Source organism: Microvirga rosea (assembly GCF_020595095.1).
Taxonomy (GTDB): Bacteria; Pseudomonadota; Alphaproteobacteria; order Rhizobiales; family Beijerinckiaceae; genus Microvirga; species Microvirga rosea.
On sequence record NZ_JAJDOP010000004.1, the window covers coordinates 448,471 to 489,704 of the forward strand.

Sequence of the window (41,234 nt, forward strand, 5' to 3'; positions counted from 1 at the left end):
GCCTTTGCGGCGCCTTTATCGAGGGATCGTGATGAAACAGTTTTCTCATCCCTTGTCGTGGAAGAAATCGTAAACGGCCCGCGCGGTCGCCGCATTGACGCCCGGTGCCTTCATCAGATCTTCGAGAGCCGCCCGCTGGATGGCCTTGACGGTCCCGAAATGATGCAGCAGCGCGCGCTTGCGGGTCGGCCCGATGCCGGCGATTTCGTCGAGCGGGTTTTTCACCATCTCACGCTTGCGCTTTGCCCGATGGGCGCCGATGGCGAAGCGATGCGCTTCGTCCCGCAGGCGCTGCACGAAGTAGAGCGCCGGATCGCGCGGCGGCATCTTGAAAGCAGGCTGGTCGGGCTTGAAGAAGGTTTCCCTTCCGGCATCCCGGTCCCGCCCTTTGGCGATACCGATGACGGCCACGTCCTGCTCGCTCACGCCGACCTCGGCGAGAGCCTGCCGGGCAGCCTCCAGTTGTCCCTTGCCGCCATCGATCAGGATCAGATCGGGCCAGGCCGGAAAGCTGTCGTCATCGGGAGCCTCGTACTCCCCTTGTGCCGCATCGGGAAGACCGGTGGCGGGTGTCTCGGAAATGACCGCCAGGGCGCCCTCCCCGTCCCCGCTCTCGCGGGAGGCGGAGGAGCGCGGTTCCTCCTTCACGAGGCGCGCGAAGCGCCGCTGCAGCATCTCCCGCATCATGCCGTAATCGTCGCCGGGCTTGAGGTCCTCGGACTTCATGTTGAAGGTCCGGTAATGCTGCTTCATGAAGCCGCTCGCGCCCGCAACGATCATCGCCCCTACCGCATTGGTCCCCATGATGTGGGAGTTGTCATAGACCTCGACGCGCCGCGGAGCGCGGGGCAATCCGAAAGCCTGCCCGAGGGATACGAGGAGCTTCTGCTGGGATGTCGTGTCGGCGAGACGCCGCCCGAGAGCCTCCTTGGCATTGCGCTGCACATAATCGATGAGCTGCCGCCGCTCGCCCCGCTGGGGCGCATGGATCTCGACCTTCGTCTCCGCGCGGGTCGAGAGCGCCGCCGCCATGAGTTCGGCATCCTCGATCTCGTGGGACAGGAGGATCAGGCGCGGCGCCGGCTTGTCGTCATAAAACTGGGCGACGAAGGACGACAGAACCTCCTCGGGGTTCATCGATTTGTCGGCCTTCGGAAAATAGGCGCGATTGCCCCAGTTCTGCCAGTTGCGGAAGAAGAAGACCTCCACGCAGAACTGACCGGCCTGCTCGTCGAGCGCGAACACGTCCGCCTCTTCCACGGACTGGGTGTTGATGCCCTGAACGCCCTGAATGGCGGAAAGCGCGGCCAACCGGTCCCGGCACCGGGCCGCCCTCTCGAATTCGAGCTCTTCGGCCGCTTCCTGCATCTCCGCGGTGATGCGAGCCTTCACCGCGTTGGACTTGCCCGAAAGGAAGGCCCGCGCCTCATCGGCCAAGGAGGCGTATTCCTCCGCCGTGATCTCTTTCGTGCAGGGGCCCGAGCAGCGCTTGATTTGAAACAGCAGGCAAGGGCGCGTGCGGTTTTCGTAATAACTGTCGTTGCAGGAGCGCAGAAGGAATGCGCGCTGAAGCGCGTTGATGGTGCGGTTCACGGCCCAGACGCTGGCGAATGGACCGTAATAATCCCCCTTGCGCTTGCGGGCGCCGCGATGCTTGACGAGCTGCGGGGCCTCATGGTCGCCGGTCAGGAGGATGTAGGGGAGCGACTTGTCGTCCCGCATCAGGACGTTGTAGCGAGGCCGAAGCTGCTTGATGAGATTGGCTTCCAGCAGCAGGGCTTCGGTTTCGGTCGCAGTGGTGACGAACTCCATCGAGGCCGTTTCGCCGATCATGCGGGCGATCCGGTTCGAATGGGCCTGCCCCCGGGCATAGGAGCCGACACGGGCCTTCAGGCTCTTGGCCTTGCCGACATAGAGCACGTCCCCCTTGGCATCGAGCATCCGGTAGACGCCGGGCGCCTGAGGCAGGGTCGTCCAGAAGCGCCGGATGACCTCCGTTCCCTTGTGAACGGAGTTGGGGTTGGCTTCGAGGTCGAACTCCACATCGGAGCCGCTCTCGAGAGCAGTCCCTTCCTCGTCGTCCTCGTTCTCCAGAATATCGGGGGGAACGTCGTTGTATGTATTGCGACTCATAGGACAGATTTAAGGATTCAGGATTCCCGAGGGAAGAGCCGCGACAGACTGGCAAGAAGAGGCCGGCCGAATTAAACCGCTAAGCTCCGAACCATTATCGGATTCGCCCCATGCGCCTCTCGATCATTTCATCCGCCGTCATTGCGGCCCTCGTCGGGTTCGGCAGCACGATCGCCATCATCATCGCCGCGGCCCACGCGGTGGGAGCCGATGCGGCGCAGACAACCTCTTGGGTCGCCGCCCTTTGCCTGAGCATGGCGGCGACGAGCGGCTTCCTGAGTGTCCGGTACCGTATTCCCGTGGTCACGGCGTGGTCGACGCCCGGAGCGGCGCTCATCGCAGCCTCGAGCGGCATCTCGGTAAACGCGGCCGTGGGCGCCTTTCTTCTGGCAGGAGCGCTCATCGTCCTCGCCGCGGCCTTCAAGCCCTTCGGCCGGCTGATCGAGAAAATCCCGACGGCGATCGCGGCGGCCATGTTGGCGGGGATCCTGATCCGCTTCGTGATGGCGGTGTTCGAGAGCGCGCAAGGCGCCCCAAAGCTGGTCCTGCCGCTGGTGGCCATCTTCCTGGTCGCCCGACTGTTCAATCCTGCCCTGGCCGTGCTGGCCGTCCTGTTCATTGGCCTCGGCCTCGCGTTCGGCAACGGCTCGGCCCATCTGCCCGCCACCGGAATCGATCCTTCGTCGCTGGTGTTCGTCCCCCCTGTCTTCGAACCTACCGTGCTGATCGGCCTGGGCCTGCCGCTCTTTCTGGTGACGATGGCATCGCAGAACCTGCCCGGCTTTGCGGTGCTCCGCGCCTCCGGCTATACGCCGCCTTCGCGGCCAATCCTGGCCGTCACCGGCCTCGCATCCGTCGTCAGCGCCCTCTTCGGCGCCCACACGAGCAATCTGGCCGCCATCTCGGCGGCCATCTGCACCGGTCCGGACACCCATCCGGATCCTCGCAAGCGTTGGCTCGTGGGGCCCTTCTATGCCTTGTCCTACCTGCTTTTCGCCGTGTTCAGCGGCGGCCTGATCGCCCTGATGGCGGCTTTGCCGCCGGAGCTGATCAAGACGGTGGCGGGGCTTGCCCTGATGGGTGCTTTCACTGGAGCCCTGAGTTCCGCCCTTTCCGACGAGTTCAAGCGTTTTCCGGCGGTTCTCACCCTGGCGGTGACCGCTTCGGGCCTGTCCCTGTTCGGGATCGGCTCCGCCTTCTGGGGCCTCGCGGCCGGACTCGTGGCCCTCGCCCTCGACGAAGCGGCCTTGCGGATGCGCAAACACCCCTGATCTGGACGTGGAGAGCCGTTAAGCTTAATACTCTGTTACCAAAACAGAGGTTGGAGGGGGGCTCATGGCTCGGATCAAGCAGACTGGACAGATGGCTGCCGTGGCGATGACCATGCTGCTCGGCGCGTGCCAGACCGATTCCCTCTCCTCCGGCTCGCCCGAGGGCGTTCCGATCGCCCTCGAGAGCATCGACGGCGCCGCACCCCCGGTTCGTACGGCCCTGATCAACGAGCTCACCACCGCCGCGGCCGACCGGAAGGTCGCGCTAGTCGGATCGACGGCCGAGGCCCGCTATCGGGTGCGCGGCTATCTGTCCACCCAGACCGTGAAGGGCGAGACCAAGGTTGCCTATGTGTGGGACGTGTTCGATTCGGAGAACAGGCGTGCCAAGCGCCTTGAGGGGACAAGCCCCGCCAAGGTTGCGGGCAAGGCCATATCCGCGTCCGACAAGGAGGCTCTCGCCAAGCTGGCTAGCGCCAGCATGGACGAAATCGCTCAATTTCTGAGCGATGCCCGCTCCGGCGCCCCGATCCGGACGGCGGCGGCCAGCATCGACGGCGAGGCTGTTGCGGCGCAGTAACGGACGGCGAACAACGCAGAAAAGCGTCGAACTGCGGCTTTGCGTGTATTGTGACGGTTTCCTATCGCTGCTAAGACGCAAGCGCCTTGCCGCACAAGGGCAACAACGTCACGCGGGAGGCTCATCAGGTCACTCTTAGAGCCAAAGATGCGTTCATGAAGCTTGTCGCGGGAAATTCCAACCGTCCGCTGGCAGAGGCCATCTCCGCCTACCTCAACGTTCCGCTCGCCAGATGTCAGGTGAAGCGCTTCGCCGACATGGAAGTGTTCGTCGAAATCCAGGAAAACGTGCGCGGCGAGGACGTGTTCGTGATCCAGTCGACGTCGTTTCCGGCAAACGACCACCTGATGGAACTGCTCATTATCATCGATGCGCTGCGCCGCTCCTCGGCCCGGCGCATCACGGCGGTGATCCCCTATTTCGGCTATGCCCGCCAGGACCGTAAACCCGGCCCTCGCACCCCGATCTCGGCCAAGCTGGTCTCCAACCTCATCACCCATGCGGGCGCCGACCGGGTGCTGACTCTCGATCTCCACGCGGGGCAGATCCAGGGCTTCTTCGACATTCCGGTCGACAACCTCTTCGCCGCGCCGATCATGGCCCGCGATGTGAAGGAACGTCTCGACGGCGGCGACCGCATGGTGGTCTCCCCGGATGTCGGCGGCGTGGTGCGCGCCAGGGCCCTGGCCAAGCGGATCGATGCGCCGCTCGCCATCGTCGACAAGCGCCGCGAACGGCCAGGTGAGTCGGAGGTGATGAACATCATCGGCGACGTCCATGGCCGCTCCTGCATCCTTCTGGACGACATCGTCGATTCGGGTGGGACCCTGGTGAACGCGGCGGATGCTCTCTTGGCCAACGGCGCCAAGGAGGTCTATGCCTATATCACCCACGGCGTCCTCTCGGGCGGCGCCGTCTCGCGCATCGCGAATTCCAAGCTCAAGGAGCTCGTGATCACGGACTCGATCATGCCGACCGAGGCCGTGAAGGTCGCCCACAACATCCGCGTCGTGCCGATCGCCCAGCTGATGGGCGAAGCCATCGGCCGCACCGCCACGGAAAGCTCGGTGTCGAGCCTGTTCGACTAGGAATACATCCGAAGGATTGGGCCTGACGCTTCGGCCGCCGCCGAAGCGTTCAGCATCGTCAAGCTCATCTGGTCCGCCTATGTTCCGTTGCATCATATCAACGGAACATAGGTAACCATGATTTGCCCTCCCGATGCCGCTATTCCCTCGCACCGCGTGATTGAGCCGCCGGTTCTCTATGTCGGGACGCCGGTCGCCCTGATTACGACCCTGAATTTCGACGGCACTCCCAACATTTCGCCCATGTCATCCGCCTGGGCGTTGAACGACCGGGTCGTTCTTGGAATGGCGACCGGAGGGCAAGGGAGCGAAAATGCGATTCGCGAGGGCGAATGCGTCATTAATTTCGCCCCTGCCGACCTGTGGGAGAAGGTTGAACGCCTCGCCCGAACGACAGGTCGCGATCCGGTTCCCGCATACAAGGCCGCTTCAGGTTACCATCATGAGCCGCGCAAGTTCGAGGCGGCGGGCCTTACGCCCCTTCCCTCGGACCTTGTCCGCCCGCCGCGCATTGCCGAATGCCCGCTGCAATTCGAGGCCCGCATCGTGGCCGCCCATGCGCCGGGCGGAGGCCCTTGGGAGATCGGCTGCGAACATTCCTTCGCAATCATCGAGACAAAGGTCGAGCGCGTGCACGCCCATGACGACGTGACGATTGCGGGAACGAATTATATCGACGTCAGCCGCTGGCAGCCCCTGCTCTACGTCTTCAGGCATTATGTGGCATCAGGCACGGATCTTGGGCGCACGTTCAAGGCACAGGTCTGACCCGTCAGGTCCTGATGGGAACGCTCACCTCCGGGCCTTCCCATCATGGATCGTCGCCCGTGCGGCCAAATTTTCCAACGCGACAGGCTTTCTCAGGCCTGACCTGAAACCTGCGGCTTTCCCCGCAGCACCGTTCTGCCGGCCCTGCGCCTGAAGGTGCGGCGTCCCCAGATCAGCAGGCCCGTCGCCATCAGGCCGACCATGACCAATGCGATCGCGGCGTTCATCAGGCCGGAAAACACCCCGGCAAAGTTGCCCTCGTGGATCAGGCGGGGCCAGTTCTGGCCGGCAGGGACCACCCCGGTGGGCGTGACCGCATAGGTCTGGGCCATGCCGCCCTCGTCGATGCGCGCCATGGTGCGGCCGCCGATCGTTCGGATCCAGTTGAGGCGCGAAAGGTCGTGATCCGCTCCCACCATCCTGACCGCATCGATCAGCGGAACGGGGGCGAAGCGAGGGGCCTCCATGCTCGAGAGGGTCACCCCATGGGCCAGGAACAGACCCGTCAGGGGACTAATGATCAGAAGGGGCAGAAACGACCACGCTGCCCCCTTGTGCCATCCCGACAGGGTGTTGCGGATGCGCGGCCATCCCATGAGGATCCCCAGCAGCATCAGAACCAGCATCGCATAGGTGGACAGGGTCACGAGCCATCCCGCATTGATCAGAAGGGTTTCGTGCAGGCGGCGGGAGGTCAGGAAGAAGCCCGGCAAGGCGGCGCCCTGTTGGACGACCTGCCCGGTGGAGACGTCCACCAGCACGGATGCTGCTCCGCGCTGGGTCACGGCCACGGCGTTTTCATAAGGATACAGGGCGATGCCCTGGGCTTTCCCGCCCAGCTTGGACGCGGCAAGAGCCTTCTCGACCGTCCCCACGGTCACCGATCCCGGCGCGATGCTCGCCGAGCTGACGACCGGCTCGAAGGACAGGATAAGGCCGGTTGCGATCACCACCGCGACGGGCAGGGAAAATATCAGAGAGATCCAGCGGTGGAGCCGGAGGAGATAAGCTTTGTTGAGCATTGTTGGTCTCGGTCTGGACAGGCCCATCTTGGCCAACCGCGCGCCGGGTTCAAATGAACAATCGTCCATGTTGCCCAAGCGGCTGAAGCCTGGCCGCCACGATCCAAAATGATTGTCATAAGGGGTCTTTGACGCTATAAGCCGCCTCGCGCCCGCTCGACACCCTTGGAGGCACGGGCGCGAACCCCATGGCCGCCCACGGTTTTCGGACCTTGGCGGCCATCGGTTTTTACACCCAATTCAAAGGACCACGACCATGAGCGATATCAAGCAAATCAAGGCCGTGGCGCGCAACCGGGCCGGCAAGGGGGCCGCCCGGGCTGTTCGTCGCCAAGGCCAAGTTCCTGCCGTCATCTACGGAGGCGGCCAAGCGGCCGAGGCGATTGCCCTCGATTTCAACCAGACCAAGCAGCTGATCTTCGCCGGTCACTTCCTCACCACGATCTTCGAGATCGAGGTCGACGGCAAGAAGACCCGGGCGATCCCGCGCGACTACCAGCTTGACCCGGTCCGCGACTTCCCGGTCCATATCGACTTCCTGCGCCTTGCAGCCGGTCAGGCCATCAAGGTCGTGGTGCCGGTGCACGTGGTCGGCCAGGAGAAGAGCCCGGGCGTGAAGCGCGGCGGCACCCTGCAGATCGTCGAGCACTCGGTGGAACTCCTCGTTCCGTCCGACGCCATTCCGGACTACATTGAGGCCTCCGTGGCCGACCTCGATATCGGCTCCTCGGTTCACCTCTCGGACATCAAGCTGCCGAACGGCGCGAAGGCCACTTCGGCCGAGAACGTGACCCTCGTCACCGTCGTTGCCCCGTCGGGCATGAAGGAAGAGGAAGCTGCTCCGGCTGCGGCCGAGGGCGAGGCCGCCAAGGCCTGATCCTCCTTCGCCGGGCGTCCTGCCCATCGAACGGCTTCGACGCTCCGACCGCAAGGCCGGAGCGTTTCTTATGAAGGTGGTCCGCGATGCATCTTTTCGTCGGCCTCGGAAATCCTGGTTCCCGCTACGCCCGCAACCGTCACAATATCGGTTTCATGGCGGTGGACGAGATCGTGCGCGCCCATGGCGGAATGCCGTGGCGCAAGCGCTTTCAGGCCGAGACGGCGGAAATCGTGGTCGGGGGCGAACGTGTCCTCATCCTCAAGCCGCAGACCTACATGAACGAGTCCGGTCGGGCGGTAGCGGAAGCCCAGCGCTTCTTCAAGATTCCGCTCTCCGACGTGACGGTCTTCTATGACGAGCTCGACCTGCCCCCCGCGAAGCTGCGGGTGAAGGTCGGAGGCGGCAATGCCGGGCATAACGGCCTCAGGTCGATCACCGCTCATTGCGGGAACGATTACCGGCGCGTGCGGATCGGGATCGGGCATCCGGGGCACAAGCCCCTGGTACAGGCTCATGTGCTCGGCGACTTCGCCAAGGCTGAGGAGCCCTGGGTCGAGGACCTGACCCGGGCCATCGCCGATCACGCGGCGCTCCTCGCCAAAGGCGAGGATGCCAGCTTTCAGAATAAGATCCACCTCGCCATGGAGGCGAAGGGCTGGACGGACGTGAAACGACCCGGCGAACAGGCGGGCAAAGATAAGAGTAATGCCGGCTGACGCCGGCTGCGCAAGGAGCGAGGCCATGGGCTTCAAGATGGGCATTGTCGGGCTGCCGAACGTGGGCAAATCGACCCTTTTCAACGCACTGACCCAGACGGCGGCGGCGCAGGCGGCGAACTATCCGTTCTGCACCATCGAGCCGAATGTGGGCGATGTCGCCGTTCCGGACGACCGTCTGGAAACGCTCGCCGGGATCGCCGGCTCGGCCCAGATCATCCCGACCCGCCTCACCTTCGTGGATATCGCCGGCCTCGTGCGGGGCGCCTCGAAGGGCGAGGGTCTCGGCAACCAGTTCCTGGCCAATATCCGCGAGGTGGATGCGATCGCCCATGTGGTGCGCTGCTTCGAGGATACGGACATCACCCATGTCGAAGGCAAGATCGATCCCATCGCCGATATCGAGACGATCGAGACCGAGCTGATGCTGGCCGACCTCGAGAGCCTGGAGAAGCGGGTGACCGCCCTCGAGAAGAAGGCCAAGGGAAACGACAAGGAAGCCAAGGAAACCCTGGACCTGGTGAACCGCTCCCTCGTGCTCCTGCGTGAAGGCAAGCCCGCCCGTCTGGTGGAGCGCAAGACCGAAGAGGAACGCCTGTTCCAGATGCTCGGCCTCCTCTCCTCCAAGCCCGTCCTTTACGTCTGCAACGTGGAGGAAGCCTCGGCCGACCAGGGCAATGGCTTTTCGGCCAAGGTCTTCGAGCGCGCGAAGGAGGAAGGCGCCAAAGCGGTCGTGGTTTCGGCGAAGATCGAGAGCGAGATCGCCGTTCTCGCCGCTGAGGAGCAGAAGGACTATCTCGACGCCATCGGCCTTGCCGAGCCGGGCCTCAACCGGGTGATCCGCGCCGGTTACGAGCTTCTCGGGCTGATCACGTATTTCACGGTCGGCCCCAAGGAAGCGCGAGCCTGGACGATCACGAAGGGAACCCGTGCCCCCCAGGCGGCCGGCGTAATCCATACGGATTTCGAAAAGGGCTTCATCCGGGCCGAAACCATCGCCTATCCCGACTACGTCACGCTCAAGGGTGAATCCGGCGCGCGCGATGCGGGCAAGCTGCGTCTGGAAGGCAAGGAATATCCGGTGCAGGACGGCGACGTTCTCCACTTCCGGTTCGCCAACTGACGGATTCGTGAACGGGCGCTTCGTCGCCCGTTCAGGCTCTTTCTGCATTTCTCCCCTCGTGGAGAACAGCCGATGCAGGATTCCTTGGAAGAGATTGCCTTTACGGTCGGTGGAGCCGTCGTGTCGCCCGGCATCGGGTCGGCGGAGCTCGTGCTTGCTTTGCTGGTGGCGTTCGGCTTCCTGGGGAGCGCCTTGTACACACTCTTTCGCGGTCCGTCCGAGGGGGAGCCCTCGTTGAGGCATGAGCCTCGGGGCTGAGCCCGCAATCCGAGCGGGACCGTTTCAGGCCTTCGGGCGTTAAGGCATCAGAGTGTTCTGATCCCGCCCATGCATCTTCATCACCGCCATCCCTGGAATCTCTCCCCTGCAGAAGCCATCGCCGTCCAGAAGGAGCTCAGGGCGGAGGTCGTGTCCGACCGCCCCATCGACATCGATGCGATCGAGCTGTTGGCCGGGGTGGATGTGAGCGTCAAGAACGATCAGTCCCAGGCGGCTGTCGTCGTGATGACCTATCCGGGCTTTCTTCCGGTGGAAACGGTGCTGGTGCAACGCCCCACCCCCTTCCCCTACATCCCGGGCCTCCTCAGCTTTCGCGAAGGCCCCGTGCTGGAGGAAGCCTTCGAAAAGATGAAGAGCACACCCGATGTGTTCCTGTTCGACGGCATGGGAATCGCTCATCCCCGCCGCATCGGAATCGCCAGCCACATGGGCCTTTGGCTCGAACGTCCGACGATCGGCTGTGGAAAAACTCTCCTGTGCGGGCGCTATAAGGGTCTCGCCGAGGAAAAGGGCGCAGCCGCGCCGCTGATCGACAAAGGCGAAACCATCGGCGTCGCCCTCAGAACGCGTACGGCCAAGAACCCGATGTTCATTTCGCCAGGGCATCTGGCGGATGTTGCATCAGCCGCGGCCCTGGTCCTCGCCTGCTCGCCAAAATATCGCTTGCCGGAGCCGATCCGCATGGCGCACAACGCAGCCGGACAGTTCGATCCGTGACCTCATGCGCTCGGAAAGGGCCGCCGGCGGCCCTCTTCGGCTTCTGCAGACGATAAGCTGATGCCCCGTTTTGCCTTTGAAGACTTCACACCCGGCACGACCAGGATCTTAGGGCCTGTCACCATCGCGAAGGACGAGATCGTCGCCTTTGCGAGGGAATACGATCCTCAGCCCTTCCATGTGGACGAGATCGCCGCCAAGGACAGCTTCGTCGGCACTCTGATCGCTTCGGGGTGGCATACGTGCTCCATCAACATGAAGCTTCTCGCCGACGAGGTCATTCTCGATTCCACCTCCATGGGATCCCCGGGCATCGAAGAGCTGAAATGGGTCCGGCCGGTGCGGCCGGGGGACAGCTTGCGATCGCGCATGACGGTTCTGGACAGCCGGGCCTCCCAAAGCAGGCCCGCCATCGGACTGGTGAGGTTTCAGTTCGAGGTTCTCAACCAGAATGACGAGACCGTCATGGTCCAGAAGAACTGGATCATGTTCGGGCGCAAAGAGGCCGGACTTGCGGTCAACGGAAACCGAGCCTTTCCGCCGGCTCAGTCTCCCTCTCCCACGCCGGAGGTCGAACTGGCGCCGATCTCTTCGAATCCCTACCTTGAGGATCTCGTGGTGAACCAAGTCGATGTGCTCGGCCGGTTCACTTTCACGACCGAGAACATCATCCCGTTCGCCACGGCTTACGATCCGCAGCGTTTTCATGTGGACCCGGTCGCCGCGAAGGAAAGCCTTTTCGGCGACCTTTGCGCGTCCGGCTGGCAGACCGCCGCCGTCTGGATGAAACTGTTGGTGGCGCAGCGCGACCGCATCCGAGATGCGGCCCTTGCTCGCGGAGAGCGCCCGGCGAAGCTCGGGCCGTCCCCGGGCTTTACGAACCTGAAATGGCTGAAGCCCGTCTATGCGGGCGATACGATCACCTACCGCTCGACAGTGACAGGAACCCGCACCTCCGCTTCCCGCCCCGGATGGGGAATGGCGTCCCACCACAACAGCGGCGTCAACCAGCACGGCGAGGAGGTCTTCTCCTTCGATGGCGTCGTGTTCTGGGAGCGGCGACCGGAGCGGTGAGCCTGTTCCCGGAACACGCCTCGCCCCTCTCTTGGGAGGGAGCGAAGCCCAGATGGTCTGGATAGGGTTTCAATGCCCTTCGAAGCTCACGAGGCTGCGCACCTCGACGCCGAGATCACGCAGTTTCTGGGCTCCGCCCAGCTCCGGCAGATCGATCACGAAGCAGGCCGCGACGATATCGGCGCCCATCTGACGCAGGAGCCGCGTCGCCGCGACGGCCGTGCCGCCGGTGGCAATGAGATCGTCCACGATCACGACCCGGTCGTTCTGGCCGATGGCGTCCGTGTGAATTTCCATCTCGTCGACGCCGTATTCCAGCGAATACGCGATGCGGACCGTCTCGTGAGGGAGCTTGCCCTTCTTGCGGATCGGCACGAAGCCCGAAGAAAGCTGGTGGGCGACCGCGCCGCCAAGGATGAATCCTCTCGCCTCGATCCCTGCGACCTTGTCGATCCGGCCACCCGCGAAGGGGTGAACCAGTTCATCGACGGCCCGGCGGAAGGCCCGGGCATCGCCGAGAAGCGTCGTGATATCGCGAAAGACGATGCCTGGTTTCGGATAATCCGGAATCGACCGGATCGTGGCTTTCAGATCGGTCACGAAGCGCTGGTCCATGAAAGAGCCTGCTCCAAAGCAGTGGAATGAAATGGCGACGACTCACCCGGCCGGAGGGAGGACGGCCGCCGACGTATAGGGCGAATACAACGCCCAATCGAGGGTGGAGTACAAGCCGAACCCGCTCGGCGTGGCAACCAGAATTCCCATCTCGGCACCGGTGGCCGTGGCCACCCGTTCAAGATGTTGCACCACGATGCTGCCCAGTCGGGGCCTGCGATGGGCCGGATCGGTGGCGATCCGGTCGACGATGGCAAAAGTCCCATTGAGGACGACCCGTCCGTGGGCCGCTTCCTGGCCGTCAGCGCCGAAGATTTCAGCGAAGATGACAGGGCCCTCGCGGCGAAGCGCCAGCCGGTACCCTTCAGGCATGGGCAGTGGCTCCATCCCTGCGCCGAAGGACTTCCGCATCATGAAACCCGGATCCAGGATGGTCCACCGGGCGGGAAGCAAAGGCGCGACGCTCTCCGCCGGAGCACAGATCTTGAGATAGGTGTAAGGCTCGGTCTCCCGTTGTGCGACGTCCCGAATGGCGCCGGCATTGAGCAGGGGGAAGACGAAGCGGCGGACTTGGTCCGGCAGACCGACTTCGACGCGCAAACCTCCCGGGACGGCCACCGGTCCGGCCACACTGCGAGACAGGGCCCAGCCTTCGACCCATTTGAGGACGACCTTCGGATCGACGGCCACCATGAGATCGGGAGAAGCGGGCATGATCACGACGTCAGCACCCGCCCGGCAACGGCATCGAGCTTCTTCATCAAGGCCGGATCCCGCGCGGACGGCGCCGTCATGATAGCCCCTTCGAGAGCCCGATCCGAACGGACCGGACACGGCTCGTGCTCGGCGGGAAAGGATTTCGCGATACGGGCGATCAGCCCGGCGACCCTGGCCGCGTTGTCCTGGGCGACGGCAACCACGGCCGCCACGTCCACGTCGTCGTGCTCGGGATGCCAGCAATCGAAATCGGTCACCATCGCGATGGTCGCATAGGTGATTTCCGCCTCCCGCGCGAGCTTGGCTTCCGGCATGGCCGTCATGCCGATCACGTCATAGCCGAGTCCCTTGTAGGTGAGGGACTCGGCATAGGTGGAAAACTGCGGCCCCTCGATGCACACATAGGTGCCACCGACATTGAAGGTGATGCCCTCCTCTGCGGCCGCCTGGGCGATGCGTTTCTGCAGCAGCGGCCCGACCGGATGGGCGAAGGGGACATGCGCGACGCAGCCCCGGCCGAAGAAGGAGGTTTCGCGACGGAAGGTCCGGTCGACGAACTGGTCAACGAGGACGAAGGAGCCCGGGTAGAGCTCTGCCTTGAAGGAGCCGCAGGCCGAAACGGAGATCAGGTCCGTGACGCCGGCCCGCTTCAGGACATCGATATTGGCCCGATAATTGATGTCCGAAGGAGAGTAGCGATGACCTCGGCCATGGCGCGGAAGAAAGGCCACATCCCTTTCCCCGATGCGCCCCATGCGCAGCACGTCGGAGGGCTCGCCCCAGGGAGAGGAGATGCGGATCTCGCGGACATCCTGAATGCCCGGAAGATCGTAGACCCCCGATCCGCCGATGATCCCCAGCACCGACTTGGTCATGCCCGCTGTCCTCTTCACCGTGAGAATCGAAGCGCGACCATAGCGACTCTCAAGCGGGATCCCAACCGACGCCATTCACCGCAAGGCTCCGGCGGTGGTGCGACAAGTGCAGCGCCTCAGCTCTTCGAAATCGCCGGCACGCGACCAGCGATGAAGCGGGGGCGCTTCATGGATGGAGAGGAAACGAGAAGATTTCATTGACGATCTGACATGGGAAAAGGGTTTCGCGGATGATCTTGAGGCGCTCCACGGGTGCTCCAATCGAAACCGGGATCGCTTCGACATCGCGCATCACGCTGTCCGGAATCACATCGGAGGTGCGGTAGCGCGCCAGCGTCGAGTGAATGAGGTCGTAGCGCATGGGCTTGAGGCCGGGCGGTGGCGGGATGAGGTCGGCGATATTCTCGCGGATCGTCGCAATCAAGCCCGTCTCGTCAGTGGCAACGGCAATGATGGCGGTGTCCGTCACCTTGAGTTTCGAGAAGCGCAAAGTCAGGGGCCCCTGACCTTCGCACAGGCTTTCCAGCAATGCGCGGCAAGGCTCGGCGATGGCGCTCCAGTAACCTTCCTTGTCGAACCGCGCCTTGACCTGGACGAGGGCATAGAGCGTCACATGCAAGGCGCCTGATGGCGCGAGGTGGAGCGGCACGGGCCAGCGCTCCGCGAGGGCCGTCTGAAGCGCCTTGAGGGAGGCTCGCGTCTCGAGCGAAAGATCCGGCTGAACGTGATAAGCGAGGCACTCTTGGCCCCAGATGTCATCGGCGATGGTCTGCAGCATGGAGGCCGACTTGGAGCCGTGTTCAGAAAATGTCGCTCGAAAAGAAAAAGGCCCCGGAAAGGGGCCTTTTGTCATCGCCTTAGGCTTGGTGCGTGGTCAGGTCGCTGTGGCCGACCCGCGCCCAGATCTTCTTCTTGGTGAAGTAGAGGAGTCCGGACAGCACGATCAGGAACAGGATCGCCTGGAAGCCGATCCGCTTGCGCGCCTCGAGGTGCGGCTCCGCCGTCCACATCAGGAAGGCGGTGACGTCGCGGGAGTATTGCTCGACGGTCTCGGGAGCCTGCGGCTGACCGTTGGCATCCTTCGGATACTCCACCTGCCCGTCGCTCAAGGGCTTGGGCATGGCGATCACGTGACCGGGATAATACTCGTTGAAGTGGCCGCCTTCCGGAACTTTGAAGTCAGCGGGCGCTTCCTCGTAACCGGTCAGGACCGCGTGAACGTAGTCCGGTCCCGTCTCGGCGAACTGAGTGAACATGTCGAAGACGAACCAGGGGAAGCCGCGCTCATAGGTGCGGGCCTTGGCCATCAGGGACAGGTCCGGAGGCGCCTTGCCGCCGTTGGCCGCCGCTGCCGCGTTCTCGTTCGGGAACGGTGCCGGGAAATGATCCGCCGGACGGCCGGCGCGCTCGAACATGTCGCCGGCGTCGTTGGGGCCGTCCTGGATTTTGTATTCAGCGGCCAGGGCCTTGACCTGCGCTTCGGAGAATTCCGGGCCGCCCGGCTGGGCCAGGTTGCGGAACGCGACGTAGCTCAGGCTATGACAGGAGGAGCAAACCTCCCGATAGACCTTGAAGCCGCGCTGGAGCTGCGCCCGGTCGAACGTGCCGAACGGACCGTGGAAGCTCCACTTCAGCTGCGGCGGGACGGGAGTCTCGCCGGCGGCGAAGGCGGGAGCCGACAGGCCGAGGACGGCTGCGGCGATGAGAAGAGTACGCTTCATCATAATATTATTCCCCAGCGCTCGCATCAGCCCTTGGACTGCGGTTCGGCATTGGCGCCGGTCGGCAGGCCCGCACCACCCTTCACACCCATCACCGAGTCGAGGATCGAGTTCGGCAGCGGGAGCGGACGCTCGATGAAACCGAGCACCGGCAGGATGATGAGGAAGTGGATGAAGTAATACGCCGTCGCGATCTGCGAGACGATGACGTACCAGCCCTCCGGCGGCTTGGCGCCGAGCCAGCCGAGGAGAAGCGTATCCGCCACAAGGATCCAGAAGAACTGCTTGTAGAGCGGACGGTAGTTCGTCGAACGGACGCGGGACGTGTCGAGCCACGGCACGAAAGCGAGAACCGCGATCGAGGCGAACATGGCGATGACGCCGCCGAGCTTGTCCGGAATGGCGCGCAGGATCGCGTAGAACGGCAGGAAGTACCATTCGGGCACGATGTGCGCGGGGGTCACGGAGGGGTTCGCCGGGATGTAATTGTCCGCATGCCCGAGATAGTTCGGGATGTAGAACACGAACCAGGCGAAGAAGATCATGAACACGACGGTCGCGAAGATGTCCTTGATCGTCGCATAGGGCGTGAACGGAACCGCATCCTTGCCCGACTTGATCGGCACGCCGGTCGGGTTGTTCTGGCCCGGCACGTGCAGCGCCCAGATGTGCAGGATCACGACGCCGAAGATCATGAACGGCAGCAGATAGTGGATCGAGAAGAAGCGGTTCAGGGTCGGGTTGCCCACTGAGTAACCACCCCAGAGCAGGCTCTGGATCGTGTCGCCGACCACCGGGATCGCCGCCAGGATGTTGGTGATCACGGTCGCGCCCCAGAAGCTCATCTGGCCCCAGGGAAGCACGTAGCCCATGAAGGCGGTGGCCATCATGAGACCGTAGATGATCACGCCCAGGATCCAGAGGATCTCACGGGGAGCCTTGTACGACCCGTAGTAGAGACCGCGGAAGATATGGATATACACGGCGACGAAGAACATCGAGGCGCCGTTGGCGTGCAGGTAGCGCAGCAGCCACCCGTAGTTCACGTCGCGCATGATGTGCTCGACCGACTGGAAGGCGAGCGAGGCGTTCGGCGTGTAGTACATCGCCAGGAACACGCCGGTCACGATCTGCGACACGAGCATGAACACGAGGATCGCGCCGAACGTCCAGAAGTAGTTCAGGTTCCGAGGAACCGGAAACGCGATGAATGAGGAATGGATGAGGCCTGCGATGGGCAAACGGCTTTCGAACCATTTGCCGAAGGCGCTCTTAGGAACATAGGTGGTGGGGTGCTGGCTCATGGTGTCGCCTGATCGAATGGCCGTCGCGGAGGGTTACGCCGTAGCTTCCTGGCCGATGACGATCTTCGTATCGGACGTGAAGGTGTAGGGCGGGATCGGCAGATTGATCGGAGCCGGACCGCCGCGAACGCGGCCGGAAGTGTCGAAGACCGAACCGTGGCAAGGGCAGAACCAGCCCTCATAGGCACCTTGGTGCCCCAGCGGAACGCAGCCAAGATGGGTGCAGTTGCCGTAGACGATGAGCCACTGGTTGTGCCCCGGCTTCACGCGGGCCGAGTCGGGCTGCGGATCGCGCAGGCTGGCAACGTTCACATCCTCGGCGGCCTTGATCTCGGCCGGGGTGCGGTTGCGGATGAAGATCAGCTTTCCGCGCCAGAAGACCTTCACGATCTGCCCTTCGGTGATCGGCGCCAGATCGACTTCCACCGGCGCGCCGGCGGCAACCGTCGCAGCGTCGGGGGTCATCGACTGGATGAAAGGCCATACAAGGGTGGCACCACCAACGGCAGCGGCTGCGCCAGTGGCGATGAACAGGAAATCGCGCCGTGTCGGCTCGACGACGGTAGAGGTGGTCTCTGCCACTTGGCTCTCCAGCATACGTCCAAAAACGAGAACCGCGCATCTGCGATGACGTGAGGCGCCCATAGGGTTCCATGGGGCATCCCAGCATCCGGCACGCTGCCAGCTTGAACAAGCATACGCGCCAACGCGCACGCAATGCGACTGGGCGTCGCCGCGCGATGCGCTCTTTGGCACGGCCAAGCCCGACTGTCCATAGGTGGATTGGACTTGTTCCAATCCGGCAGGCCTATATTGCCTCGGTTTCCTCAGCCCCGAGAAAGCCCCCGGACTGCCGGTGCCAGAGCCGGGCATAGAGCCCCTCCCGCCGGAGAAGCTCCGCGTGGGTCCCCTGCTCCACGATCCGCCCCTGATCGATCACGATGAGCCGGTCGAGGGCGGCGATCGTCGACAGCCGGTGCGCGATCGCCAGAACGGTCTTGCCCTCCATGAGGGTGGACAGGGCTTCCTGGATCGCCGCCTCGACCTCGGAATCCAGGGCGGAGGTCGCCTCGTCGAGCACAAGGATCGGCGCGTCCTTGAGGATCACCCGGGCGATGGCGATGCGCTGGCGCTGCCCGCCCGAGAGCTTGACGCCCCGCTCGCCCACATGGGCATCGTAGCCCCTCCGCCCCCGGTGATCCTCCAGATCCATGATGAAGTCATGGGCGTGGGCAAGGCGCGCCGCCTGCTCGATCTCGCTGTCCTTCGCCGCCGGGCGTCCGTAGGCGATGTTCTCCCGGATGGAGCGATGCAGGAGGGATGTGTCCTGAGTGACCATCGCGATCGCGGCCCTGAGACTGTCCTGGCTCACGTCGGCGATGTTCTGCCCGTCGATGAGGATCCGCCCCTCCTCGAGGTCATGAAGTCGCAGGAGCAGGGATGTGATGGTGGTCTTGCCGGCTCCGCTCGTTCCGACGAGCCCCACTTTCTCCCCGGCCCGGATCGTCAGGTTCAGGTCCTCGATGACCCCGTCCTCGCGCCCGTAGTGGAAGGAGACGTGGTCGAAACGGATTTCGCCGGCCGTCACCTCGAGCCTTCCGGCTTTCGGAGGATCGACGATCCCATGGGGCCGGGCGATGGTCTCCATGCTTTCCTGCACGATGCCGATATTCTCGAAGACGCCGCGCACGGTCTGCATGACCCAGCCCGACATCGCCAGGATCCGCATCACGAGCGAAAGGCCCGTCGCCGCCTCCCCGCTCGACATCTGTCCCTGCATCCACAGGGAGATCGACAAGGCCCCGGTCGCCACCAGCAGGGCGCTGTTCATGATGGCGAGGCACCCCGTAACCCCGGTGATCAGCCGAAAGGAGCTCAAAAACGCTTCCGTATGGGCCGAAAGCGCCCGGCGAACCGCCGAGCGTTCCTCCGCGCCTCGGGCAAAGAGCTTGACCGTCAGGATATTGGTGTAGCTGTCGACGATACGCCCCACCAGGGTCGAGCGCGCGTCCGCCACCACGAGGGAGCGGGCTTTGGCGCGCGGGACGAAATAGCGCAGCAGCATGATATAACCGACGATCCACAGACCCATCGGCAGGGCGAGCCAGAGGCTGACCTTCGAGAAAAGCCCCAGCGCGGTGAATGCGAAGATGGCGACATAGAGAAGCGTGTCCAGCACCGTCACGGCAATCTCGCGGATCGCGGAACCCGCCTGGGTGATCCGATTGGCCAGCCGACCGGCGAAATCGGCCTGGAAATAGCCGAGCGCGTGCCCCAGCGTGTAGAGATGGGTGCGCCAACGGATCATGTTGGTGCTCTGGGGGACCAGGGCCTGATTCGTGATGGTCTCGTGAAAGAAATGCAGAACCGGCCGCACGAACAGGATCGCGCCGGCCACAAGCATCAGGGACGTGCCATGCTCCGGCCAGAGCCGGTCAGGGGTCGAATGGGCGAGCAGATCGACGACCCAACCGAGGATCACATAAAGCGAGGCCTCGAAGACCCCAACCACCAGCGCCGTGAAAAACAGCAGAACCAGCCAGTAGCGCACCGGCCGGATATAATGCCAGGAGAACGCCCCGACCGTGTTTGGCGGCGTTTCCGTCTCATCGAACGGCGCGAAGGGGTCGATCTGCTTTTCAAACCACCGAAACATGTCGATTCCTGGCTCCCGGCCCTCCGGGTCCTGCGATAAACACGACGAGCGGCGAAGCGTTCACTTGACGAGGACGCCCCCTTTCGCCGATGAGGCCGCATGCCTCGCCTTGCCCTGTACCAACCGGACATTCCACAGAACACCGGCACGATGCTGCGTCTCGCCGCCTGCCTTGGCGTTCCGGTCGAGATCATCGAGCCAGCGGGATTCGACGTCTCCGATAGGAATCTTCGCCGTTCCGGGATGGATTATCTCGAGCGCGCCGCGATCACACGCCACATCTCGTGGAGCAGTTTCGAGTCCTGGCGGCAGGAATGCAAGGGCCCGGACGGCCCTCCCCGCCTCGTCCTCGCGACCACGAGAGGCGCCCTATCCTATGTGGATTTCCGCTTCCGGGCGGACGACATCATCCTCATGGGGCGGGAATCGGCCGGGGTTCCCGATGACGTTCACCTGGCATCGGACGCCCGTGTGGTGATTCCCATGCAGCCAGGATTAAGGTCTCTCAACGTGGCCGTGACGGCAGCCATGATCCTTGGCGAAGCCCTGCGGCAGACCCGCTCGTTTCCCGTAACCTCGTCGCCAGAATGAGAAGTCCATGACAGATGCCGCCGTTTCACGCCTGCAGGAAGAAGCGCCCGTCTGGTTCGCGCTTCTTCGGGACCGGATCTGCGCCGCCTTCGAGGCGATTGAGGACGAGGTTGAGGCGCCCCTGCCGCCGGAGGCCTCGGACGCCGGACGCTTCGAGCGCAAGCCCTGGGAGCGGAAGGATCACAACGGCCAGCCCGGGGGCGGCGGCGTCATGTCGATGATGCGGGGCCGGGTCTTCGAGAAGGTCGGCGTCCATGTCTCCACCGTGCATGGGGAATTCGCACCGGAATTTCGCGGACAGATCCCCGGCTCTGAGCAGGATCCCCGGTTCTGGGCTTCGGGGATCTCGCTGATCGCGCATCCGTGGAATCCGAATGTGCCGACCGTCCACATGAACACCCGCTTCGTCGTCACCACGAAGCCATGGTTCGGCGGCGGCGCCGACCTCACGCCCGTGCTGGACCGTCGCCGGTCGCAGGACGATCCCGACACCATCGCCTTTCACAGGGCGATGCAGCAGGCCTGCAGCCGCCATCCGTCCGTTTCCTATGACAAGTACAAGGACTGGTGCGACGAGTACTTTTTCCTCAAGCACCGGAAGGAGCCGCGCGGCATCGGCGGCATCTTCTACGATTATCATTGGACCGGCGATCCGGACGACGACTTCGCCTTTACCCGCCATGTGGGCGAAGCCTTCCTGGAGATCTACCCGGAGATCGTCCGGCGCAATATGGGCGCGTCCTGGACGGAGGAAGACCGCATCGAGCAGCAGGTGCGCCGGGGCCGCTACGTGGAGTTCAACCTTCTCTACGACCGAGGAACGATCTTCGGCCTCAAGACGGGCGGCAATATCGACTCCATCCTGTCCTCCATGCCGCCGACCGTGCGCTGGCCCTGACCGCTAGCCGTCGGCGAGAACCCGCTGCAGCAACGCCGTCGCGGAGCCCGGATGGTCCGGGCACCCTTCGGCGATCCAGATCGTCCGCGCCCGGCTGAGAAGCTCACCGATCCGCGGACCTTTCGGGACGCCTTTCTCCACCAGATCGGCCCCGCGCAGGGGAAAGACCGGGAGCGGCGCGACCCCGCTGCGCAGGGCATCGAGGGCCGCCATGGCCTCCCGGCTCACTCGGGGTCTCGGCTCGCCCGCCAGCGCCGCCATCCCGAGCAGCACCATGTCGATTCCATGCACGGCCACGAGCCGGCGAAGATCCACGGCGCCACAGATGTCCGGCCCGGATTTGAGGCAGGCCACGAGCCGTCCGTAGGCGGAAAGCTTTCGATGCTCCTCGTTCGAGAGCCGCAATCGCTCCCGGAGACGGTCTGCGTCCTCCTCCACCATGACGGCGAGGGCAGCAAGGCGCTCGACGGGTTCAAAGGGCTGACCCGCCCCGATGCTCCGCCGGAGGCGTCCGAACTCGCCTGCTCCGTCCAGAATCCAGGTCAGGAAACCGTGCTCGGCCAGAATCCGCACCGTGTCGACGGCGCGCCTCGCGCCCAAGAGCCTCAATACCTCGTGGCGGATCCGCTCCCGCGACAGGATCGCGAGGCCTGCCCTCTCCTGACCCGCAGCCGCAAGGCCGTCAGGGTCCGGATCGGCTTCCGCGTATTCGGCGAAGAACCGAAAAAAGCGCAGAATTCTTAAGTAATCCTCGCGAATGCGAACATGGGCATCGCCGATGAACCGAACCCGTCGGGCCGCCAGATCGGCAAGGCCTCCGGTATGATCGTGCAACCGTCCGTCGAGCCCCAATGAGAGAGCATTGATGGTGAAGTCGCGCCGGCGCGCGTCGGCTGCGAAGTCGCGCCCAAATCGCACCACCGCGTAGCGCCCGTCGGTTTCGACGTCCTCGCGCAGCGTCGTCACCTCGAAGGGCTCGCCCCCGACAATGACCGTGATGGTACCGTGCTCGATGCCCGTCGGGACGGACTTGAAGCCTGCTTGTGCCGAAAGCCGCACGATCTGGTCGGGCAAAGCCGTGGTCGTGCAATCGACCTCGGTCACCGGGCGCCCGAGGAGCGCATTGCGGATTGCGCCGCCGACGATCCGCGTTTCCTCGCCGTCCTGATTCATCGCCGCCAGAAGGGAGCGCAGATGCGGCCGCCGCAGGAGCGATGCGAGCGCATCATGGTCGAGGGAAGAACTCACTTGAACTGCCCCGGCACGACCCGGCCGTTCTCCATGTGCGTCGGTACGAAGGCGCCCGTATGCCGCTCCGCCAACAAGCCGCCGAGGACGAGCGATGCGATCACCAGGATAAGTCCCGCAATGCCGACCCAGGACACGTGGGCGTTCCAGGAGGCCCAGGCCAGGGGATTGCGGCGAAGGATGACGAGATACAAGGCGAAGACGGCGAAGGGCAGGAGGAACAGCAGCAACTCGTCGAGGAACGCACGCGTCATGGAGTGTAGAGCCTCTCGTAGAGATTGCGCAGAATGCCCGCCGTCACCCCCCAGATGTAGCGTCCCTCGTAGGGCATTGCATAGTACCTGCGCACGGCACCCTTCCACTCCCGCGCATGCAGCTGGTGGTTGGCCGGATCCATGAGGAAGCTCACCGGCACCTCGAACGTGTCCGCCACCTCGTCCGGGTTGAGCGCCAGCGTGTAGGACGGCGAGACCCGGGCCACCACCGGGATCACGAGATAATTGGTCGTGGAAAGATAGGGATCGAGATAACCGAGAGGACTGATGAACCGGCTGTCGAGGCCGATTTCCTCCTGTGCCTCCCGATAAGCCGCCGCCAGGATGGAATCGTCGGTGGGATCGACGCGGCCGCCCGGAAAGGCGATCTGTCCCGAATGCTGGCGCAGGCTCGCCGCCCGTTCCGTGAAAAGCAGGGTCGGCTCCTCCCGCATGACGACCGGGACCAGCACGGCGGCGTCCTTGGGCGAGAGAGGCTGGACGAGCGGGATATTGTCGAGGGTATGATCGCCGCGCGGATTGGCGAGAGCATCCCCAAGGGCAGGCGGTTCGGGCCTCAGCCGGTTTGCCGCGAGGGTCAGGAAATCAGGGGCATCGAGGGGCGCGGTTCTCATCGGTCTCATTGTGCCTGGGAAGCCGGAGCAATGGGAAAAAAGGCGCCGCCGGCCTCGACCCCGAACTGCAGATCTCCGTCGATCGCTCTTTCCTCCCCGAGCGCGATCAGGTCAAGCGCCAGCGCCCGGGTGACGAGCGCCCACAGATCTGCGCGTACCCGCACATAAGGTTTCACCCCGCCGCTCCGGTCCTGCTCGAAGCGGAGCGGATGGTCGGGTCCGACCCGGACAAGATCATCCACATTGGTGCGAAAGGCGATCTCACGCGCGGCGTCGCTTCCTTCCACAGCCATTTCGACGGCCAGGAAAGGAGCATCTTCAACAGTGATTCCCACCCGCTCGACGGGGGTGACGAGGACATACCGCTCCGGATCCTTGCGCAGGACCGTCGAGAACAGGCGGACAAGGGCGGGACGGTTGATGGGCGTCCCCATGTAATGCCACGTGCCGTCGGCGGCGATCCGCATGTCGATCTCGCCGCAATAGGCGGGATTCCAGCGCTCCACCGGTGGCGGGCCTCTTCTTTTTTCGTGCGGCCCAAGCGCAGCCGCAAGCCGCGACAGGGCGCTGCCGGGTGATGGGGCAGGATCCGTCATGACACAAGCGTGAACAAGAATTTGCACCTCAAGGATCGACGAATGGCGATGGATGGCTAATTCCTAGAGCATAGAGCCGCAGCGTAGACCGTCCAGCTCCTCTTGGGTTCCATTTACCTTCGGGTTCCAGATGTCACGCTGCGGCGCAAAGACCCGCAGGACGCGCTTGCCTATCCATGGGGAAGAAAGGCAGAGTGTCACCGGGGCGGACGCTAGCGAGTGGAAGGATAACGCATGACGGCCAGCATCGCTCAACCGCCCACAGTTCTCGACGACGCCATCATCCGCAATGCGGAAGCGACGCTCGAGACCGTGGCCCGGGCCCGCGAGGCGATTCATTCGGTCATCTTCGGTCAGGAGAACGTGGTCGATCAGACCCTCATCACCCTGCTGGCAGGCGGGCACGGCCTTTTGGTCGGCGTCCCGGGCCTTGCGAAGACGAAGCTGGTTGAAACCCTGGGAACGGTCCTGGGCCTCGACGCCCGCCGGGTCCAGTTCACGCCGGACCTGATGCCGTCCGACATTCTCGGATCCGAGATTCTCGATGAAGGTGTCGATCGGCGCCGCTCCTTCCGTTTCGTAAAGGGGCCGATCTTCACCCAGCTGCTCATGGCGGACGAAATCAACCGGGCGAGCCCGCGCACCCAGTCGGCGCTCCTCCAGGCGATGCAGGAGCATCACGTCTCGGTCGGCGGGGAGCGGCACGACCTGCCCCAGCCGTTCCACGTTCTGGCGACCCAAAACCCCATCGAGCAGGAAGGCACCTATCCGTTGCCGGAAGCTCAGCTCGACCGGTTCCTTCTCGAAATCGATGTCAGTTATCCGGACCGCGACGCGGAGCGGCGCATCCTGATCGAGACGACCGGAGCGGAAGAGCACAAGCCGAACGCGGTCATGAATGCGGAAACGCTCATGAACGCGCAGCGTCTGGTGCGTCGCCTGCCGGTCGGCAACAGTGTGGTGGAGGCGATTCTCGACCTGGTCCGTGCGGCACGGCCCGGCGGAGAAGCCCTCGACGGCGTGACGGACAAGCTCCTGTGGGGGCCGGGTCCCCGTGCCTCCCAGTCCCTCATGCTCGCCGTCCGGGCGCGCGCGCTGATCGAGGGGCGCGTCGCTCCCTCCATCGCCGACGTCGTGGCTCTCGCCGAGCCCGTCCTGAAACATCGCATGGCCCTGACCTTCGCGGCGCGCGCCGACGGAGAGACCATCACGAGCGTCATCGGCCGCCTCACGGCCCGGCTGGCCGGCTAGGGATCTTGCTCATGGCCCGCACCCGGGTCCTTCCCGAGACTGCCCGTACCCCCGGCCGGCAAGAAACCGAAGCTGCCCTGGATCTTGCCCAGCGCATGCCGCGCCTCGTGCTGGAGGCCCGGAGGGTCGCCGCGAACCTCTCCCACGGCATTCACGGCCGCCGACGGGCCGGGATCGGCGAAACTTTCTGGCAATTCAGGCCCTTCGTCACGGGCGAGGCGGCCCAGCGGATCGACTGGCGGCGTTCCGGGCGCGACGACCGCCTCTATGTGCGTGAGCGCGAATGGGAAGCCGCGCAGAATATCTGGTTCTGGATCGATCGCTCGGCCTCCATGGCCTATGCGTCGGATCTTGCTCAGGCCTCCAAGATCGAAAGGGCGATCGTGCTAGGGCTCGCCCTCGCGGACGCGTTCGTCGAGGGCGGGGAGCGGGTCGGGATGCTCGGCCTCATGGCTCCTCGCGCGACGACCCGGATCGCGGAAACCATGGCGGAAACGATGGTTGCGGATCGCTTCTCGATCAGTGACGACCTTCCGCCGCAGGCGCCGGTGCCGAGCATGGACGAAGCGATCCTGATCAGTGATTTCTTGAGTCCCTATGCCGAAATCGCCCCGGCCGTCGAGGCCATTTCGAGCCGCGGGAGCCGCGGACATCTGGTGCTCATCGTCGATCCGGTCGAGGAGACCTTTCCGTTTCAAGGGCAGGCTGTCCTGCACGATCTCGAAGACGGCATCTCGCTGCGCATCGGCGACGCCGCCTCCTGGGGCGATGTCTACCGGAACCGCATGGCACAGCACCGGGGGGCTCTCGAAGACCTGGTGCGCCGGAGAGGATGGACCCTGACGATTCACCGCACCGACCGCCCTGCAAGCGAGGCGGCCCTTCGCCTGATCACCCTGGTCGCCGCATCACGCGGCGCCGGCGGCACAAGGCGTTAAGCCATGCTGGGACTTCCCCTGACCTTCGCGGCTCCCCTGGTTCTCATTGCGCTGGCCGCCCTTCCGGCGATCTGGCTGCTCCTGCGCATCACACCGCCGCAGCCCAAGCGCGTAGACTTTCCGCCCCTGAAGATCCTGTCCGATCTTCGCCCCGAACAGGAGATGCCGGCGCGGACGCCCTGGTGGCTCCTGCTTCTGCGTCTGCTTCTTGCGGCGTTCCTCATTCTCGCCGCGGCCGGCCCGATCTGGAATCCGCTCGCCGAGGGCAGCAGCCGCGCGCCCCTGCTGCTTCTCGTCGACAATGGCTTTGCGGCGGCCCATGACTGGCGCGAGAGGATGAGTATCGCATCCGGGCGCATCGAAGCGGCGGAACGCGAAGGACGGGTGGTCGCGCTTGCCGCCTTGGCGAGCGATGCCCAGGATCTTCAGCCGATGAGCCCCGCCTCCGCTCTCGAGCGCCTCCGCTCGTTCAAGCCTTTGCCTCATCTGGTCGACCGTCAGGTTCATCTCGAATCCATTCGCCGCTTCCTCGAAACAGCTCCGAGTGCCGAGATCGTGTGGATCAGCGACGGCGTTGCCGGCGTTGACAAGCAAACCTTCATGAATGGGCTGGCGCCTTTGGCAGATAACCGATCCGTCCTTGTCCTCAAGCCGGAGCGTTCACCGGCGCTGGCGCTTGCGGACATTGCGAATGCGGGCGGGCAACTGACCACCACCGTCATCAGGGCGGAGCCCAACGGGCGCGATGCGGGAATCGTTCGCGCGCTCGATCTCAAGAACCTGCCGTTGGCAGACGCTCGGTTTGCCTTCGCGTCCGATGCGACGGAGACGACGGCGACCTTCGACATTCCGACCGAGATCCGCAATGACATCGCGCGGATCGAGATTCTGGGCGAGAGCTCGGCCGGCGCCGTGACGCTGCTCGACGAGCGCGGCAAGCGCCGCCGGGTGGGCCTTGTTTTCGGCGGCACTGCGGATCAGGCGCAGCCGCTGCTGTCCCCCGTCTATTATGTCGAAAAGGCCCTGTCTCCTTACGCGGAAATCCGGCAAGGCCGTGGCGGCGTGACGGATGCGATCAGTCAGCTGATCGACGAGCAGGTCTCGATCCTCGTCCTGGCGGACGTGGGCGGTCTCGACCGGGAGGCAATGGCGAGGGTCACCGACTTCGTCGAGCGCGGCGGTCTGCTTCTCCGGTTCGCCGGATCGCGCCTGGCCGCCGGAAACGATGACTTGGTGCCCGTCCATCTGCGCCGGGGCGGTCGGACCCTTGGCGGCACCCTGTCGTGGGACACACCGAAGACGTTCGCGCCGTTCACGCGGGAAAGTCCGTTCTTCGGGCTAGCGATTCCCGACGAGATCGGCATCCGCCGCCAGATCCTCGCGGAGCCCGAAGGCGATCTGCCGGCCAAGACCTGGGCGTCCCTGGCGGACGGCACGCCGATCGTCACGGCGGACAAGCGTGGCGATGGTCTCATCGTCCTCTTCCATGTCACCGCCGACACCACATGGTCGAACCTGCCCCTGTCGGGCCTCTTCGTCGATATGCTGCGCCGGGTCACGGCCCTGGCCGGCTCGCCCAAGGATGCCAGCGCCGAGACACGCAATGCGGAGAACCAGACCGTGGCCCCCCGCATCACCCTGGATGGATTTGGCGTGTTCTCGTCACCTCCCGCGACCGCCCGTGCGATCACGAGGACTTTCGCGGACCGGGCTAGCGCAGAGCATCCCCCCGGCTTTTATGGCCCCGTGGATTCGGGCCTTGCCGTGAACACCCTCGTCAGCGGCGACCGCCTCGCGCCGCTCGACTTTGCCCCTCTTCAGGCCCGCATCGCCCCGCTGTCCGGCGCGAAGACCGTGGATCTTCGAGCACCGCTCTTCAGCCTGGCGCTCATCCTCCTCCTGATCGACACCTTGGCCTCGCTCTGGCTCGGCGGACATCTCGGAAACCTGTCGGGCAGGCTCCGTCGGACCGGCGCACGCGCGGCCGCTGTTCTGGCGGCGTCGCTGGTTCTTGCCGGTCTTCCGACGGACGGCCGGGCGCAGGATCCGCGCCCGCCGCTCACGCAGGAGAGCCGCGCTTCGGCACTCGTGACCCGGCTGGCTTATGTGATCACCGGAGACGGAGAGGTCGATTCAACCAGCAAAGCCGGCCTCATGGGCCTTTCCCAGGTGCTGAGCATGCGCACCGCCTTTCAGCCGGGAGATCCCATCGGAATCGACCCGGCCCGGGATGAGCTTGCCTTCTATCCCCTGCTCTATTGGCCGATTGTCGCCAACCAGCCGGTTCCGAGCGAAGCGGCGATCCGCCGTCTCGACGCCTTCATGAAGGGAGGCGGCACGGTGATCTTCGATACCCGCGATGCGTTCAGCTCGCGGCCGGACGGCGCGGTGAGCCCGGAAGGGCAGTTCCTGCGGCGGATGCTCGCCACCCTCGATATCCCGGAGCTTGAGCCCGTGCCCGCCGACCACGTGCTGACGAAAACATTTTATATTCTCGATGATTTCCCGGGACGCTATGCGACCGGCCAGACCTGGGTCGAGGCCCTGCCGCCGCCGACGGAGGAGACGGGAAATCGCCCGGCCCGGTCCGGCGACGGCGTATCCCCCATCATCATCACGTCCAACGATCTGGCCGCTGCCTGGGCCGTCGGCGCGCGCGGAGAAGCTCTTTTCCCGATTGTCGGGAGCGATCAGCAGCGTCAGCGAGAGCTGTCGTTTCGCAGCGGCATCAACATCGTGATGTATGCCCTCACGGGCAACTACAAGGCGGATCAGGTGCACGTGCCTGCCCTGCTCGAACGTTTGGGCCAGTGATTTTGGGCGTAGGTTAAGGACATCTCATTGCTTTCCTTGAACTTCACACCGCTTGTTCCCGTCTCGATCCTCTGGGCCGTCGGCATCGTCACGGCCGTTCTCAGCATCGTGGCGCTCATGTCCCGGGGACCGGTGGCTCTCCTGCGGGCTCTTGCGCTCGCCCTGATCCTTCTCGCCCTCGCCAATCCCTCCCTCGTCCAGGAGGAGCGGGAGAAGGTGAAGGACATCGTGGCGGTGGTCGTGGACCGCACCGCGTCCCAGACCCTCGGCGACCGTCAGGCCATGACCGATCAGGTGCGCACCGAGCTCGAGCGCCGGTTCGGCTCGCTGAACGACGTGGAGGCCCGCTACATCCAGGCGGATGACGGGTCGGGCGACGACGGCACGCGCCTGTTCGCGGCACTGTCCAACGGATTGGCGGACGTTCCGCCGGACCGCCTGGCGGGTGTGATCTTCGTGACGGATGGGGTCGTTCATGACATTCCTCCCAACGTCGAGAGCCTCGGCTTCAAGGCTCCCTTGCATGTGCTCGTAACGGGACGCCCCGATGAGCGCGATCGCCAGATCAAGCTGGTGGAGGCCCCGCGCTTCGGCATCGTCGGCAAGGACCAGACGATCCGGGCCGTCGTCATGGAGCGCGGAGGAACAGGTTCTGCGACGGTCACCGTTCGTCGTGACGGTCAGGAATTTGCCCGGCAGTCGGTGCGTACCGATGTGCCGTTCTCGATCAACGTGCGGATCGAGCATGGCGGCGCCAACGTCGTCGAGCTTGAAGTCGATGGCCTGCCCGACGAACTCACCCAGGTCAACAACCGGGCCGTGGTTCCGATTGAAGGCATCCGCGAGAAGTTGCGCGTGCTTCTCGTTTCAGGTGAGCCGAATCCCGGCGAACGGACCTGGCGCAACCTTCTCAAGTCCGACGCCAACGTGGACCTGGTGCATTTCACGATCCTGCGCCCGCCGGAGAAGCAGGACGGCACGCCGATCAACGAATTGTCGCTCATCGCGTTTCCGACACGGGAGCTGTTCCAGCAGAAGATCAAGGAGTTCGATCTCATCATCTTCGACCGTTACGCGAACCAGAGCGTATTGCCGTCGAGCTATTTCGAGAACATCGTCCGCTATGTTCGCGACGGCGGTGCGGTTCTGGTGGCCGCCGGTCCGGAATTCGCGAGCTTCGGCAGCCTGGCGCAGACCCGTTTGGCTCCCATCATTCCCGGCGCACCGGACGGGCGCATCATCGAGGAGCCGTACCGGGCCGAGATTACCGATATCGGAACCCGCCACCCGGTCACCCGCGACCTCCCGGGTTCCGAGTCCAATCCGCCCGCGTGGGGCGAGTGGCTGCGGACCATCGGCGCGCAGGTGAACACCGGAAGCACCGTCATGTCGGGTGCCGCCGACCTGCCGCTTCTCGTTCTCAAGCGCGAGGAGAAGGGACGCGTCGCCCTTCTGCTGTCGGACCATGCATGGCTGTGGGCCCGCGGGTATGAAGGCGGCGGCCCCCATCTCGACCTTCTGCGCCGTCTTGCCCATTGGCTGATGAAGGAGCCGGCTTTGGAGGAGGAAGCCCTCCGCGCCAGTGCCGTCGGGCGCGACATCAGGATCGAGCGGCAGACCATGAAGGACGCCGCCGATCCCGTGACCCTCAAAGCCCCCAGCGGGCAGGAAAGCAGCGTCGCCCTCTCCGAGACCCGCCCCGGCCTTTTCACGGCGCAAGTCGCCAGCCGAGAGCTCGGGCTTCATACCGTCCGGTCGGGCGATCTTATTGCCTTCGTGAGCATCGGCCCCGCCAACCCCCGTGAACTGACGGATGTCTTCAGCAACACGGAATCCTTAAAGCCGATCGCGGAGGCCACCGGCGGATCCATCCGCCGGGTTGCATCCGAGGGAAGCCAGGACATCACAGTCCCGCGTATTCTTGCGGTTCGCTCGGGATCGCGGTTTTCCGGCGGCGACTGGATCGGCATCAAGCCGAGCGAAAGCGCGATCGTGCGCGGCGTGTCGGTCTTCCCGCTGGCGCTCGGCTTCCTGGGGCTGATCCTGCTGGTCGGCGCAACGCTCACGGCCTGGATCACCGAGGGGCGGCGGCGAACCTAATCGTCAGGCCGACAAGGCGCTCACCTGGCCTTTGGCGCGCGCCAAAGCGCCGTCGATGAGTTCGACCTCCAGGAATCGATCGGGATTCACGGGCCCTGGAAGCTGCAGGTGGCCCGGCGGCACGCGCTTGAAACCGAAACGCCGATAATACGGCTCGTCCCCCACGAGCAGCACGAGACCGTGCCCCTTGTCCCGGGCTGCGTCGAGGGAACGCTGCATCAAGGCCGCGCCGATTCCCCGCCCTTCGAAGGCGGGCTCCACGGTCAGCGGTCCGAGCATGAGCGCTCGCTCCGGCCCGGCCTGAACCGGTGTCAGCCTCACGGAACCGACAAGCAGGGTTCCGACAAGGGCCGTGAAGGAAAGGTCGAGAAGGTGCGGAACCCCTTCCCGCAAGCGCGATGCCGTGCGGGCGAAGCGGCCGGGGCCGAAGGCGCGCTCGTGCAGGCGCTCGATCGCCTCGGAATCGATGGGTTGCTCGGTGCGGATGATCAGGGAGAGCTCGGTCATGAACGGACTCGCGGAGTGACGGCGATGCAAAACGGGCGCGGTGAAGCGTCAGCCGTTTCGTCGTCGCTGGATCCGGATCGTGTTCATGAAAAAGGGGTCTATCCTCGTCGGGTCCCTGGCCCATAGCAGCGCTGGGGCCGGCGCGCAAACGATTCCGCACGGGCCCTTACCAGCGGGCGCTGATCGGCTCCCCATGGACGATTTCGGCCAGACGTTTCCGGGTCGCCTTGGTGACGCCTTCGGGAAGGTGATCGATCGGGAAGAAGCCGGCCTCCGCGATCTCCCGGTCGGGGAGCTTGGGTCCGGTCACGGCAAACTCTCGCACCACATAGAGCGCCACATGATCGCGCGGCGATGCCTGATGGTTGAAGAAGACGCCGTGCAGCTGCGGCGAGCCGGTGAGGACGATGCAGGCCTCCTCGACGAGTTCCCGCTCCAGGGCCTCCAGGATAGGCTCTCCGGTCTCGACGCCGCCGCCTGGAAGATACCAGCCAGGAACGTAGGTATGCCGGATCAGGAACACCCGGTTCTCCCCATCGATCACGGCGGCCCGCACGCCCAGGGTCATCCCCCGCGCGAAACGCCAATAGGTATGGAGAACCCGGCGCATGACGCGCAAGGCGAGCGACGACTGAGTCATGGAGGGCATTTTCATAGGAAGATCACGGCTCAGCTTACGGTTTTATGAACGGAGTTATACTTTAGGCGCATATCTGTAGCATAGTTTCAGCATGTGACATGCTTCTCATGCGGGTCTATGACAGCGCCAACACAAGGTGCTTCCATGTTTCTCTCCCTCATCCTCTCCCGTCTGGCTCGTTCCGCTCGCTTTACTTGGTCCCCGGCGCTCGATCTCAACGATCATGCGATCCGCTCGACCCTGATTGCAGGCGCTCAGTACTAAGCGTCTTTCACACCATTTCCACCAGTCCTGTACCGGTGCGACTTGTTGAGGTGTGACTTGGCGACAGTCCCGGTTCCTGTTTAGAATACTTCTAAACGAGGAAGCCGGGATGAAGACTCTTTCGGAACTGACCGAACGTGAAGTGATTGCCCTCGCCATCGCAAGCGAGGAAGAAGATTCCCGGATCTATCAGACTTTCGCCGATCGTCTGCGCACGGATTTTCCCTCCTCCGCCGAGATCTTCGACGACATGGCGGAGGAAGAGCGCCATCACCGCAACTCCCTTTACGATTTCTATCGTGAGCGTTTTGGCGAGCACCTGCCGCCGATCCGCCGCGAGGATGTGCGTGGATTCCTGAAACGCCGCACGGTGTGGTGGAATGCGGGCGTCGATCTGGACAAGATGCGCCGCGAGGCGGAGCTGATGGAACTGCAGGCCGCCAATTTCTATGAAAAGGCAGCCCAGCAAACCCTCGATGTCGGTGTCCGTGAGCTTTTCACCAAGCTGGCCGAAGTCGAGCGCGGGCATGAGCGCAAGGCCAGCGAACTCCACACGGCTCATCTGACCGAAAACGCGGAAGCGGCCGAGCGGGAGGCACAGCGGCGTCTCGTCGTTCTGCAATATGTCCAGCCGGGCCTCGCGGGCCTTATCGACGGTTCGGTCTCGACTCTCGCCCCCCTCTTCGCCGCGGCCTTTGCGACCCAGAACAACTGGGAGACCTTTCTCGTGGGGCTTGCCGCTTCCGTGGGCGCCGGCATCAGCATGGGCCTCACGGAAGCCCTGTCGGACGACGGTCAGATTACCGGCAGAGGCTCCCCTGTTCTGCGGGGCGTGATCTGCGGGCTGATGACAGCACTGGGCGGTCTCGGGCACACCCTGCCCTATCTGGTTCCCGATTCATGGCCCAACGCATTTTTTGTTGCGACCACCATCGCCGCCGTCGTTGTTGCAGTCGAGTTGGTGGCGATCTCGTGGATCCGGACACGCTACATGGACACGCCCTTCCTGCGAGCGGCATTCCAGGTGATCGTTGGCGGCGTCCTCGTGCTCCTCGCCGGCATCTTTATCGGAAATGCTTAGGGAACCATGCGGACGATTGGCGGATGGTCCGTGACATCCTAAGGTCCAGATCATGTTTCGCCTTGCCCATCTCACCGATCCTCATGTGGGACCGCTTCCCCGCCCTCAACTGCGCCAGCTGCTGAGCAAACGCCTCACGGGCTGGTACAATTGGCATCGCAGCCGCGCCGACGCCCATGACATGGAGCTTCTCGCCGCACTCGTGGCCGATCTGCGAGCCCAGGCTCCCAGTCACATCGCGTGCACGGGCGACACCTGCAACATTGGCCTTCCCAGCGAATGGGTCACCTCGCGGGTGTTTCTCGAGAGTCTCGGCGCCCCCGAGCATGTGAGCTTCGTGCCGGGTAATCACGATGCCTATGTGATGGGCGCTCTGGAAGGCCTTCTGAAGGAGGTCTCCCCTTGGACACGCGGGGCCGACGGCCGAGAAGGTGTTTTCCCTTACCTGCGCCGTTACGGATCGATCGCCCTCGTCGGTCTGTCCTCCGCCATCCCCACCCTTCCGTTCGTGGCGAGCGGGCGCGTCGGCTCCAAACAGATGAAAGCCGCGGAGCGGATTCTGGAGGATTTGGGAGGCGATCCTTCCTGCTTCCGCATCGTCATGATTCATCATCCTCCCCATCGCGGCGGCGCGCAGCCCGGACGCAACCTAACGGATGCTCCCGCCTTCGAGGCGATGATCGGACGTGTCGGAGCCGAGCTGGTCCTCCACGGACACAACCATGTGGGTTCCCTGGCGCATCTTGCCGGACCCCGCGGTCCTGTGCCGGTGATCGGTGCTCCCTCAGCCTCCGCCCGGGCCGGGACGCTGACGCACAAGGCGGGATACCATCTCTTCACCATTGACCGGGACGATACGGGCTTCCTCCTGACGGCGGAACTGCGCGGCTTGACGCCGGAAGGCACCATCGGCGGAATGGGAATGCTGCCGCTCGGGCAGATCCGTCAGGCAAAAGGCAGGCACTGACCGCGACGCCCGCGCCGATCCTTTCAGGCCGATGCCTCACCACTCCGAGAGCCCTCGAACCACCGTCGAAGCAACCTGATGGCCGGGCGCTCGAGGAAGGCGTGTATGAGCAATCCGGCGGCCAGAGTGGCGGCGAGCGCGATTGCGATAAATCCCCAAGGGCCGAGAACCGCTTCCGCACCGGCTCCTGCAATCACGCGTCCGATCCCGCGAATGACGAACGGGTGAATGAGGTAGATCGCATAGGACGCGTCCCCGGTCATCTCGCCAAAGCGGGTCAGGGCCCCGGGCGCGCGGCGCGTCTTGCCCATGGCCGCGGCAGCCACGAGGCAGGCGGCGGGAAGCCCCCAGGCGAAAGGGCGCATCTCGTTCAGGTTGCTCCGCAAGCCGATGAAGTTCATCGCGAGAACCGATAGGGCGAGAGCAACGAGCAGCCAACGGACTGGTCTGCTCAAGGACACTCCTTCCGCGTGCAGCCAGCCGAGCCCCAGACCGAACGCGAACTCAAGCACGATCGGATCCGTCCAGAAGCCGAATGGCTGCGACAGCGGGAACATGCGGCCCGTGACGGCAAGCAACGAAAAACCCACGATCAAAAGGCTCAGCGCCCGTCGCCACGGCAGCGCCAGGACGCCTGCGAACAGCAGGTAGAAGAACATCTCGTAATTGAGCGTCCAGCCGAGGGAGTACAGAGGCTGAACCGTTCCATCCGGACGCTCGAACGGAATGAACAGATAGGAAGCAAGGACCTGCCAGGACGCGAGAGGATCGCTGTTCAGCAGGGCGGGAGCCGCCAGCGCAATCGCGAGATAAAAGGTCGTCACGGCCCAATAGAGAGGCACGATGCGGATGATACGTCTGAGGAGAAACGACCTCGCCTTCCCCCCATGCCCGAAGAGCGGACGTGACGTATAAACCATGATGAAGCCGGAGATCACGAAGAACACGTCGACCCCGGCCATCCAGGGCAACCGGTCGAGCGACACAAAGCCCTGGCCGGTCCGCGCGGCCAGAGCAGCCGCATCATGCTGGGCATGCAGGAACGCGACGGACAGCGCAGCGAGCGCTCTCAGGACCTGGATGTGAATGAGCTTCGACAAGGCACTCTCGAACAAGGACGGGTGCTCATACCTCATCGGATGCGAGACCGCACCTTTCTTCGTGTCGAAGCAAGAGCTCAGGGCTGCAACAGTGAACAGCTTAGCCAAGCTTTATTTCGAAGCTTCGCAGTATTGGGGAGATCTCGGCAGGATAATTATCTGCTCTCGGAACTACCTAGACGCTACATCGTTGTTCGACTGCAGCAGCCACCAGTAATTTTGTGCGAGCCAACAGGTCTTGCGAAGGGTGTTCTGCGTCCAAAATCAGGAGCTCATCCTATGAAGAAATACGTTGTTCTTGCAGCTTTGCTGACGACTGTGTCTGCTCCGGCTTTCGCCCAGCCAATGGTCCAGCCGATGTCGGGTCAGACCTTCCGGGCGATGGCGGCACAGTCCGATGCCTTCGAGATCGCGTCGAGCCGCATGGCCCTTGAACGCTCCCGCAACCCGCGCGTTCGGACCTTTGCGCAAAACATGATCACCGATCACGGCCAGACCAGCGCTGCCCTGAACGGCGGCCAGCCGATCTATTCGGCGAACGGTGAAGTGCTTGGCTCCGCCGTTACCGGTACCCTCGCAGGCGCAGGCATCGGCGCTCTGGTCGGCGGCCCGGTCGGCGCAGCGGTCGGTGCCGGTATCGGCGCCACGACGGGAACGGTCGCCTCCTCGGCGACGGCCACGCCGGGACCGAAGGCCGGATATGATCCGAACTATGACGGTCCGCTCGGCCGTCGCAGTGGCCTGCGTTCCGGCAGCCTCGCCACCAATCCCGACGAGGCCGGCCCGATGACCACTGGTGCCGTTACGGCAGCTCCGATGAACCTGCCCGTTCAGCTCGACGCCGAGAAGACGCAGATGCTGAACCAGCTGGCTGCGGCTCGCGGCTCTCAGTTCGATCGTCTCTACGGTCGTTACCAGCGCGCAGCGCACCAGGAAACGCTCGCCATGTATCAGCAATACGCGCAGGCTGGATCGGATCCGGCTCTCGTCAACTTCGCCCAGTCGGTCATTCCGCATCTGGAACATCACCTCTCCAACGCAAGCCGTCTTCCTGGCGGACGCTGATCAGGTTCGGTGATGTGAGTTTCAAGGCGGGTTCTCGGAACCCGCCTTTTTCATGCCGTCCGCAAAAATCGTTCAACGTCGTTTCTGGTCGGCATGGGACCCACCGCTCCCTGACCGAGCGTGGAGAGAGCCGCTGCCGCATTCGCGTACGCGGCCGCCTTGAAGGCGTCTCCGTGAACGAGCCATTCGGCCAGGAACGCGCCATCGAACGTGTCGCCGGCTCCCGTCGCATCAACGGCCTGAACCGGACGAGCGGGCAGGACCTCCAACCGATCCGACGTCGCTACCATGGTTCCGGATTTACCCATGGTCAAAGCCACGATGCGGCATCCGACGCCAAGGTAGAAGGCACAGATGTCTTCCGGTCGGTCGAGCCCGGTCAGTTGCTGGGCATCGTCGAGACCCGGCAAGGCAATATCCGACAACGCGACCGCGCCATGAATCACGGCCCTTGCCCGATCGAGCGGCCACAGCCTCAGCCGCAGGTTCGTGTCATAGCTGACTGTCGTTCCGTTCGCCTTCGCATGACGGATCGCCGCGAAAATCGCGTCGGCGCAATCGGACGAGATTGCCTGGCTGATCCCTGAAACGTGAAGCACCCGGGACGAGGTGATCAGATCGAGCGGAAGTTCACCCGTGTGGACCAGGCTGGCGGCCGAACCGGCCCGGGCATAGGAAAAGACGTGCCCCTCCTCGCCATAGCTGATGAAATAGACCCCCGTTCGCCCCTCGCGCCTCAGAAGCACGGATGAACGGTCGATTCCCTCTCGGTCCCATAGGGCGAGGAACTCCCTCCCGAACGCGTCGCCGCCCAGCGCCGTGAAGATCGCGACCTTCGCTCCCTGGCGGGCAGCAGCGACCGCTGTGTTCGAGACGTCACCGCCAAATCCCGGCAGGTAAAGCCTTTCGCCGCCGCGTTGAACCTCGGCGAATTCCATCAGGGGTTCGCCAATAGCCAGAAGATCGATTGTTTTCATGAATGTGCCGCCAGACTTGAGATGGCCGTTGTGGCGTCATCGGACCCGATGACTTTTCCGGGGTTGAGAAGATTTTGGGGATCGAGGCTGCGTTTGAGCGTCCGCATGAGGTCGATGGCGACCGGATCCTTGTAGCGCAGCAATTCACCGCGCTTGATCAGCCCGACCCCATGCTCGGCCGCGATCGACCCGTTCATCCGGTGGACGATGTCGTGAACGATCCGGTTGAACCGCTCCCACGCGGCCAGGAACACGCCTTTGTCCATGTCCATGGGCTGAGAGAGGTTGAAATGGATATTGCCGTCACCGAAATGGCCGAACGCGCAGACGCGGATTCCGGGCATCGCCGCTTCACACGCACCCGTGGCCTCGTCGATGAACGCGGCGACCTGGGATACCGGAACGGCAACATCGTGCTTGATGGATCCACCCTCGAGCCTTTGCACTTCGGAAAGGCTCTCTCTCAAATGCCAGAGGGCAAGGCTCTGAGCCTCGCTCGATCCGAGGGTCGCATCCTCGATAACGCCCTGTTCCAGAGCATCCCCGAGAAGGGCCTCGAGCCTTTCCTGGAGGCCGGAATCCTTCTGCGGCGATGACAGTTCGATCAATGCGTAGGAACGATGGCGCCCCGCCAGGGGGCGGACGGCGCCCGGCCGGTGCTTGAGCACGATCTCTAGTCCGAAATCGGGAATGTACTCGAAAGCCGTCAGCTGATCGCCAGCGGCCTCGCGCAGGGTGTGGAACAGCCTGAGGGCAATCTCCGCCGACGCGCAGCCCACAAAGGCCGTCACCCGCGCCTGCGGTTTCGGAAAGAGCTTCAGGACGGCGGCCGTGATGATTCCAAGCGTCCCTTCGGAACCGACGAAAAGATCCTTGAGGTCATACCCCGTATTGTCCTTCCGCAATCCCTTCAGGCCGTTCCAGACCCGCCCGTCGGCGAGGACGACCTCCAGGCCCAAGGTCAGCTCGCGCATGTTTCCATAGCGCAGCACCGCCGTCCCACCGGCGTTGGTGGCAAGATTGCCGCCGATCCGGCAGGAGCCTTCGGACGCAAGCGACAGGGGAAAGAGATAACCGGCCCGGTCCGCCGCTTCTTGAACGGCCTTCAGGATGCAGCCCGCCTCGACGGTGATCGTCGCATTGAGGGGATCGAGACTCCGGACCCGGTCCAGCCGCGCGAGGGACAGGACAATTCCTCCGCCCGGCACGCCCCCTCCGACAAGGCCCGTATTGCCGCCCTGGGGAACGACGGGAATCCCTGCCCGTGCGCATTCCTGCATCACGAAGGCGACCTCATCCCGATCCTTGGGACGGACAAGGGCAAGGGCCTGCCCGCGATAAAGCCCCCTTGTCTCCACCAACGCACCTTCCAGGTCGGACGCCTCCGTAAGGACGGCTGTCGACCCGAGCTTTTCCGTCAGGCGGTCGATGAAGGTCTGATGGACGGACGACGCGATTCCCATTCCGGCTCCTCGGGATTGCGCATAGTCATTGCGTCTTGTGATGCGGACTGCAAGGTGTAGGAAGAAAGGAACCGGCCCACCCCACAGGAAGGCCGGGATGATTTCCCCTTTGCAGCTCTCGCGGACATCCGATGGCCTATGTGATCCCTGCCCCGACCGTTCCTGCCTTGCCCGTTGCCGATTCGGCCGACCTGTTTCCTGTCCGCCGGGTTTATTGCGTCGGGCGGAACTATGCGGCCCATGCCCGAGAGATGGGCGCCGATCCCACCCGTGAGCCGCCGTTCTTCTTCATGAAGCCCGCCGACGCCCTGCAACCCGTCCCGACCGGAACGGTCGTGGATCACCCTTATCCACCGAAGACGGACAACTATCATTTCGAAGTCGAGTTGGTGGTCACGCTGGCCAAGGGGGGCAAGGACATTCCCGTCGAGGCCGCCCTCGATCATGTCTACGGCTACGCCATCGGCCTCGACATGACCCGCCGCGACCTTCAGGACGAGGCGAAGCAGCTTCGCCGCCCCTGGGAGCTCGGCAAGGGCGCCGATTTTTCCGGGCCTGTGAGCCCCCTGTTTCCGGCCTCCCGGATCGGACATCCCGGGTCGGGAGAGATTTCCTTGGCAGTCGACGGAGTCGTGAAGCAGAAGGGCGATCTCGCTGACATGATCTGGTCCGTGGCGGAACAGATCGCTTATCTGTCGACCTATTTCGAGCTGGCTCCCGGCGACGTCATCTTTTCCGGCACGCCGGAGGGGGTCGGCGCAGTGACCCGAGGCCAGATCATGATCGCGGCGATCGGCGGCCTCGGCGAGATCCGGCTGAGGGTCGTGTAGTTCGACACAAGGCGTCTTGCCTTTTTGGTGCGTTTGGCCGTTACTTCGTGACGGCGCGACCTGAAAGGTTGCGAGAAGCAAGGCTCGCCTGAGCTCGAGCCGTGAAAACTAAGGGAACACATATGAAGTTCTTCAAGACAGTCAGCCTGGCCATCCTCGGCTCCGCGCTTGCGATGGGCGGTGCGGCCGCTCAGGAGAAGACCGTGAAGATCGCCACCGAGGGCGCTTACGCCCCGTGGAACTTCACCGGCGCCGGCGGCAAGCTGGAAGGGTTCGAGATCGATCTGGCCAATGATCTGTGCGCGCGCATGAAGGTGAAGTGCGAGATCGTGGCGCAGGATTGGGACGGCATCATTCCGGCGCTCAACGCCAAGAAGTACGATGCCATCATGGCCGGCATGAGCATCACCGAAGAGCGCAAGAAGGCCATCGACTTCACCGGCCCTTACGCCAATTCGCCCAACGGCTTCCTGGTGGCCAAGAATTCCCCTCTGGCAAAGATGCCGGGAACGGGCGAAGCCTATAATCTGAGCAGCCAGCAGGCCGCGGCCGAGAAGGCGATCGACGCCGTCAAGCCGCTCCTGAAGGGCAAGACGGTGGGCGTTCAGGGCTCGACCATCCACTCGAACTTCGCCGACAAGTACCTGAAGGGCACGGCCGAGGTCCGCGAATACAAGACCACCGAGGCCCATGACCTCGATCTGGCCGCCGGCCGCATCGATGCCGTCCTGGCGGACGCGACCGCCATCATCGGCACCCTCGAGAAGCCCGAGTTCAAGGACTACGCCCTCGTCGGCCCGTCCATCACGGGCGGCATGCTGGGCGCCGGCGTCGGCGTCGGCCTCCGCAAGGGCGACACCGAGCTGAAGAAGAGCTTCGACGACGCCATTCAGGCCGCCATCAAGGACGGGACGGTCCAGAAGCTCTCCATGAAGTGGTTCAAGATCGACACCACCCCCAGGAGCTGAGTCTCCGGATGGCGGAAGCGGTGAAAGCGCGGCCACGGCCGCGCTTTTTCTTTGAAAAGCCATCGGCTGCGACCGAAATCGCCAGTCCTGATCGCCAATTCGGCAGGATTGGCTCTTGCGCTGGCTTGGCTTTTGACTGTTAGCTTTCAGCCAGCGACGGTCGCCGGAGCCCAGACTCCGACCTCGCCCGACAAGGTGTCGAGAGACGCCAGAAACAAGGGAACGACAATGAAACTGTTCAAGGTACTCAGCCTTGGCCTCGTGGCATCCGCGCTTGCGGCGGGTGGCGCAGCCGCTCAGGAGAAGACCGTGAAGATCGCCACCGAGGGCGCTTACGCCCCGTGGAACTTCACCGGCGCCGGCGGCAAGCTGGAAGGGTTCGAGATCGATCTGGCCAATGATCTGTGCGCGCGCATGAAGGTGAAGTGCGAGATCGTGGCGCAGGATTGGGACGGCATCATTCCGGCGCTCAACGCCAAGAAGTACGATGCCATCATGGCCGGCATGA

Annotated in this window: 41 protein-coding genes; 22 read left to right on the forward strand and 19 right to left on the reverse strand. The window is 64.0% G+C overall.

Going from position 1 to position 41,234, the window contains the following annotated elements; all coding sequences use genetic code 11:
* Positions 1-45 precede the first annotated feature (45 nt).
* On the reverse strand, positions 46-2,133 hold the full coding sequence (uvrC, locus tag LJD17_RS13675) for an excinuclease ABC subunit UvrC (RefSeq protein WP_227384733.1): 2,088 nt from the start codon (positions 2,131-2,133) through the stop codon (positions 46-48).
* Between the two features lie 110 nt (positions 2,134-2,243).
* Here uvrC and LJD17_RS13680 point away from each other — a divergent pair, with 110 nt between their 5' ends.
* The 4 genes from LJD17_RS13680 (at position 2,244) to LJD17_RS13695 (ending at position 5,840) form a co-directional block, all read left to right on the forward strand.
* Entirely contained in the window at positions 2,244-3,404 is a 1,161-nt protein-coding gene (locus LJD17_RS13680) for a benzoate/H(+) symporter BenE family transporter (RefSeq protein WP_227384734.1), read from the forward strand.
* Positions 3,405-3,468: 64 nt separating this feature from the next.
* Entirely contained in the window at positions 3,469-3,984 is a 516-nt protein-coding gene (locus LJD17_RS13685) for a hypothetical protein (protein WP_227384735.1), read from the forward strand.
* 155 nt (positions 3,985-4,139) lie between these two features.
* A complete protein-coding gene (locus LJD17_RS13690; RefSeq protein WP_227384736.1) occupies positions 4,140-5,072 on the forward strand; it encodes a ribose-phosphate pyrophosphokinase in 933 nt (310 codons plus the stop codon).
* 117 nt (positions 5,073-5,189) lie between these two features.
* Positions 5,190-5,840 (forward strand): flavin reductase family protein, encoded by a 651-nt coding sequence (locus LJD17_RS13695; RefSeq protein ID WP_227384737.1) that lies wholly within the window; start codon positions 5,190-5,192, stop codon positions 5,838-5,840.
* A gap of 92 nt (positions 5,841-5,932) precedes the next feature.
* On the opposite strand, the gene LJD17_RS13700 is transcribed toward LJD17_RS13695, so the two are convergent.
* The gene (locus LJD17_RS13700) at positions 5,933-6,862 is read right to left on the reverse strand and encodes a PepSY-associated TM helix domain-containing protein (protein ID WP_227384738.1); all 930 of its coding nucleotides are present in this window, start codon (positions 6,860-6,862) and stop codon (positions 5,933-5,935) included.
* 256 nt (positions 6,863-7,118) lie between these two features.
* On the opposite strand from LJD17_RS13700, the gene LJD17_RS13705 reads away from it, so the two are divergent.
* The 6 genes from LJD17_RS13705 to LJD17_RS13730 all read left to right on the forward strand — a co-directional run bounded on the left by LJD17_RS13705 (position 7,119) and on the right by LJD17_RS13730 (position 11,651).
* A complete protein-coding gene (locus LJD17_RS13705; protein ID WP_227384739.1) occupies positions 7,119-7,739 on the forward strand; it encodes a 50S ribosomal protein L25/general stress protein Ctc in 621 nt (206 codons plus the stop codon).
* 86 nt (positions 7,740-7,825) lie between these two features.
* Complete coding sequence (pth, locus tag LJD17_RS13710; RefSeq protein ID WP_227384740.1) at positions 7,826-8,458, forward strand: aminoacyl-tRNA hydrolase; 633 nt, start codon at positions 7,826-7,828, stop codon at positions 8,456-8,458.
* Between the two features lie 25 nt (positions 8,459-8,483).
* Entirely contained in the window at positions 8,484-9,581 is a 1,098-nt protein-coding gene (gene ychF / locus LJD17_RS13715) for a redox-regulated ATPase YchF (protein ID WP_227384794.1), read from the forward strand.
* 72 nt (positions 9,582-9,653) lie between these two features.
* Positions 9,654-9,839: a hypothetical protein gene (locus LJD17_RS13720; protein WP_227384741.1), complete on the forward strand. Its 186-nt coding sequence runs from the start codon at positions 9,654-9,656 to the stop codon at positions 9,837-9,839.
* A gap of 69 nt (positions 9,840-9,908) precedes the next feature.
* Entirely contained in the window at positions 9,909-10,577 is a 669-nt protein-coding gene (gene nfi, locus LJD17_RS13725) for a deoxyribonuclease V (RefSeq protein WP_227384742.1), read from the forward strand.
* A 60-nt stretch (positions 10,578-10,637) separates the two neighbouring features.
* The gene (locus LJD17_RS13730) at positions 10,638-11,651 is read left to right on the forward strand and encodes a MaoC family dehydratase (protein WP_227384743.1); all 1,014 of its coding nucleotides are present in this window, start codon (positions 10,638-10,640) and stop codon (positions 11,649-11,651) included.
* 69 nt (positions 11,652-11,720) lie between these two features.
* Here LJD17_RS13730 and LJD17_RS13735 read toward each other — a convergent pair whose 3' ends face one another.
* The 8 genes from LJD17_RS13735 to LJD17_RS13770 all read right to left on the reverse strand — a co-directional run bounded on the left by LJD17_RS13735 (position 11,721) and on the right by LJD17_RS13770 (position 19,539).
* Positions 11,721-12,266 carry an adenine phosphoribosyltransferase gene (locus LJD17_RS13735; RefSeq protein ID WP_227384744.1) on the reverse strand — a complete coding sequence of 182 codons (546 nt, stop codon included), beginning with the start codon at positions 12,264-12,266 and terminating at the stop codon, positions 11,721-11,723.
* Between the two features lie 42 nt (positions 12,267-12,308).
* Positions 12,309-12,980 carry a GNAT family N-acetyltransferase gene (locus tag LJD17_RS13740; RefSeq protein WP_227384745.1) on the reverse strand — a complete coding sequence of 224 codons (672 nt, stop codon included), beginning with the start codon at positions 12,978-12,980 and terminating at the stop codon, positions 12,309-12,311.
* 2 nt (positions 12,981-12,982) lie between these two features.
* Entirely contained in the window at positions 12,983-13,858 is an 876-nt protein-coding gene (locus tag LJD17_RS13745; protein WP_227384746.1) for an S-methyl-5'-thioadenosine phosphorylase, read from the reverse strand.
* A 166-nt stretch (positions 13,859-14,024) separates the two neighbouring features.
* Complete coding sequence (locus tag LJD17_RS13750) at positions 14,025-14,636, reverse strand: hypothetical protein (protein WP_227384747.1); 612 nt, start codon at positions 14,634-14,636, stop codon at positions 14,025-14,027.
* A gap of 79 nt (positions 14,637-14,715) precedes the next feature.
* Positions 14,716-15,582, reverse strand: a complete 867-nt coding sequence (locus LJD17_RS13755) for a cytochrome c1 (RefSeq protein ID WP_227384748.1) — start codon at positions 15,580-15,582, stop codon at positions 14,716-14,718.
* A 23-nt stretch (positions 15,583-15,605) separates the two neighbouring features.
* Positions 15,606-16,883 (reverse strand): cytochrome b, encoded by a 1,278-nt coding sequence (locus tag LJD17_RS13760; RefSeq protein WP_227384749.1) that lies wholly within the window; start codon positions 16,881-16,883, stop codon positions 15,606-15,608.
* Between the two features lie 33 nt (positions 16,884-16,916).
* A complete protein-coding gene (gene petA / locus LJD17_RS13765) occupies positions 16,917-17,465 on the reverse strand; it encodes a ubiquinol-cytochrome c reductase iron-sulfur subunit (RefSeq protein WP_227384750.1) in 549 nt (182 codons plus the stop codon).
* A gap of 226 nt (positions 17,466-17,691) precedes the next feature.
* The gene (locus LJD17_RS13770) at positions 17,692-19,539 is read right to left on the reverse strand and encodes an ABC transporter ATP-binding protein (protein WP_227384751.1); all 1,848 of its coding nucleotides are present in this window, start codon (positions 19,537-19,539) and stop codon (positions 17,692-17,694) included.
* A 99-nt stretch (positions 19,540-19,638) separates the two neighbouring features.
* Between LJD17_RS13770 and LJD17_RS13775 the strand changes: the two genes are divergently transcribed.
* Positions 19,639-20,130: a tRNA (cytidine(34)-2'-O)-methyltransferase gene (locus LJD17_RS13775; protein WP_227384752.1), complete on the forward strand. Its 492-nt coding sequence runs from the start codon at positions 19,639-19,641 to the stop codon at positions 20,128-20,130.
* A gap of 7 nt (positions 20,131-20,137) precedes the next feature.
* A complete protein-coding gene (gene hemF, locus LJD17_RS13780) occupies positions 20,138-21,028 on the forward strand; it encodes an oxygen-dependent coproporphyrinogen oxidase (RefSeq protein ID WP_227384753.1) in 891 nt (296 codons plus the stop codon).
* A 3-nt stretch (positions 21,029-21,031) separates the two neighbouring features.
* On the opposite strand, the gene LJD17_RS13785 is transcribed toward hemF, so the two are convergent.
* From LJD17_RS13785 to LJD17_RS13800, 4 genes are read right to left on the reverse strand one after another with little or no spacing between them, the layout of a single operon-like run.
* Positions 21,032-22,276 carry a CCA tRNA nucleotidyltransferase gene (locus LJD17_RS13785; RefSeq protein WP_227384754.1) on the reverse strand — a complete coding sequence of 415 codons (1,245 nt, stop codon included), beginning with the start codon at positions 22,274-22,276 and terminating at the stop codon, positions 21,032-21,034.
* Positions 22,273-22,530: a DUF6111 family protein gene (locus LJD17_RS13790; RefSeq protein ID WP_227384755.1), complete on the reverse strand. Its 258-nt coding sequence runs from the start codon at positions 22,528-22,530 to the stop codon at positions 22,273-22,275. Before LJD17_RS13790 ends, LJD17_RS13785 begins: the two co-directional genes overlap by 4 nt.
* A complete protein-coding gene (locus LJD17_RS13795; RefSeq protein WP_227384756.1) occupies positions 22,527-23,165 on the reverse strand; it encodes a CoA pyrophosphatase in 639 nt (212 codons plus the stop codon). Before LJD17_RS13795 ends, LJD17_RS13790 begins: the two co-directional genes overlap by 4 nt.
* Before the next feature lie 5 nt (positions 23,166-23,170).
* Positions 23,171-23,761: a DUF1285 domain-containing protein gene (locus LJD17_RS13800; RefSeq protein WP_227384757.1), complete on the reverse strand. Its 591-nt coding sequence runs from the start codon at positions 23,759-23,761 to the stop codon at positions 23,171-23,173.
* Between the two features lie 234 nt (positions 23,762-23,995).
* Here LJD17_RS13800 and LJD17_RS13805 point away from each other — a divergent pair, with 234 nt between their 5' ends.
* Genes LJD17_RS13805 through LJD17_RS13820 form a run of 4 tightly spaced genes read left to right on the forward strand, consistent with a single transcriptional unit; the run spans position 23,996 to position 30,864 of the window.
* A complete protein-coding gene (locus LJD17_RS13805) occupies positions 23,996-25,012 on the forward strand; it encodes an AAA family ATPase (protein ID WP_227384758.1) in 1,017 nt (338 codons plus the stop codon).
* 11 nt (positions 25,013-25,023) lie between these two features.
* The gene (locus tag LJD17_RS13810) at positions 25,024-25,950 is read left to right on the forward strand and encodes a DUF58 domain-containing protein (RefSeq protein ID WP_227384759.1); all 927 of its coding nucleotides are present in this window, start codon (positions 25,024-25,026) and stop codon (positions 25,948-25,950) included.
* Between the two features lie 3 nt (positions 25,951-25,953).
* Positions 25,954-28,764, forward strand: a complete 2,811-nt coding sequence (locus LJD17_RS13815) for a DUF4159 domain-containing protein (protein WP_227384760.1) — start codon at positions 25,954-25,956, stop codon at positions 28,762-28,764.
* A gap of 27 nt (positions 28,765-28,791) precedes the next feature.
* Complete coding sequence (locus LJD17_RS13820; RefSeq protein WP_227384761.1) at positions 28,792-30,864, forward strand: hypothetical protein; 2,073 nt, start codon at positions 28,792-28,794, stop codon at positions 30,862-30,864.
* Between the two features lie 3 nt (positions 30,865-30,867).
* On the opposite strand, the gene LJD17_RS13825 is transcribed toward LJD17_RS13820, so the two are convergent.
* The gene (locus tag LJD17_RS13825) at positions 30,868-31,371 is read right to left on the reverse strand and encodes a GNAT family N-acetyltransferase (RefSeq protein ID WP_227384762.1); all 504 of its coding nucleotides are present in this window, start codon (positions 31,369-31,371) and stop codon (positions 30,868-30,870) included.
* Between the two features lie 166 nt (positions 31,372-31,537).
* Positions 31,538-32,020 carry an NUDIX domain-containing protein gene (locus tag LJD17_RS13830; RefSeq protein WP_227384795.1) on the reverse strand — a complete coding sequence of 161 codons (483 nt, stop codon included), beginning with the start codon at positions 32,018-32,020 and terminating at the stop codon, positions 31,538-31,540.
* A 364-nt stretch (positions 32,021-32,384) separates the two neighbouring features.
* Between LJD17_RS13830 and mbfA the strand changes: the two genes are divergently transcribed.
* Both mbfA and LJD17_RS13840 read left to right on the forward strand, forming a co-directional pair.
* Positions 32,385-33,356 carry an iron exporter MbfA gene (mbfA, locus tag LJD17_RS13835; protein WP_227384763.1) on the forward strand — a complete coding sequence of 324 codons (972 nt, stop codon included), beginning with the start codon at positions 32,385-32,387 and terminating at the stop codon, positions 33,354-33,356.
* Positions 33,357-33,408: 52 nt separating this feature from the next.
* Positions 33,409-34,323: a metallophosphoesterase family protein gene (locus LJD17_RS13840; protein WP_227384764.1), complete on the forward strand. Its 915-nt coding sequence runs from the start codon at positions 33,409-33,411 to the stop codon at positions 34,321-34,323.
* A 23-nt stretch (positions 34,324-34,346) separates the two neighbouring features.
* Here the strand turns inward: LJD17_RS13840 and LJD17_RS13845 are convergent, their stop codons facing one another.
* A complete protein-coding gene (locus tag LJD17_RS13845; RefSeq protein ID WP_227384765.1) occupies positions 34,347-35,423 on the reverse strand; it encodes an acyltransferase family protein in 1,077 nt (358 codons plus the stop codon).
* A gap of 279 nt (positions 35,424-35,702) precedes the next feature.
* Here LJD17_RS13845 and LJD17_RS13850 point away from each other — a divergent pair, with 279 nt between their 5' ends.
* Entirely contained in the window at positions 35,703-36,488 is a 786-nt protein-coding gene (locus LJD17_RS13850) for a DUF4142 domain-containing protein (protein WP_227384766.1), read from the forward strand.
* Between the two features lie 50 nt (positions 36,489-36,538).
* Here the strand turns inward: LJD17_RS13850 and LJD17_RS13855 are convergent, their stop codons facing one another.
* A complete protein-coding gene (locus tag LJD17_RS13855) occupies positions 36,539-37,465 on the reverse strand; it encodes a sugar kinase (RefSeq protein WP_227384767.1) in 927 nt (308 codons plus the stop codon).
* Positions 37,462-38,928, reverse strand: a complete 1,467-nt coding sequence (locus LJD17_RS13860; RefSeq protein WP_227384768.1) for an FAD-binding oxidoreductase — start codon at positions 38,926-38,928, stop codon at positions 37,462-37,464. Before LJD17_RS13860 ends, LJD17_RS13855 begins: the two co-directional genes overlap by 4 nt.
* A 131-nt stretch (positions 38,929-39,059) precedes the next feature.
* On the opposite strand from LJD17_RS13860, the gene LJD17_RS13865 reads away from it, so the two are divergent.
* The 3 genes from LJD17_RS13865 to LJD17_RS13875 form a co-directional block, all read left to right on the forward strand.
* Positions 39,060-39,758, forward strand: coding sequence for a fumarylacetoacetate hydrolase family protein (locus LJD17_RS13865; protein ID WP_227384769.1), 699 nt, complete (start codon positions 39,060-39,062; stop codon positions 39,756-39,758).
* A 122-nt stretch (positions 39,759-39,880) separates the two neighbouring features.
* A complete protein-coding gene (locus LJD17_RS13870) occupies positions 39,881-40,726 on the forward strand; it encodes a transporter substrate-binding domain-containing protein (protein ID WP_227384770.1) in 846 nt (281 codons plus the stop codon).
* 228 nt (positions 40,727-40,954) lie between these two features.
* The coding region (locus LJD17_RS13875) for a transporter substrate-binding domain-containing protein (protein ID WP_227384771.1) at positions 40,955-41,234 on the forward strand (280 nt) is incomplete at its 3' end.

Bases quoted from the DNA above. Each gene is read 5' to 3' on its own strand.
- ychF (WP_227384794.1), top strand. From the start codon at position 8,484: ATGGGCTTCAAGATGGGCATTGTCGGGCTGCCGAACGTGGGCAAATCG.
- LJD17_RS13850 (WP_227384766.1), top strand. From the start codon at position 35,703: ATGAAGAAATACGTTGTTCTTGCAGCTTTGCTGACGACTGTGTCTGCT.
- LJD17_RS13770 (WP_227384751.1), bottom strand. From the start codon at position 19,539: ATGTTTCGGTGGTTTGAAAAGCAGATCGACCCCTTCGCGCCGTTCGAT.
- uvrC (WP_227384733.1), bottom strand. From the start codon at position 2,133: ATGAGTCGCAATACATACAACGACGTTCCCCCCGATATTCTGGAGAAC.
- LJD17_RS13750 (WP_227384747.1), bottom strand. From the start codon at position 14,636: ATGCTGCAGACCATCGCCGATGACATCTGGGGCCAAGAGTGCCTCGCT.
- LJD17_RS13830 (WP_227384795.1), bottom strand. From the start codon at position 32,020: ATGCCCTCCATGACTCAGTCGTCGCTCGCCTTGCGCGTCATGCGCCGG.
- LJD17_RS13695 (WP_227384737.1), top strand. From the start codon at position 5,190: ATGATTTGCCCTCCCGATGCCGCTATTCCCTCGCACCGCGTGATTGAG.
- LJD17_RS13745 (WP_227384746.1), bottom strand. From the start codon at position 13,858: ATGACCAAGTCGGTGCTGGGGATCATCGGCGGATCGGGGGTCTACGAT.
- LJD17_RS13800 (WP_227384757.1), bottom strand. From the start codon at position 23,761: ATGACGGATCCTGCCCCATCACCCGGCAGCGCCCTGTCGCGGCTTGCG.
- LJD17_RS13760 (WP_227384749.1), bottom strand. From the start codon at position 16,883: ATGAGCCAGCACCCCACCACCTATGTTCCTAAGAGCGCCTTCGGCAAA.
- LJD17_RS13870 (WP_227384770.1), top strand. From the start codon at position 39,881: ATGAAGTTCTTCAAGACAGTCAGCCTGGCCATCCTCGGCTCCGCGCTT.
- LJD17_RS13840 (WP_227384764.1), top strand. From the start codon at position 33,409: ATGTTTCGCCTTGCCCATCTCACCGATCCTCATGTGGGACCGCTTCCC.
- LJD17_RS13740 (WP_227384745.1), bottom strand. From the start codon at position 12,980: ATGCCCGCTTCTCCCGATCTCATGGTGGCCGTCGATCCGAAGGTCGTC.
- LJD17_RS13790 (WP_227384755.1), bottom strand. From the start codon at position 22,530: ATGACGCGTGCGTTCCTCGACGAGTTGCTGCTGTTCCTCCTGCCCTTC.
- pth (WP_227384740.1), top strand. From the start codon at position 7,826: ATGCATCTTTTCGTCGGCCTCGGAAATCCTGGTTCCCGCTACGCCCGC.
- LJD17_RS13795 (WP_227384756.1), bottom strand. From the start codon at position 23,165: ATGAGAACCGCGCCCCTCGATGCCCCTGATTTCCTGACCCTCGCGGCA.
- LJD17_RS13680 (WP_227384734.1), top strand. From the start codon at position 2,244: ATGCGCCTCTCGATCATTTCATCCGCCGTCATTGCGGCCCTCGTCGGG.
- LJD17_RS13805 (WP_227384758.1), top strand. From the start codon at position 23,996: ATGACGGCCAGCATCGCTCAACCGCCCACAGTTCTCGACGACGCCATC.
- LJD17_RS13865 (WP_227384769.1), top strand. From the start codon at position 39,060: ATGGCCTATGTGATCCCTGCCCCGACCGTTCCTGCCTTGCCCGTTGCC.
- hemF (WP_227384753.1), top strand. From the start codon at position 20,138: ATGACAGATGCCGCCGTTTCACGCCTGCAGGAAGAAGCGCCCGTCTGG.
- LJD17_RS13825 (WP_227384762.1), bottom strand. From the start codon at position 31,371: ATGACCGAGCTCTCCCTGATCATCCGCACCGAGCAACCCATCGATTCC.
- LJD17_RS13690 (WP_227384736.1), top strand. From the start codon at position 4,140: ATGAAGCTTGTCGCGGGAAATTCCAACCGTCCGCTGGCAGAGGCCATC.
- LJD17_RS13720 (WP_227384741.1), top strand. From the start codon at position 9,654: ATGCAGGATTCCTTGGAAGAGATTGCCTTTACGGTCGGTGGAGCCGTC.
- nfi (WP_227384742.1), top strand. From the start codon at position 9,909: ATGCATCTTCATCACCGCCATCCCTGGAATCTCTCCCCTGCAGAAGCC.
- LJD17_RS13815 (WP_227384760.1), top strand. From the start codon at position 25,954: ATGCTGGGACTTCCCCTGACCTTCGCGGCTCCCCTGGTTCTCATTGCG.
- mbfA (WP_227384763.1), top strand. From the start codon at position 32,385: ATGAAGACTCTTTCGGAACTGACCGAACGTGAAGTGATTGCCCTCGCC.
- LJD17_RS13705 (WP_227384739.1), top strand. From the start codon at position 7,119: ATGAGCGATATCAAGCAAATCAAGGCCGTGGCGCGCAACCGGGCCGGC.
- LJD17_RS13685 (WP_227384735.1), top strand. From the start codon at position 3,469: ATGGCTCGGATCAAGCAGACTGGACAGATGGCTGCCGTGGCGATGACC.
- LJD17_RS13700 (WP_227384738.1), bottom strand. From the start codon at position 6,862: ATGCTCAACAAAGCTTATCTCCTCCGGCTCCACCGCTGGATCTCTCTG.
- LJD17_RS13860 (WP_227384768.1), bottom strand. From the start codon at position 38,928: ATGGGAATCGCGTCGTCCGTCCATCAGACCTTCATCGACCGCCTGACG.
- LJD17_RS13775 (WP_227384752.1), top strand. From the start codon at position 19,639: ATGCCTCGCCTTGCCCTGTACCAACCGGACATTCCACAGAACACCGGC.
- LJD17_RS13730 (WP_227384743.1), top strand. From the start codon at position 10,638: ATGCCCCGTTTTGCCTTTGAAGACTTCACACCCGGCACGACCAGGATC.
- LJD17_RS13755 (WP_227384748.1), bottom strand. From the start codon at position 15,582: ATGATGAAGCGTACTCTTCTCATCGCCGCAGCCGTCCTCGGCCTGTCG.
- LJD17_RS13735 (WP_227384744.1), bottom strand. From the start codon at position 12,266: ATGGACCAGCGCTTCGTGACCGATCTGAAAGCCACGATCCGGTCGATT.
- LJD17_RS13855 (WP_227384767.1), bottom strand. From the start codon at position 37,465: ATGAAAACAATCGATCTTCTGGCTATTGGCGAACCCCTGATGGAATTC.
- LJD17_RS13810 (WP_227384759.1), top strand. From the start codon at position 25,024: ATGGCCCGCACCCGGGTCCTTCCCGAGACTGCCCGTACCCCCGGCCGG.